This window comes from Frigoribacterium sp. RIT-PI-h (assembly GCF_001297205.1).
GTDB lineage: Bacteria > Actinomycetota > Actinomycetes > Actinomycetales > Microbacteriaceae > Frigoribacterium.
This window is the reverse complement of record NZ_LHOZ01000047.1, coordinates 1-42,010: the sequence shown is the minus strand read 5'-3', so window position 1 is coordinate 42,010 and position 42,010 is coordinate 1. Positions and strand designations below refer to the sequence as shown.

The 42,010-nt window shown below is 60.3% G+C and carries 65 protein-coding genes; 6 read left to right on the top strand and 59 right to left on the bottom strand.

Annotated features, from left to right (window positions below):
* Positions 1-458 precede the first annotated feature (458 nt).
* Entirely contained in the window at positions 459-800 is a 342-nt protein-coding gene (locus tag AEQ27_RS17075; RefSeq protein ID WP_152970159.1) for a hypothetical protein, read from the bottom strand.
* Complete coding sequence (locus AEQ27_RS04180; RefSeq protein ID WP_054145528.1) at positions 797-1,102, bottom strand: hypothetical protein; 306 nt, start codon at positions 1,100-1,102, stop codon at positions 797-799. Before AEQ27_RS04180 ends, AEQ27_RS17075 begins: the two co-directional genes overlap by 4 nt.
* Positions 1,103-1,485: 383 nt before the next feature.
* Here AEQ27_RS04180 and AEQ27_RS17070 point away from each other — a divergent pair, with 383 nt between their 5' ends.
* Both AEQ27_RS17070 and AEQ27_RS16415 read left to right on the top strand, forming a co-directional pair.
* A complete protein-coding gene (locus tag AEQ27_RS17070) occupies positions 1,486-1,761 on the top strand; it encodes a hypothetical protein (RefSeq protein WP_152970158.1) in 276 nt (91 codons plus the stop codon).
* Between the two features lie 18 nt (positions 1,762-1,779).
* Complete coding sequence (locus AEQ27_RS16415; RefSeq protein ID WP_082383234.1) at positions 1,780-2,691, top strand: SGNH/GDSL hydrolase family protein; 912 nt, start codon at positions 1,780-1,782, stop codon at positions 2,689-2,691.
* Positions 2,692-2,733: 42 nt separating this feature from the next.
* On the opposite strand, the gene AEQ27_RS04175 is transcribed toward AEQ27_RS16415, so the two are convergent.
* From AEQ27_RS04175 to AEQ27_RS04165, 3 genes are all read right to left on the bottom strand, one after another.
* On the bottom strand, positions 2,734-4,143 hold the full coding sequence (locus AEQ27_RS04175) for an SGNH/GDSL hydrolase family protein (RefSeq protein ID WP_082383233.1): 1,410 nt from the start codon (positions 4,141-4,143) through the stop codon (positions 2,734-2,736).
* Between the two features lie 108 nt (positions 4,144-4,251).
* Positions 4,252-5,436, bottom strand: coding sequence for a hypothetical protein (locus tag AEQ27_RS04170; RefSeq protein ID WP_054145526.1), 1,185 nt, complete (start codon positions 5,434-5,436; stop codon positions 4,252-4,254).
* Entirely contained in the window at positions 5,433-5,633 is a 201-nt protein-coding gene (locus tag AEQ27_RS04165) for a hypothetical protein (protein WP_054145525.1), read from the bottom strand. The genes AEQ27_RS04170 and AEQ27_RS04165 overlap by 4 nt, the downstream gene beginning before the upstream one ends.
* Positions 5,634-5,772: 139 nt before the next feature.
* Between AEQ27_RS04165 and AEQ27_RS16410 the strand changes: the two genes are divergently transcribed.
* The gene (locus AEQ27_RS16410) at positions 5,773-5,949 is read left to right on the top strand and encodes an AlpA family transcriptional regulator (RefSeq protein ID WP_082383232.1); all 177 of its coding nucleotides are present in this window, start codon (positions 5,773-5,775) and stop codon (positions 5,947-5,949) included.
* A gap of 11 nt (positions 5,950-5,960) precedes the next feature.
* Positions 5,961-6,221: a helix-turn-helix domain-containing protein gene (locus tag AEQ27_RS04160; protein ID WP_161805490.1), complete on the top strand. Its 261-nt coding sequence runs from the start codon at positions 5,961-5,963 to the stop codon at positions 6,219-6,221.
* A 68-nt stretch (positions 6,222-6,289) separates the two neighbouring features.
* Here AEQ27_RS04160 and AEQ27_RS04155 read toward each other — a convergent pair whose 3' ends face one another.
* The 9 genes from AEQ27_RS04155 to AEQ27_RS04120 form a co-directional block, all read right to left on the bottom strand.
* The gene (locus tag AEQ27_RS04155) at positions 6,290-6,484 is read right to left on the bottom strand and encodes a hypothetical protein (RefSeq protein ID WP_054145523.1); all 195 of its coding nucleotides are present in this window, start codon (positions 6,482-6,484) and stop codon (positions 6,290-6,292) included.
* A gap of 2 nt (positions 6,485-6,486) precedes the next feature.
* A complete protein-coding gene (locus tag AEQ27_RS04150) occupies positions 6,487-6,843 on the bottom strand; it encodes a hypothetical protein (RefSeq protein WP_161805487.1) in 357 nt (118 codons plus the stop codon).
* Between the two features lie 62 nt (positions 6,844-6,905).
* Complete coding sequence (locus tag AEQ27_RS04145) at positions 6,906-7,403, bottom strand: hypothetical protein (RefSeq protein WP_152970156.1); 498 nt, start codon at positions 7,401-7,403, stop codon at positions 6,906-6,908.
* 26 nt (positions 7,404-7,429) lie between these two features.
* A complete protein-coding gene (locus AEQ27_RS04140; protein WP_152970155.1) occupies positions 7,430-8,014 on the bottom strand; it encodes a hypothetical protein in 585 nt (194 codons plus the stop codon).
* Between the two features lie 178 nt (positions 8,015-8,192).
* Entirely contained in the window at positions 8,193-8,738 is a 546-nt protein-coding gene (locus AEQ27_RS17065; protein ID WP_152970154.1) for a hypothetical protein, read from the bottom strand.
* A 62-nt stretch (positions 8,739-8,800) separates the two neighbouring features.
* Positions 8,801-9,676 (bottom strand): hypothetical protein, encoded by an 876-nt coding sequence (locus tag AEQ27_RS17060; protein ID WP_152970153.1) that lies wholly within the window; start codon positions 9,674-9,676, stop codon positions 8,801-8,803.
* Positions 9,673-10,794, bottom strand: coding sequence for a hypothetical protein (locus AEQ27_RS17055; protein ID WP_152970152.1), 1,122 nt, complete (start codon positions 10,792-10,794; stop codon positions 9,673-9,675). The genes AEQ27_RS17060 and AEQ27_RS17055 overlap by 4 nt, the downstream gene beginning before the upstream one ends.
* Positions 10,791-11,780, bottom strand: a complete 990-nt coding sequence (locus AEQ27_RS04125; RefSeq protein WP_152970151.1) for a hypothetical protein — start codon at positions 11,778-11,780, stop codon at positions 10,791-10,793. The genes AEQ27_RS17055 and AEQ27_RS04125 overlap by 4 nt, the downstream gene beginning before the upstream one ends.
* On the bottom strand, positions 11,780-14,452 hold the full coding sequence (locus AEQ27_RS04120; RefSeq protein ID WP_082383231.1) for a phage tail tape measure protein: 2,673 nt from the start codon (positions 14,450-14,452) through the stop codon (positions 11,780-11,782). Before AEQ27_RS04120 ends, AEQ27_RS04125 begins: the two co-directional genes overlap by 1 nt.
* A 36-nt stretch (positions 14,453-14,488) precedes the next feature.
* Here AEQ27_RS04120 and AEQ27_RS17050 point away from each other — a divergent pair, with 36 nt between their 5' ends.
* Entirely contained in the window at positions 14,489-14,668 is a 180-nt protein-coding gene (locus tag AEQ27_RS17050) for a hypothetical protein (protein WP_152970150.1), read from the top strand.
* On the opposite strand, the gene AEQ27_RS04115 is transcribed toward AEQ27_RS17050, so the two are convergent.
* The 40 genes from AEQ27_RS04115 to AEQ27_RS03975 all read right to left on the bottom strand — a co-directional run bounded on the left by AEQ27_RS04115 (position 14,665) and on the right by AEQ27_RS03975 (position 37,520).
* The gene (locus tag AEQ27_RS04115) at positions 14,665-14,964 is read right to left on the bottom strand and encodes a hypothetical protein (protein WP_152970149.1); all 300 of its coding nucleotides are present in this window, start codon (positions 14,962-14,964) and stop codon (positions 14,665-14,667) included. The genes AEQ27_RS17050 and AEQ27_RS04115 overlap by 4 nt on opposite strands.
* A gap of 83 nt (positions 14,965-15,047) precedes the next feature.
* Entirely contained in the window at positions 15,048-15,581 is a 534-nt protein-coding gene (locus AEQ27_RS04110) for a hypothetical protein (protein ID WP_054145514.1), read from the bottom strand.
* 18 nt (positions 15,582-15,599) lie between these two features.
* Positions 15,600-16,106, bottom strand: a complete 507-nt coding sequence (locus AEQ27_RS17045) for a hypothetical protein (protein ID WP_152970148.1) — start codon at positions 16,104-16,106, stop codon at positions 15,600-15,602.
* Positions 16,107-16,230: 124 nt separating this feature from the next.
* Entirely contained in the window at positions 16,231-16,575 is a 345-nt protein-coding gene (locus tag AEQ27_RS04100; RefSeq protein ID WP_152970147.1) for a hypothetical protein, read from the bottom strand.
* A gap of 53 nt (positions 16,576-16,628) precedes the next feature.
* Complete coding sequence (locus AEQ27_RS17040; protein ID WP_152970146.1) at positions 16,629-17,039, bottom strand: hypothetical protein; 411 nt, start codon at positions 17,037-17,039, stop codon at positions 16,629-16,631.
* A gap of 8 nt (positions 17,040-17,047) precedes the next feature.
* On the bottom strand, positions 17,048-17,461 hold the full coding sequence (locus AEQ27_RS04095; RefSeq protein ID WP_054145511.1) for a DUF6093 family protein: 414 nt from the start codon (positions 17,459-17,461) through the stop codon (positions 17,048-17,050).
* Entirely contained in the window at positions 17,455-17,931 is a 477-nt protein-coding gene (locus AEQ27_RS04090) for a hypothetical protein (RefSeq protein WP_054145510.1), read from the bottom strand. The genes AEQ27_RS04095 and AEQ27_RS04090 overlap by 7 nt, the downstream gene beginning before the upstream one ends.
* 157 nt (positions 17,932-18,088) lie before the next feature.
* Positions 18,089-19,006 (bottom strand): hypothetical protein, encoded by a 918-nt coding sequence (locus AEQ27_RS04085; RefSeq protein WP_054145509.1) that lies wholly within the window; start codon positions 19,004-19,006, stop codon positions 18,089-18,091.
* Positions 19,007-19,021: 15 nt separating this feature from the next.
* Positions 19,022-19,528, bottom strand: coding sequence for a hypothetical protein (locus AEQ27_RS04080; protein ID WP_152970145.1), 507 nt, complete (start codon positions 19,526-19,528; stop codon positions 19,022-19,024).
* Positions 19,529-19,609: 81 nt separating this feature from the next.
* Positions 19,610-20,293: a hypothetical protein gene (locus AEQ27_RS04075; protein ID WP_054145507.1), complete on the bottom strand. Its 684-nt coding sequence runs from the start codon at positions 20,291-20,293 to the stop codon at positions 19,610-19,612.
* Complete coding sequence (locus tag AEQ27_RS04070; protein ID WP_054145506.1) at positions 20,277-21,701, bottom strand: phage portal protein; 1,425 nt, start codon at positions 21,699-21,701, stop codon at positions 20,277-20,279. Before AEQ27_RS04070 ends, AEQ27_RS04075 begins: the two co-directional genes overlap by 17 nt.
* Positions 21,698-23,176 carry a hypothetical protein gene (locus AEQ27_RS16405; RefSeq protein ID WP_082383230.1) on the bottom strand — a complete coding sequence of 493 codons (1,479 nt, stop codon included), beginning with the start codon at positions 23,174-23,176 and terminating at the stop codon, positions 21,698-21,700. The genes AEQ27_RS04070 and AEQ27_RS16405 overlap by 4 nt, the downstream gene beginning before the upstream one ends.
* Positions 23,127-23,441 (bottom strand): hypothetical protein, encoded by a 315-nt coding sequence (locus tag AEQ27_RS16400; protein WP_082383229.1) that lies wholly within the window; start codon positions 23,439-23,441, stop codon positions 23,127-23,129. Before AEQ27_RS16400 ends, AEQ27_RS16405 begins: the two co-directional genes overlap by 50 nt.
* 123 nt (positions 23,442-23,564) lie before the next feature.
* Positions 23,565-23,840, bottom strand: coding sequence for an HNH endonuclease signature motif containing protein (locus AEQ27_RS18690; RefSeq protein WP_152970144.1), 276 nt, complete (start codon positions 23,838-23,840; stop codon positions 23,565-23,567).
* Positions 23,803-24,234, bottom strand: a complete 432-nt coding sequence (locus AEQ27_RS18685; RefSeq protein ID WP_161805485.1) for an HNH endonuclease signature motif containing protein — start codon at positions 24,232-24,234, stop codon at positions 23,803-23,805. The genes AEQ27_RS18690 and AEQ27_RS18685 overlap by 38 nt, the downstream gene beginning before the upstream one ends.
* Positions 24,235-24,624: 390 nt before the next feature.
* Complete coding sequence (locus tag AEQ27_RS04065) at positions 24,625-25,113, bottom strand: hypothetical protein (RefSeq protein ID WP_152970143.1); 489 nt, start codon at positions 25,111-25,113, stop codon at positions 24,625-24,627.
* The gene (locus tag AEQ27_RS04060) at positions 25,110-25,421 is read right to left on the bottom strand and encodes a hypothetical protein (protein WP_054145504.1); all 312 of its coding nucleotides are present in this window, start codon (positions 25,419-25,421) and stop codon (positions 25,110-25,112) included. The genes AEQ27_RS04065 and AEQ27_RS04060 overlap by 4 nt, the downstream gene beginning before the upstream one ends.
* 149 nt (positions 25,422-25,570) lie before the next feature.
* On the bottom strand, positions 25,571-25,816 hold the full coding sequence (locus AEQ27_RS04055; RefSeq protein WP_054145503.1) for a hypothetical protein: 246 nt from the start codon (positions 25,814-25,816) through the stop codon (positions 25,571-25,573).
* Positions 25,817-25,818: 2 nt separating this feature from the next.
* The gene (locus AEQ27_RS04050; protein WP_152970142.1) at positions 25,819-26,055 is read right to left on the bottom strand and encodes a hypothetical protein; all 237 of its coding nucleotides are present in this window, start codon (positions 26,053-26,055) and stop codon (positions 25,819-25,821) included.
* 4 nt (positions 26,056-26,059) lie between these two features.
* On the bottom strand, positions 26,060-27,454 hold the full coding sequence (locus tag AEQ27_RS17035) for a hypothetical protein (RefSeq protein WP_152970141.1): 1,395 nt from the start codon (positions 27,452-27,454) through the stop codon (positions 26,060-26,062).
* A 15-nt stretch (positions 27,455-27,469) separates the two neighbouring features.
* Positions 27,470-27,808, bottom strand: a complete 339-nt coding sequence (locus AEQ27_RS17030; RefSeq protein ID WP_152970140.1) for a hypothetical protein — start codon at positions 27,806-27,808, stop codon at positions 27,470-27,472.
* A 513-nt stretch (positions 27,809-28,321) separates the two neighbouring features.
* Positions 28,322-28,987 (bottom strand): hypothetical protein, encoded by a 666-nt coding sequence (locus AEQ27_RS04040; protein WP_054145500.1) that lies wholly within the window; start codon positions 28,985-28,987, stop codon positions 28,322-28,324.
* Between the two features lie 492 nt (positions 28,988-29,479).
* Positions 29,480-29,926, bottom strand: coding sequence for a single-stranded DNA-binding protein (locus AEQ27_RS04035; protein WP_054145499.1), 447 nt, complete (start codon positions 29,924-29,926; stop codon positions 29,480-29,482).
* Positions 29,923-30,204, bottom strand: a complete 282-nt coding sequence (locus AEQ27_RS17025) for a hypothetical protein (protein ID WP_152970139.1) — start codon at positions 30,202-30,204, stop codon at positions 29,923-29,925. Before AEQ27_RS17025 ends, AEQ27_RS04035 begins: the two co-directional genes overlap by 4 nt.
* Complete coding sequence (locus AEQ27_RS04030; RefSeq protein ID WP_152970138.1) at positions 30,201-30,557, bottom strand: hypothetical protein; 357 nt, start codon at positions 30,555-30,557, stop codon at positions 30,201-30,203. Before AEQ27_RS04030 ends, AEQ27_RS17025 begins: the two co-directional genes overlap by 4 nt.
* A 23-nt stretch (positions 30,558-30,580) precedes the next feature.
* Positions 30,581-31,330 carry a hypothetical protein gene (locus AEQ27_RS17020; RefSeq protein ID WP_152970137.1) on the bottom strand — a complete coding sequence of 250 codons (750 nt, stop codon included), beginning with the start codon at positions 31,328-31,330 and terminating at the stop codon, positions 30,581-30,583.
* A 140-nt stretch (positions 31,331-31,470) separates the two neighbouring features.
* The gene (locus AEQ27_RS04020) at positions 31,471-32,166 is read right to left on the bottom strand and encodes a DNA cytosine methyltransferase (RefSeq protein WP_054145496.1); all 696 of its coding nucleotides are present in this window, start codon (positions 32,164-32,166) and stop codon (positions 31,471-31,473) included.
* Positions 32,163-32,528, bottom strand: a complete 366-nt coding sequence (locus tag AEQ27_RS04015; RefSeq protein ID WP_054145495.1) for a hypothetical protein — start codon at positions 32,526-32,528, stop codon at positions 32,163-32,165. The genes AEQ27_RS04020 and AEQ27_RS04015 overlap by 4 nt, the downstream gene beginning before the upstream one ends.
* Positions 32,525-32,698, bottom strand: coding sequence for a hypothetical protein (locus AEQ27_RS17700; protein WP_161805483.1), 174 nt, complete (start codon positions 32,696-32,698; stop codon positions 32,525-32,527). The genes AEQ27_RS04015 and AEQ27_RS17700 overlap by 4 nt, the downstream gene beginning before the upstream one ends.
* Positions 32,695-33,246, bottom strand: a complete 552-nt coding sequence (locus tag AEQ27_RS04010) for a hypothetical protein (RefSeq protein WP_152970136.1) — start codon at positions 33,244-33,246, stop codon at positions 32,695-32,697. Before AEQ27_RS04010 ends, AEQ27_RS17700 begins: the two co-directional genes overlap by 4 nt.
* 2 nt (positions 33,247-33,248) lie before the next feature.
* Positions 33,249-33,926: a lambda exonuclease family protein gene (locus AEQ27_RS04005; RefSeq protein WP_054145493.1), complete on the bottom strand. Its 678-nt coding sequence runs from the start codon at positions 33,924-33,926 to the stop codon at positions 33,249-33,251.
* Positions 33,923-34,090: a hypothetical protein gene (locus tag AEQ27_RS17695; protein WP_161805481.1), complete on the bottom strand. Its 168-nt coding sequence runs from the start codon at positions 34,088-34,090 to the stop codon at positions 33,923-33,925. The genes AEQ27_RS04005 and AEQ27_RS17695 overlap by 4 nt, the downstream gene beginning before the upstream one ends.
* Positions 34,091-34,204: 114 nt before the next feature.
* Complete coding sequence (locus AEQ27_RS18520) at positions 34,205-34,333, bottom strand: hypothetical protein (protein ID WP_255349750.1); 129 nt, start codon at positions 34,331-34,333, stop codon at positions 34,205-34,207.
* A 397-nt stretch (positions 34,334-34,730) separates the two neighbouring features.
* Complete coding sequence (locus AEQ27_RS04000; RefSeq protein WP_152970135.1) at positions 34,731-35,129, bottom strand: hypothetical protein; 399 nt, start codon at positions 35,127-35,129, stop codon at positions 34,731-34,733.
* Between the two features lie 338 nt (positions 35,130-35,467).
* On the bottom strand, positions 35,468-35,761 hold the full coding sequence (locus AEQ27_RS03995) for a hypothetical protein (protein WP_054145491.1): 294 nt from the start codon (positions 35,759-35,761) through the stop codon (positions 35,468-35,470).
* On the bottom strand, positions 35,758-35,910 hold the full coding sequence (locus AEQ27_RS17690) for a hypothetical protein (RefSeq protein WP_161805479.1): 153 nt from the start codon (positions 35,908-35,910) through the stop codon (positions 35,758-35,760). Before AEQ27_RS17690 ends, AEQ27_RS03995 begins: the two co-directional genes overlap by 4 nt.
* Before the next feature lie 148 nt (positions 35,911-36,058).
* A complete protein-coding gene (locus AEQ27_RS03990) occupies positions 36,059-36,310 on the bottom strand; it encodes a hypothetical protein (protein WP_054145490.1) in 252 nt (83 codons plus the stop codon).
* A complete protein-coding gene (locus tag AEQ27_RS03985) occupies positions 36,307-36,609 on the bottom strand; it encodes a hypothetical protein (RefSeq protein WP_152970134.1) in 303 nt (100 codons plus the stop codon). The genes AEQ27_RS03990 and AEQ27_RS03985 overlap by 4 nt, the downstream gene beginning before the upstream one ends.
* A 495-nt stretch (positions 36,610-37,104) precedes the next feature.
* A complete protein-coding gene (locus AEQ27_RS03980) occupies positions 37,105-37,302 on the bottom strand; it encodes a hypothetical protein (RefSeq protein WP_054145488.1) in 198 nt (65 codons plus the stop codon).
* Positions 37,299-37,520, bottom strand: coding sequence for a hypothetical protein (locus AEQ27_RS03975; protein ID WP_054145487.1), 222 nt, complete (start codon positions 37,518-37,520; stop codon positions 37,299-37,301). Before AEQ27_RS03975 ends, AEQ27_RS03980 begins: the two co-directional genes overlap by 4 nt.
* Before the next feature lie 92 nt (positions 37,521-37,612).
* Here AEQ27_RS03975 and AEQ27_RS16385 point away from each other — a divergent pair, with 92 nt between their 5' ends.
* A complete protein-coding gene (locus AEQ27_RS16385) occupies positions 37,613-37,858 on the top strand; it encodes a helix-turn-helix domain-containing protein (protein ID WP_152970133.1) in 246 nt (81 codons plus the stop codon).
* A gap of 207 nt (positions 37,859-38,065) precedes the next feature.
* Here AEQ27_RS16385 and AEQ27_RS18515 read toward each other — a convergent pair whose 3' ends face one another.
* The 5 genes from AEQ27_RS18515 to AEQ27_RS03965 form a co-directional block, all read right to left on the bottom strand.
* Positions 38,066-38,200 (bottom strand): hypothetical protein, encoded by a 135-nt coding sequence (locus tag AEQ27_RS18515; RefSeq protein WP_255349749.1) that lies wholly within the window; start codon positions 38,198-38,200, stop codon positions 38,066-38,068.
* A gap of 169 nt (positions 38,201-38,369) precedes the next feature.
* Positions 38,370-38,921 carry a hypothetical protein gene (locus tag AEQ27_RS17015; RefSeq protein ID WP_152970132.1) on the bottom strand — a complete coding sequence of 184 codons (552 nt, stop codon included), beginning with the start codon at positions 38,919-38,921 and terminating at the stop codon, positions 38,370-38,372.
* A 235-nt stretch (positions 38,922-39,156) separates the two neighbouring features.
* On the bottom strand, positions 39,157-39,480 hold the full coding sequence (locus AEQ27_RS17010) for a hypothetical protein (RefSeq protein ID WP_152970131.1): 324 nt from the start codon (positions 39,478-39,480) through the stop codon (positions 39,157-39,159).
* Positions 39,481-39,556: 76 nt separating this feature from the next.
* Positions 39,557-40,849, bottom strand: coding sequence for a tyrosine-type recombinase/integrase (locus AEQ27_RS03970; RefSeq protein ID WP_161805477.1), 1,293 nt, complete (start codon positions 40,847-40,849; stop codon positions 39,557-39,559).
* Between the two features lie 121 nt (positions 40,850-40,970).
* Positions 40,971-41,237: a hypothetical protein gene (locus AEQ27_RS03965; protein ID WP_161805475.1), complete on the bottom strand. Its 267-nt coding sequence runs from the start codon at positions 41,235-41,237 to the stop codon at positions 40,971-40,973.
* Between the last annotated feature and the right edge of the window lie 773 nt (positions 41,238-42,010).

Here is a 42,010-nt window from a genome sequence, read left to right as displayed (position 1 = left end):
TGACTCTTAATCAGTGGGTTCTCGGTTCGAATCCGAGGGGGTGCACGGAAGTAAGGGTATAGGTGAAGCCGCAAGTGAAGCCGAAGCCCACAAAAGTGAAGCCCGCCCCCAGTTCCGGGGGCGGGCTTACTGCTTTTTAGCTTTGAGGTGGGACTGCGGTGACCTTGTGCTGATTGGCAAAGTGACGCCGAATTTCGGCTGTGTCCCAAATGCTGTCAATCTCAATGACGGCACCGCATAGGTCGCAGGTCGCACCAATTGTTGCTCGAGCGGTCATGTGGTCTGCCTTTTCCTCGCTCACAGTCTGGACTCTCGTTTGGTGAATGTGACTCGCTTGCCACATAGGTAGAAGAAGCGAACAGGTATTCCGCGCTGCCCCTGGTAGCGCTCAGAAAAGCACCGCCACTCTGGGTTACCGATTCGGATCAGCCAGCCGGCGGGGAGTTGATGCCAGTCGCTCACAGCCCCGCCTTCCAACAGGTGCATACAGCAGACTGCGGCCCCCACCAGGTCGCGCAAGCATTGGCGTCGTGTGGTGCGTCCGCGAGCATCTGGCGGGCCTGGTCAAGCTGCTCGACTAGTGCGGCCGTGTTCTGCGCCTTGATCCACTTCTGGTGCTCGACCTCGCGTCGCGCGTCGTCACGTTCAGCGGTCACAGCGGCGAGGGAAGCTATCAGAGCAGGAACATCATCTGCTGCCAATTGAACGATCTCTTGCAAGGGCACAATTCCCCAATCGGCACTCGTGACCCGTGCGGCTCGGGACGATATTTCCCTGATGTCAGGCGTGGGGGCGGTCATGCGGTGGCCTCAAGGTGGTCACGCATCATTTGCTCCACCGTCTCGTCGGGGTCGTCCAAGTATTTGTAGACATACTCGGTGACTTCCCGCAGCTTGGCTTCTGCCCGGTCGGCCCGGTCGCTCTCAGCAGCTAGGGCAACTTCGAGACCGTCGATTGAGTCGGAGCCACGCAGCCACAACTGGTAGTAGTGCTTGCCCAAACCATTGAAGGGGGCGCTGTCAATTGCGAGGGCCTCTTTCGGCCCGATAACCCTGCCCTTGTCTGTGACTCGCGCGGCGTCTTTGTCCTCGGTAGACTGCACAGCAGCCCCTCTCTGTTGCATCAGGTGATGGGGTAAGCCGGGTGCAGATGTTGGTCTGCCCCGGCTTTTCTGTTTCCACCATACCTCCACATGTGGTGTGCGGCTAGTCATATCTGGGTGGTGCTGCTAACCGAGTACAGCCTCGATTCTGACGCCGACACGGTGGCACTCAACTATGAGTTGCCCCATGTCTGGGTCGGTGTAGTCGCTGAGCATGATCCCCAAACGCATTGCTCTCATGCCGGTTTCGGATGCCGCTTGGTAGGCGGTTGCGGTGTGCATTCTGATCCTTCCACTGTCGGGTGTGGAGAGTGAGTATGACTCAGACGGCTGACATTCGGAGGAATGTTCGATGATCGTGGTTGCTCGTCTAGGTTGGCGGGATGGCTGTGCAACCTGACAAGCGTCCGAAGCAGGCACAGGATGAGGCGGCCGGCACGAACGTCACCGAACGATTTCGTCACGGCAACTACTGGCTTGGTGCACTAGCCATGCTCCCCAACCCGGTCAGCTACACGATCCGCCGCGACGGGTCAGCCCTCTACCAGGGTGACGTCTGGTACGACCACACCCGCCGATGGACCACCACACGCGGCGGGGTCGACCACTGGGATGTGGGACCGCTCGAATGCCTCACTTGGTGGGCAAACGCCAGATAGCCACCTAGGATCGCGGACATGAGCAGGAATCACACGACAAGCAGCACACGCACGATCCAGTACGCATGCCTTGCGTTGTTCGCCGTGGCCGTTCTGCTGCTCGTCTACCTGGCCGCAAACAAGGTCGCCGCGTCCGGCCCTGCCGCCAATGCCCAGCCTGGCCCAATACCAACCTTCGGCTCAACCGACCTGCCCGCACCTGACAACCTTGACAAGCTCAAGTCGACTATTGCGGCAGGCGGAACGGTAACTGTCTACGCACTCGGCTCGTCTGTGGGGGTTGGCGCTACTCTCCCCGATCCCGGTACACAATCTCCATCTGCCTATTTGGCGAGCAAGCTTGGCGCGCTGACCCCTGGCGGCGCGGAAGTGCACAACCTGTCCGTGAATGGAAGCGTCGCTGTGGAGGGTGAGCAGATCTACCGAGATCAAATCAAGCCGAACAACCCCACGGTTCTTCTCCTGACCTACGGGATGAACGATGGCATGGCGGCCAACTTCAACAGCGGAGAAACCCTGCCTGGGGGCATCGCTGCAATCAAGTCGATCTCCGAAGCTGCCCGTGCGGCGGGGACGACGGTTCTCTTGGCGACGACTCCAAGCCCTAATGTGGAACGAACCGACTTTGGTCTGCCCTCGGGGTTCGATGTGGCTTATCCAAGCAGTGGCGAACTGACCCCGGTGAATCCCACGGTGGATGTGAATGGCGTGCCCTTTAGTGCCCGCCATGCAGAGTGGAATGACGCTTTGGCGAAGACCGCAGATGAGTCCGGTGTTCAACTGTTAGACGTGGTGCCGTCCTGGTCTCTAGCTGTGCAGGCGGCCGGCGAAAGCAATCTATTCAACCCAGCAGAAACCGTGCACCCCAACCTGCGAGGTCATCAAAGCTCCTACTGGGCAGCCATCGACCAGTTCGTAGAGTCCTTCTAAACGCCGAACAAGCCGCCACCCCGGTTGGGGTGGCGGCTTGTTTCATGCGATGCGGGTGGCCTTGAAGTAGCTATCCCGGTAGATGGTCGTGGCACTCGAACTAGAAGTGTCCTGAGACCACTGTGGCTTGATCGATCCGCTTGTCGAACCAACTCGGACAATGCCTCGAGCAAGGGCGAAGGCGTCAGCGTCATTTCCGCCAACGGGCAGCCCGTAGGTGTCGGGAAGGGCAACGGATCGGTGGGTAGACGGGCCGCTCTCGACCCCGGTGGCGTTGGTAGCGAAACCTGTAACCCCAAGTCTTCCCGATGCCCCAGAGGGGAGTGCCAGGCCGATGCGAAGGTCGCCGGTCGTGCCCGTGTAGTAAGCCCCGATCTCAACTTCCCAAACCTGATTTGCCCCGACGTCGACGCCGAGCTGACTGTCAGCGGCAAGCGTGGTGCTTGACGTTCGAGTGGTCGCGTCAACCCGGTACGTGACAAGCGGGGAGTAGGGCACAGGCTTCGGAGCAGCAGCGAGTGAAGCGGTGTTCAGGGAGTTTACGAACTCGTCGATGGCCAGCCAATAGGACTGCTGATGTCCGAGCAGGTTCGGGTGTGCGTACTCGTTGGTGTCAAAGAGGGCACCCAGGCCGTACTTTGCGACCGCTTTGAACCAATACTTTTCGGCGTCGAGAAGGATCGCGCCCGTGTCTGCTGCGAGCCGGCGCAGCGACTCATTCACCCTGACGTGCCGATACGAAGCAGGAACGCTGGTGCCGTCCGCGTTCACGTACTGGACAGTGCTGCCTGCCTTGTTGTCAGCAGGGATCGGAGGGTTCGACGGGTAGCTACTCGTTCCGGGGGTGACCCACATGGAGTCGGTCATGAAGTTCGTGTTGGGGTGCGGGGTCGTGAAGATGACGACGTCGGCACCGTCGCTCTGTGCCTGCTCGACCAGTTTGCGACCAAACGTGTAGACGCTGGGGTATGTCTGGCCGGTGTGATAGGCACCGGGCATGCCGTCGTTCATTCCGTAGGCGATGACGACCAGGTTGGGGTTTCCGCCCGCAGCCGTTTTGCCTGCAGGGTAGTGGGTTTCGTAGCCCGTGAGGATGGCTGTGCCGTTGACGGACTGATTGGTGACAGCGACCGGCTTGTTGCTCAGAGGGATGAGGACTGGTTTGAGTCTTGCGGCAAGACGGTTCACGGGGGCTTGAGTGGACGGATCGGGCAGGGTTGCACCGACACCAACCGACGACCCCAGGCCAATGATGCGGAACGTACCCGGGGCGGAGTCGTCATTGGTGGCGGTAGATGCAAGTGCCCGAGTGAGGGCCGCGGTCATTGGTTGCGCGGTCGCTGATCCGTTGTCTCCGCCTGCGATGTCAAGGTTGTTGCTGAGGTAGTCGAGTACGACGTCGGGAAGCTTGCCGCTGTCGACGTCGGCGGATACGAGGCGGGGGACACCCATGGGGACGACCTTTCGGTTAAACAGAAAAGCCGCCCCGATGTGGGACGGCAGAACAGACGGATCTAGTGGAGTTGATACGGCTCTATTGCGTTGAGTGAATAGAGCGGGTTAGGGGGCGACGTATCCGGTTCCGACTGACACGGCGAACTCGGTCAGCGGGTCGATGAGCCGGCGGGCAGGTGACTGACCCGCGACAACGACAGCCCGCTTAAGCGACCCGTCAGCGTTCCGGACAATAGGCAGGGTCGATTGGTTGCCCCACAGTTTCACCGTGAACGCACCGTTAGCCCATGTGGGGGATGCGAACCAGGTCGGGTTGTCGATGAACATGGGGACAGGGTTGTCGGGCAGTTGGTCACAGCCGTGACTGATGTGGTTGGAGTCCCACAGGCTTGCTTGGTCGAGTTGGATGCTGGGGCGAATGTGTGTGATTTGTCCGCGCACCCACTCATGGTTGATGCCCGAGAACCTGCCACCCGACCCGACGCCGGGGTGGTTGGCGTTCATCTCGATCCGCACGTCCTCAGTCGTGGGGTCGATGGTGGGTGTGGCGACCGACCCTGCGATGGAGAACGTCAGACCCGAGTACAGCGAGTGGTGGATGTACGACCGTTTGATTGTCGGACGCACAGACCCGTTGAACCCGATGGGGGATGCGCTGATCATCGAGCCTGCCTCGTCGCGACCGTCGAAGTCGCAGTCAAGATAGGTCGAGTCGATGGTCCGGTAGTCGTTGACCATGAACGTCTCGCCCGTGTTCGGCGAGTTGCCGCCGCCGTACGCAATTCCCCGGACTCGTATCCGCTGCCAGACTTCACCACGGCCCATGTAGTTGACCAGGCCGCTCGAGAACATGGGCAGACCATCAGGGCCAGCTTGAGGCGCACCAACGAAGGCCAGATCGGACAGGGTGCGCACCTTGCCGCCGCTGCCACCATTCGGGCCGTAACGCAGCAAACCAGCGCCCGCGTCTTTGGGTCGCGACACCTTGTAGGTGAAGCTGTTCGGCTTTGTGCGGATGACCGTCTTGTCGATCCCAGCCCCCCGCAATCCAAGAGACTTGGGTGCGTACACCGAGTAGTTATTCACGTCCGCGTTGTCGACGATGGGGTACTCGCCGGCGGGGAGAACGACGCGCGCTTCCGATGCCAGCTTCTTCAGCGCAACACCAATGTGCTGCCCACTGACCGGGTTCAGCGTCAACCAGGCCACCTCAGGCAGCACGGGTAGCGCATCCACCGTGTAGTCGACGGTGGCAGTCTCACCTGCCACCGCCACCGTCACACGGCTCATGCGGTATACACCGCCGTCTTGCCGTCATCCGTCTTCAGCGTCCACGTGCGGTCGGGGTCGGTCAGCTTCACACCGAACCGGCCCGTAGCAGTCGCCGTCTCGCCAACCGCAGTCACCTGCACAGACACGGCACGCTTATCCGACACAACGGTCAGCTCGATGGGCGTCTTCGTCAGGTCGATGGTTGCAGTCAGCATAAGGGGCCTCTTTCGATTTGGACGAGCAAATTTGGATACGAATTCATCAGATCTGGTTGCTGTGCCGCCAGGTGTGGGTTATGCTCGTTTTCGACACCAATAGACGCAGACTCAGCGCTCTTGACTCGGAAGGCACAAAATGACCAAGCTCCTTACCCTCGAAGAAGTGGCCGAGATGCTGCGCAGAACGCCGGCACAGGTCCGCTACATGCGCAGCGTCAATACCGGGCCGCGGTCGGCCAAAATGGGAGGCCGAATCATGTTCCGTGAGCAGGACGTAATCGACTACATCAACGCCGCATTCGAGGGGCAGTGATGAGTCTCGACTTGAGCAAGGCGACCATCGACCCGCTCTGCACTCTCCGGAAGGCTGGCCCCAATGATCGGGTAGCCACAGCATTACGTGGCTTTAAGGCCGAGGCTAAGCTGCCCGTTCGTGTGCTGCATGAACGGACGAACATCTCCACGGCCACGATCAACCGCATTCTCAACGGCGAGCTGGACATCCGCGTGGTGCACATGGCCGCACTCGCTGAGGCATTAGGCGTAACGCCCATGCAAGTGATGCAGCGTTCGGAGTGCTTGTAAACGCGCGACTTCTAAGCCCGTGGCAGGCCACCGCCTGGTTCCGGAATGCGGAACCAGGCGGCACTTTATTACTCAGCCAGGTGTTCGCGCGTTGGCTCGACATGCGTGTTCGGCACCACGTAGGTAGCTACAGCCGTGAGGATCGCAGCAGCGAACCCAAGCCACGGGCCGTACTCCTCAGGGATGAACGTCGTACCCGCAGTGATCAGCGTGCCGATCAGGGCAACAAGGAACTTGGCGACGGACTGGATCTTGGCGAACATAGTTACTCCTTAGTGGTTTCGTCTTGCCGCAACTTGCTCACGGCCTCAGTGGCAACAGCACGCTCAACCGTCGACTCGAACATTTGCGGGTCGATGCCAAGCGCCTCGAAGTCTTTGTCTTCGGGAAGGGGGAGCGCACCGTGACGGCCACGCTCGTCCCACCACGACAGGCGCTGGAAGTGCGCGTAAAGGATGGTCCGGGAAGTGAGAACACCGGTCTCAAGCTTCTGGATGCGCTCCATAAGTGGCTGGGTGGCTTTCTGGACTTCCGAGCGGACCAACTCGGCAATGTCCAGCGACGTCTGGAAGCGATCCTTGTTGTCGGTGGCGACGTCCTTTTTGCGGGTGGCGACGAACACCAGAACACCCAGGGCCAGAGCGCCTAGACCACCACTACCTAGGAGCTGCAACCATTCCGGGATCACTTGGTACCTTTCGTTCCCCGCCGTCGCGGTTTGTTGTGCCTACCCGCGTACTCGACGCCCAAATACCAGAGCCGAAGAACCGGCAGAACCAGGCCCCACACGACAGCAGCACTCACGAACAGGCGCGTCGACGTACCGCCGCCCACCGTCCGCAACGCCACGAAGTACATGCCGAGGATGGAGACGAGCATGATCTTCCCGCCCATCTCCACAGGCCACAGGCGGGGGAACGCAGCCCCGAACAGGCACACCACGGCGCACACTACGAAGATGATTCCTAGGGCGTTAGACGCCGCATCCGGGAGCAACGTGTCCAGCGCAGGGATACCCGACTGGACTGCGTAGATGCCACCCACGATCAGCAGCAGGTCGAAAACAGGAAGGGCCACCCGTTTGAGTGGCCCCGCATACTTGATCTCATCAGGAGGGATCGCCCCCGGTGCCCAAATAGAGGCACGCCCAACCCGGGCAAGCGCCCGTTTCAGCTTGTTCATGAACCCTCCCCAGGGTTGGTAGAGAGTTACGGCTTAGAACACATCGCCTTGATCAGGTCATACAGGCGGTCATTCGCCGTGGCGTCAATCACGCCCGACGCCAACAGGGTGATCTGCTTGGACTCTTCAGGGGTCAACGAGTGATAGTGCCCCGGGCCGACAAGTGCTTCGCCGCGTTTGCTGCTGCCTTTAAGGTGGAACATGGGTTCGTCCTTTCGTTGGGCAGTGACCGCCCGGAACTCGACCGCAGTAGTAGCGGCGGGGGTGATGGTGGTTGCTGCTGTGACGGGGTGGCCCACGAAGTCGCCGCACCATCCGAGGTAAGGCCGCTGCGTCTGCACAGCTCGAGCCGCGAGCGTCATGACGCCAACCCGTGCGCCAGAGGAATCAGTGAAGATCCCCAAGCCGCCACCGATCGACATGCCCACATCGCCGGCACGCTTGTTCGCGTCCGTCCGGTTCGGGCTGACACCGAAATAGACGGGCACACCTGCAGGCGGGTACAGGTCGCCGTGCCGTTTGTCTGCGGCGTAATTCCATGCGTCAAGTGCGGTCGCGAAACGGCCAGCACCAGGACCAGTAGATGCGGGCGAACCGAACCACTGGTACACGTTCGCCAGGCACCGGCCCTGAGGCCGAACCGTGAACCCCACAACGGAGCGGGCACGGGCAAGAGCGGCAGCAGAATCGAGACTCACAGTGGGCCTCCATCCGTTTGCGGCTGACCGTCAAGATCCGGGGGTGGGCCAACCTGGTCGGCAGTGATGAACTCAGGCTCGGTAGCCACAGTCACCACCCCCACGTCTGAACGCTGACCTTCACGGATGCGTTCGCACCGCCGTTGACGAAGATGGACACACCCGACGCGGACAACTGCCCGCCGTTGACGACGGGGTTGTTCTGTGCGCCACCAATGGTCTGCATGAAGATCCCGCCGCAACGGTTCGGGAACGGGGTCGCGAAGTTGAACGAACCCACACCCGACGCATTCAGGCCAAGCTCCGTGTAGAACTCATACCTCTGAATGACCGCATTGGAGGGGACAGCGACACCACCAGCAGCGGCATAACTGGAACCGTTCAGGTAAGTCGTCGGCAAAGTCCACGACCCACCGATACGGCTGTACACCTTGTTCGTGGTCGTGTCGTGCCACTCGAGGCCTTCCCACACGTCCTTACCGGTCGCTGCGTTACGTTCCGCTGTGGTCCCTACACGCCGGTTGCCGACCTTGGCGGCATAGTCCGAGACGAGGTTGCTGTCGGTGGCGAGGTCAGGTGCCCCACCGTCCAAAAATTGGGGTTGGTTCTTGCTGCCACTGGTGCCGTCTGCCGCCATGATGTGTCCTTCCGGGCGCACGAAAAAACCGGCACATAGGCCGGTCGAGAAAAAGTAGGTGGCTAGTTACGCCAGGTAATGTCGAGAGCGCCCGTCAGACCATCCTGACCACGGCTCGCGTACACGTTGTAGCCGCCGTGATTCAGGCCGATCCCGCCACCGTTCGCCTTCAGATAGTCGATGAACGAAAGAGGCAACGGCTGCCAACCAGTACGGCCAGGCGGCTGATACGTCGCACCCACGAACGCCACCGAACCTGACGGCTTCGTGGGCGACGTGTGCAACTGCAAGTTCGGTGACGCCCCACCCGTACGAGTCGCAGGCAAATAGATCGCCGCAGCAACAATCGCAGCCGTGTCAGGAATCGAATCCGCAACCCCGGTGCCGTAGAACCATGCCCCGACCAGCGAATCGGACGCCCACACATCAGCTTTAGTCCACCGACCCGACTGGAACGACCCCGTATCAACCGCAGTGAACGGCGGCGGATGGAACTCCTGAGCCGGACCGCCCGTGTTCTGATCCGGCGGCGTCACATTAGTTGGGGCCGAAATGGAACCCGTTACAAGCCCGCCATCCAAATCCCACGTGATCGACACCTGGTCATTCAGCGACGGCGTGTACGAACCAGCAACCGGCAGCGTGTACGTCACATCCCACGCCAACACGCTCACTCGAGGCGAACCCAAAGCCGTGATTACCCCACGGCCAGGCAACGAACGCGCCGGCCCCGTCACCGTCACCCGACCATCCAACGTCTGAACAACCACAGGATGACCAGCAGGCGGCAACTGCTGAGCAGACACCGGAAGCAAAGCCGTCGTCTCACCCAGATTCACCAAAACCTGCGAACCCGACCGGGCAACCAACGTCCCCATCTTCATCCCCACAACAGGAACATTCGCCAACTGCTCAGTGATCCGGGCCGCGAGAGTCATACCAGCTCCCTCACCACATCAAGCTCCAAATTCATCAAGTTCGACGAACCCAACGAATGCGACACCACACGACCCACCAACGGATCACCAATACGGCGCTCCACCGAAACCATGTCGCCATCCTCAATCAGAGGATTCACAATGCACTGCACAGGCACCCGGTACGACTGCCCCTTCTGCGCCTGCGACAGGACCGCCTTCACCGCAGAATCAGCCGCCGCTTTCGTCTTCACGAAGTCCGACGCGTAGTAGCGGGTGTACTCCCCGTAAGGCGACGACACAGCAAACGGGCCAGTAGTCACCTGCGCAACCGCATAGATCGGGTTGCGGTCTGCGTCCTCGAAGTTGCCGACGACGACGTTGTAGATGCCCTCGGACTCCATCGTGTCCGTCAGATCCAGAATGGTGCCCTCATCACCCAACACCAGCTCAGCAACAACCGAGCCTCGAGCATCAGGCAGCACCGACAGCGCACCATCCGGCGTGATGTACGGCACCCCACCCAAAGCGTCCGCGATCTCCTCGCACGCCTTCAGCACACCGCCCTGCTGAGCCTGATACACCGTCCCCGAAGGAACCGGCTTATCCGCCACGCTCCGAACAACCTGCAACCCCGAAAGGCGCTGCAACTCACCCCAACACGTCGCCCCGGCAGGCGGGTTCTGCTCCGAACGGAAACCCTTCCGTTCCACACCAATCAGCCTGTCCTCAAGCGTCAACGACACCCGCGACGACACCACAACCGGTGCACCCCGCAGATCCACAACAGTCTCAGACGACGACGGAACAGCAGTCACCCGGTAATGCCCCAACTGGATGCGCTCCGAAAAACCACCATCCGTGAACACCTCAAGAGCAACGTTCACCTCTTGCCCTGCCACAGCAAGCTTGTCAGTGAACGACCGCGGGACCAACGTCGAACCATCATCCGACGCATCCACGATCGTGACCGTGCCACCCGACTTGATCTTTGCCTCAGAATCCCACTTCAGATCCCAACCATCAGCACCCAAACCGGCAGCCGTACGGGTCGCCCCATAGAACGAATCCACCACCAGCCGGGTACCAAAACCGCCACCCTTGAGGACGCCCTTCAGGGCATCAGAACCAGCCCTCACAGCGCACCCCCCATCGCGTACAAACCAGAACCAGCAGGAGACTCAGTGAACCCAGTAGTCAGGAACATGCCATCCTCCGGTGCCTGCTGAGCTGAACCCAACGTGTACAACCCCGAACCAGCTGGCGACTCAACCGTCCCCAACGCAGGAGACGAACCATCCGCAATCCCGTAATTCCGGGCCACATCCAGCCGCGTCAAGTTGTACGCATCCACGTCCGCACGAGACGCATAGAACGCGTTCACGTCCGCACGAGTCAGCAACGAAATGAACAGACCAGGTGCCGGGGGAGCAACCTCATCACCTTCCATCTCCGTGACAATCTGCGAACCACCCAACACGTACGTCAGATCCTGCTCACGCGCATCCAGCACCGCAGCGAACAGTGGGCGGGGGAGACGCACCCGATCCTCAGCACCAATCCGGAAGCAGAGGACAGGGACCGTGTCCGAGTTGTAGTCCCCGAGCATCGCCTGCAACCGGTCCGCAGACTCAATGTCATCCACGATCACATCGAGTTTCACACCCGACAACCCACGACGCTGCCCCGAAACGACAACCCCCACACGGCGGCCCTGCGGGTAGAACACATCACCCTCAGTCGGCCTCGACAGGTCACGCGCCGCAGACTCACGAAACATCACCTGCACAGCGCCAGCCGGGTCCAACGGGTTATGCACCCACGTCCCCAACTCAGCCACCGTGATCGAAGCCGAATCCGTAAACCCCAGGCTCACACCCGAAGCATTGAACGCCTCAGCCCGATACGTAGCAGTCGCACCAAACGGCACCTCACCATCACGACGCGTGAACTGCCCAGCCGTCGAAGCCCGAACACCACCACGAACCGTGAACTGCCGCCCACCCGCCGACCGGAACAACGTCAACGACGCCGTACCAGCCGGCAGCGAACCGAAAAACACCTCAACACTCGGGCCAGAACCAGCAGCAGCCGGATACGCAGTCAACTCAGGTGCATAAGCCATCAGCGGACCTGCCTTCCCATACGGTTCGACAACTGGCCCTGCTGATCCGCACGCGCAATCGACACATCGATGTACTTCGTCAGGTCAATACCGCCCTTCGACTGGAGCGTCACCGAGAACGACGGGTTGAGATCGCCGAACGACATAGCCTGCGGCGCAATCGAGGGCGCGTACTGGACGGCTCCACCATTCGCGAAGGCCTGCACACCCTGCCCCTTGAGACGGTTCCTGAGGGCGTAGACCCCAGGCTGGCCACCAAGACGAGCGACATCTTCGACAGTAAGAACGTGCTCGCCAGGAGCCAGAACTGCAGGCACCGAGTCGACGCCGATAGGCCCCGACCCAAACACCGCACCACCGTCAGCGAACGGAACACCGCCGACAGTCGAGGTAGCGCCACCAGCGCGGTTGGCTGCACTGATTTGCTCGTTGACGCGAATATTCAGAGAGACGGCACGGTCGCGGGCCAACTGATTCAGTTGCGCTTCAGCAGCGGCAACACCAGTCAGTTGAGCAGCCGTTTGGATATTGCCGGGGATAAGACCCAGCTTGTCCGCGTACGCCTGAGCGGCTTGCCCTGTGACGCCGAGCTGACCCTGCGCCTCAATCAGCTTCTGACGACCGACCTCGATTACCGCACTTGCCGCCTCTTGCGAGCCAGTCTGCGTGTATGTGGCGCTAGCCAAGGCCAGCGTTGAGGTAGCAATCTGGTCAAGCGCGGCCTGGTTAGCGCGCCCCTTCTCGGTGCCCACATCAAGGGTTGCCCCATTTTCGGTGACAGCAGCCGACAGGTCATCCACTGCGGCTTCAAATGAGCGAGTAGCAGAGTTCACATCAAGCTGCGCCGAGCCAAAGCCTTCAATCGCGGCCTTGAGTGCATCGACCTCGTCGGCGCTGGCAGAAGCTTGGCCGGCAAGGTTCGACATGCCCTCGGCCACATTCTCGGTGCCCTCAGCCGCAGAATCGCTAGCAGCTTTGGTGTCGTCAAACGCGGCTTTGCTGTCGTCGAGAGCAGTTCGAAGATCAGTAATGGAATCTTTCGCATTGCCCGCCGCGATTCCCTGGCCCGTGAAGAACGAGCCAAGCGTGTTGGTGTCGTCGAGCTTTGCCTTGACGTCATCAAGTGCGTCGCCGCCCTCAATGACAGCCTTGGTCAATTCCTTCTGCGAAACACCCGCCTCTTTCGCCGCAGCGAAAGCGCCCGTGTCTGCAAGCTTTTTGATGATCGCAGCTTTGGTGTAGTCCGTGAACGCACCTGTTGCATCGTCCAAAGTGTCCGCAAGCTCGGTAGTAGTGGCGGCAATATCTGCTTGCTTTGCCACAAAGAAGCTGATCGCCAGGGTTGCCCCAGCAACAGCACCGCCTACAAGACCGATACCCAGGGCCGCTCCCTTGCCGCTAACGCCGAGCAGGACCAGGGCGTCCTTGAAAGCGACGATCTTGGGGATGCCCAGTAGTGCGGCTCCGCCAGCCAGAGCAACAGCCGTACCGACCACGCCGACTGCAAGGCCGACGTTGAGCAGCGACTGCGGCGCGTTACCCACGGATTCCACGAGGAAAGTGGCGGACTGCGTCAGAGTGCGGAGCGCGTCGTTGGCACCAGATCCGGAACGAATGAGGGCGGTGTCGAATGCGCCACCGAGCTTCTCAACGTCGCCCCGGAGGTTGTCGAGCTTGTCTCGGGCGACCTGAGCGGCATAACCATTGTCCGTGACTGCGGCAGTCATCTCCGCAACGCCGCCAGCACCTTTTTCGTAGAGCACTCGAGCAGCGGTGATCTGCTCATTGCCGAACAGGATGCCGAGCGACGCATCCCGAGCTTGATCGTTCAGCCCCGAGTAAGCGCCAGACAACTGGCCAGCAGCGTTCTGAAGACCAAGGAATTTGCCGTCAGTGTCATAGAGGGTGATGCCGAGCTTTTCGATTTCCTTCTGAGCAGCCTTGGAAGGCGATGTCAGAGAGGAAAGCATCCCTCGCAGAGCAGTGCCACCCTCGCTGCCGACGATGCCCGCCTTGGCGAACAGGGCCAGAACGCCAGTGGTTTCCTCAAGAGACACACCCATTGACGACGCAACTGGGCCGACAAACTTGAGACCTTCAGCGAGGTCATCAACCGAACCAAGCGCCTTGCCAGCACCAGCCGCGAGCGTGTCAGCGACCCGCCCAGCCTGGTTGCCGGCCAGGCCGAACTGCTGCAGAGTCGTAGCCGCGATTTCGGCAGACCGTGCGATGCCCAGCCCTCCAGCGGAAGCCAGGTTAAGCGACCCCTCGAGAGCGCCACCCAGAATGTCCGACGTCGAAATGCCAGCCTTGCCCAGTTCCTCAATCGCGTTGGCAGCCTCAGTCGCCGTAAAGACCGACGAGGCCCCAAACTCGAGAGCAGCATCCCGCAGAAGCGCCATGTTGCCGGCAGACTCCTGCGTCGAAGCCTTCACATTCGAGATTGCCTCGTCGAACTCGCTGAACTTAGCCACCGCAAGGCCCACGGCTGCGACACCGACAGCGCCAAGGGCAAGCAGGCCGCCGCCAAGAAGGTTGATCGCATCCCGCTTTTGGGCAAGCTTCTCGGACTCAGAACCAAGCTCACGAGTCTTCTTCGCCGCAGCCTCCATGCCGGAGATGTAGCCCGACACCTCCGCAACCAAAGAAACTTTCGTATTTCTGGTCGCCATCTGGCACCACCTCTGTAGTTATGCGAGAATCGCCAAATGGCTGAGTACAAATACGTCTCACTCCCCAGCGACGGGAAGCAGATCCGTAGTGGTGACGTAGACGCCTATGCCAGTGCAGAGCTGAACTCGACCTACGTCAGCCAGGGCTGGGTGCCCGTGACCGTGAGCCGACCAGCAGCCATTGGCCCCATCGGTTTCCTGCTCGTCAAGAACTAGGCATCAACGCGGCGCGCATACCAACCGTGACCGCCCCGCGGCTCGTCGGGGTAAGCCTTGTAGTAGGCATCTTGAGCGTGGGCGATGGCCTGAGCCGCGTAGTCAAACCGAGGCGACTTGTTCGCCTCGTAACGCCACCCGCCGCGAATCGCCGGATCGGCACGCGGGTCCGTGGTTTCGGAGAGCGGCAGGCCATGAGGCCCACGGTCCGAAAGGACTTCCTCATGGGCCAGAAGCAACGCCAACTGGTTTGCATCAAACTCAGGCTCAGCAGTCGTAGCGGTGCTGACCAGCATTCCAGCCTCGTCGTACTCGTACTCGGTGAATGTGCGCGGCTCCCAGCCCTGCAACCTCCGAGGCGCTACGCCCATCTTGATTGCTAGGCCGACTTCTTTCTCGAGCCGGTCTGGGCTTTTTTTAGGGCCGCCAGCGTCCGAGCAAGAGCCGCCTGCGACTCGTACTCGTTCAGAGCGTAAATAGCATCGCCGATCTTCGACTCTGCCCGGCCACTGATCGTCTCGAACAGTTCAGCCCACTCATTCACAAGCTCAGCGTCCGGCTCATCGGGGTTAGGGGCATCCACCCGAAGTGGCACCTCTTTGCCATCGATCAGAAGTACGCCCGTCTTCGGTGCGACAAGACGCGTCACGTTCCGCAGGTTGTAGCCGTAGAGGCTGTCATATGGGTAGTTCTCGATTGGCTGGCGTGCAGGGGAGCGGTCAACCGCCTCGACCCAGACCAGCGAATCTGCTTTGCGGAACCGAAGCACATACTCGGTCTTATGTACAGGCACGATCACGTCAACGTGAGGCACCGCAGCCGTCTTGGCTGCTTTCAAGTCATCTGAGAAACCCATCACATCCACCGTTCCATCCACCGTGAAGATGAGACCTGCCGGGGTGACGGTGGGCACCCCGGCAGGGGTTTAGGACTAAGCGACCAGGACGGCCTGACGCTCAGTGGGCTTCGTGAGGAACAGCGTGTAGGTCGCGGTGTCCACGCCGTTCTCAGCCGGCGCATCCGGGCGACGGACGCCCACAACAGCCGTGATGATGTCGGCGATCTGACCGGTGGCGTGAACTGCGGAGTTGCTGACGCCACGACGAACAACAAACTGCGACTCAGCCTGCGAAACCGAAAGCGCCAGGAGAACCTGATCAGCAGAGTCAGTCGTGACCGAAGCCACAGCCTTCAACTCAGCAGTCTCAGAAACCTTGCCAGGTCGAGACAGATCCTGAACCAGGGTCAGACGCTTGTCTTCAACCGTCGCCTGAGTAACCGTCGAGCTGAAACCATCAGCAGTCAGGCCGTAGGTAATCGGCTTAGCAGTAGCGCCGTTCAGGATGGCAATCGACTTGGCGTTAGACCCAGCCGGAACGTTAGTGATTCGCCAGTTTCCATCAGACTGAGTGGATGCCGGGGTTGGCTCGATGGCCATAGGGATTCTCCTATCGATGAACCCCGCAACGGCGGGGCGACTACTGCCAGAAGCGGGCGCAGCGGCAGGGTTTTGGGCACAGAAAAAGGGGCACCCGCTTGGGTGCCCCTTTCGTGTGAAGTAGTTAGCCGACCAGCTCCATCGTCAAGCTGTAGCTCGACGTGATGTAGAACAGTGGCGGGTTCGGATCGGAGTCGATCTCGATGGCCTGAGACCCCGCATGCTGCATTCGGCGGCAGTTCATGCCGTCGATAGTGGGTGTCCAATCAATCAGCTTCGCCTGAGCGCGTTCCTCGACGAGTTGCGCCTGCTCAGCAGTCGTGCCCACCGAATGAGTCACCATTGAATAGTCGATCAATGACGATGCCCCCGTCAGGCGCGCCTGATCGCGCCGGCCACCGGACAAGAAGAACGACAAATACCGGTTCGGACGATTCGCCACGATGCCCTGATAGGTCGACCCGTTCAAGATTGCGTCCTCTTGGAGGCGCGCAGAGATCGTAGCGGCAGTCTTACGGAGACTCATAGACCAGCCTTCCGCTCTGCATCCGCAATTGCTTTTTCAAGGCCCCGCTGGAAGTCCTCAGACGTGTCCTCAAGTGCTTTTAAGCCATAGCCTCGAGGCGACAAGGTTGGCGACCCGTACTCAACAATGCCGACCAGCGACCCCTGGCCACCAAGGTCAGCACCAATCTCAGCCTCAATCTGTGAGCCGCGAATAGCGCGACCGCCCTTGAGGTCATAACTAATCGCACGGTTGGCCTGACCCAAGCTACGAGCGCCAACAAGCTTGGATTTCCATTGGTCTTTCACTTTTCGGGCAGACACTTCAGTGGCCTTGCGAACGTTCTCGCCCGCATCCTTTGGCACCTTGCCCAAGTCGGCAGCAAGCTTGTCGAGAGCCGAGAAGTCCACACTAAATCCATCAGGCATGACGCCTCCTAGGTGGTCACTTCGACACTGAACCGGCGTGCAGTCATGTAACTACCGACGGACGGCCCTTTGATGCGGGCCTTGATGCCAGCCAAAGCAGGGTCGGTGAGCGAGGCGGTCATGCGGACCACCATGTCTTTACGCACCTGAGTCGACGTCGCAATCGGCAAGCTAAGCGTCTCGTCCTGCTCGGTCAGCAACTGACCAGCAGCATCAATCTCGCCAGCAGCAGTAGCCCCAGTACGCCAACGACACGGCCCCGAATAGACGACCTCAAACGCTGACTCATACTCGCCCGTTTCCTCGTTCAGAATGTCACCAGGGCGCTCCCAACCGATGTCACACCGGTCAGTCATGCGCCCCTCAGCCTGCCCCCGAAGGAACGGCAACTGCGCCTGAACATCCGCATCAAGGCTCACCATTCCTGGCCACCCTCAAAGATCGGACGGCCAGCAATGTCCACCCCGCACGAGCAATACAGCGCACCGAACATCGACGAACACCAAGGCAAGTGCAGGTTCGCGAATCCGACCATGTCGAGCGCGAAAGCGCCACCCGGATCAGTCAGACCCAGCAGCGTCCACCACTCATCAAGGATCGTCACACGCCCCTTACCGGAGCGGTACGACCTCGAGGTAGACGCATCATCCACCGAAACTGTCACCTGAGTGGCATCATCCGGCTTCTTCACATGAGCCACAACAGCCTCACGCACCACATAATCAAGCTTCGCCTGATCAATCTCAATCGCCGGATCAAGCCCATACCGACGAGTATCAATCAGCATGTACGCGTCATCAATCCACAAAGACCACTGCTGATCCTGGATCGAATCAGGTTCGGGGGCGGCCTGCCCAAGAGCAACCGCAATCATGTTGGGAGTCACAGACATGACCGCCCCCTCCCTAACTAGTCGTCAGACTTCTTCGGACGCCCCGGAGCGCGCTTAGCAGGACCGTCAGCCGGCTCCCACCCACTCACGAACCGGTCATCCTTGCTGTCATCGACGGACACAACAACATCCGTCTCAAGGTTGCGGAATCGGCTCATCAGACGTTCGCCACCTTGTCCTCGATGGTCGCGAAACCGTCGAGGTCCATGACGCCCCAGCCGTAGACGACCTCGAGTCGCAGCGCGATCTGGTTCTGACGCTTCAGGTCGCCCTGGCCGTCAGGGTCACCGTGTTCGATGACCTCGACCGGAATGCTGCGCTGGACACCCCAGCGGAGGAGATCCCACTGCCCGACGATGGCCTTGATGCCGCTGTCAGCGGTGGCCTCGGGGAGACCCGAAACCGTGCTCGAGCTGAACGCCTGCAGGCCCTCGAACGAGCTGATATTGGAACCGAAGCCCAGCTCGGGGTACTTCTTGCGGCCATCGACGTACCGGGCGGTTGCAACGTTCCACGCGTAGCGCGGGTCGAAAGCGATGCCGTTGGGCAGGTAGCCGTCAGCGATGACCAGGCCAGCAGCCTGCTCGATCACCAGGTCAGGCGTGTTCAGTGTGGCCGTGGTCAGCTCCACCTTGTTCGTGGTGGTGCCAATGCGGTCGCCTGCCACAATGGACGCAGCAGCCGTACCGGTCAGCGGGTTGATGCCGTGGAAGACACCAAGGTCCAGTGCGCGAGCAAGAGCAAGCGAACCCTCCTCAGAGAGCGTCTGCAGGATGCCGAGCTGGTAGTCCTCGTCAGCCCACTTCACTTCCTGGTTGAAGCGCTGCGTGACCTGGAACTTGTGAGGAGTCACAACCTTCGTGCCGAACGTGGTGTTCGTGGAACCCTTCTGGGCACCCTCACCAACGAGTTCAGCGCGGGGGCGACCCGTGAGGGTCATGTGGGTAACTTCACCGAACTGCTGCGGCTCAGAACCCGACAGAGCGGCAACAGCCGAACCGGTCGTGGCCTTTGCGAACATGCCCGCCGCAATGGTCTTCGGGAGCGTGATGTTGCTAGTGGCAAGGATTGCCATGAGAGAACCTTTCGTCTAGTCGGTGCCGCCGAAAAGCTCACGCGCAAAACTGCGGTGTTCGCCCTCGTCAGTACCTTCGCTTTTGGTCGAACCCTCTTTGGGCGCGACATTGCCTTGCTTCTTCCGGTCTGCATCCCGCCCCGCAAGCCGTTGAGCCTGCGCAGTGAGAGAGTCGGCGTCGGAACCGGTGAGAAACAGGTCAGCGTCAGATGGTTCACCCTTAGGGCCAGGCTCCGTGCTGATCCCGAACTTCGCCGCGATGCTCGTCTTCAGCGCCTGCGTCTTAGTCGTCGTCAGCTCGGTTTCCATGGCCGCAAGACGCTCCTCGAGCGTCTTCGAACCCTCAGCCTTAGCTTTCAGCTCGTCGTAGTCCGAGTACTTAGCACGTTCACGCGCCACACGTTCCTTGACAATCCGGTCAACATCAGCTTGAGAAACTGTCTGCGTCTCTGTCTGCTTCGTGTCGCCCTCAGCCGCTGCATTTCCAGCAGGTGCGGCATCAGTCGTCGTTGCATCACTCATCGGTTACCCCGTTTCCGTGCCGTCGCACATCAGACCGGCCTTAGACGTGGCCGTAACGTTCACCCCATCGGGGTAGCTTGATTAGTCCGGAAAGAACTCGGACAGGTATTCGCGCAACTCTTTTCGTTGCTGCGGAGAGCGAGAACGGCGGCTAGCGACGTACTGCAAGACATCCGCCTCTTCCCCCACGTCGCCGCCACGAAAGACCGGCTGGGCGGTGCAATGGCAGTTAGGGTGCGCCGCAAAACGGGTCGTTGCTTCCTTGTAGACGACCCCGCGCGCAGCGAGCATGCGGCACAGCCGACAGCCGCCATTAGTCACGCGCTGCCAACCGATCGCCTCTGGGTCCTGGCGACGATTCCCCAGAATCGTTGACCTGTATGGGCGCGCAACCTCGGGCTGCACAATTTCTGACAACCGAGACAAGGCCAGAACAGACGCCGCAGCCACATCAGTCTCAGAGAACAGAGGGTCAGCAGCCCACGCGATTCCACGCCGCTGCTTCACCACCCGGTCATCCACAATCGGCTCGACCGCGTACAACTTCGTGACGCCCGCCTGGTCTCGTTCCTCCTCGTACAGATCAGCAGCCAAAGCAGCCGACCCATCCGAGTAGTAATCGATCAGGCCAGGAACCGTCTCAAGCAACACCAGCCGGCGCTGCTCAGGAGAGCCATTCAGCCTCGAGAACAGATCCTCAGTCGCGCCCAGAGCATCAGACGTCAGAAGCTGCAGCGCCGCCCGTGACTCACGCGCTGACGGCATCAGCCGCAACCACAGGAGTCGTCACGGGGGCAGGGGCCGGGTTCAGGGCAGCGATGACCGCACGGCCAGACGCGCGACGCTTATCCGCCATCGCACGCTTGATCTGCTGCTCATCCAGCCCCAACAGCTCAAGACCAACCTCAGTCTCAGCAAGCCACGGCACCGAAGCGATCTGCTTAGCGCCCGCATCAGCAGCAGCAGCACGCGAAAGGAACTTCGGGTCACGCCACTTCGCATCAATCGACACCCACGAATCAGGAATTGACGACAGCCCATTCTGGATAGCCAGCGCACGAGTCACCGTCCGGCGAACCGGAATCGACCAATCGTCCGTCGCACCCTCAGCCTCAGCCAGCAAAGACTTCTCAGCCTCCGAATACGCATCAGCAGCAGTCGGGTTAGCCATATCCGTCAGAGCGAAATCAGCATCCGACAAATCAGTCTCACGAGCCATCAGCTTCGCAAGCGCGTTCAACTGGGCCAGGTGCGGCTCAGGAGACTCGGCAGCGAACTGCTTCACGTCGGCCCGCGGGTTTGTCGCATCCTCGTCGTCCGGGATACCGAACGCACGCCCAAGAGCAATTTGCCAAGACGCCTTCTGAGACCCATCCGGATTCTTGAAGATCGACTCATCAGCACCCAAAAGCATCATCTTCGGGATCGCGTAGATGTCCATGTGCGCCTCAAGACGCACCAGCGTCCTCAGAGCCGCATCCTGCGTCGACATGACCGCACGCGTAATCCTCGAGCGCCCCATGCGCCGCGACGACCGGGGGCGGTACACCAGCGGGTCGACAGGGACGCCGAAGTCATGATCCGACTTGTCGACAACCCAACGGTTGCCGTCTTTCTCCGCACTGATCGTCAGGCCATCCAGATACAGGACAAAGCCGGTGACGTTCGAATCCTTGCGCGACGTGACCGACAGAAGGTTGTCCAGCCGACGCGTACGCACATTCCAGTCCCCCGTGGCGTTCAGTGCATCACGAGCGTGCACCAGAGCAGCCGGCTCACCAAGCGACTCATTGCCACGAGTCGTAATCAGGTACGAGACGCCGTGCAGCAGAGAGTCGGTACGACCCTGCGAAATCTCCGACTTCAGGTAGTTGCTGTCCTCGAGCCTGTCCATGCCAAGGGCGGCAAGATCGCCACCCGGCCAAACCATCTTCTCGAGATTGCAACGACGAGCCAGGCCATCCACACCCTTAGCCGACCAACCCAGCGCAAGGCCAAGCTTCCCGTACTGAGGAGGAATGACCGACCCAACCTGCTTCAGCGCACGACGGCCCTCGTAATAGCTCGAACGGATCAGATTCCGCTCACGCTTCTCATCCAACTGCTCAAGCAAATGATTCAGCGTCCGCGACTCATCATCAGACAACTGCGGCACGTTCAGCTTCTCGCTCACAGAACCACCGCCGTCCTAGATCCAGAGCGCCGCGTAGGACGCTGCACGTTGTCGTTCTGAGCGCCCCAGAGAGCAAGAGTTTCAGCCACTACCGGCGTGATGTCCGAAGCTGTGTCCTTACGGTTCCACGCCCATGCGCCAGCAAGTGGACGCTTCCTCGCAACAGACAAAGCAGCGTTGACTTGCGGCTGATTCGGGTGGAAAACGCTCTTGTCCGCCACCGCATCGAAGAACTTTGCGCACGCAATAGCCATGTCTCGACCTTCCGCCGCAGCAAGAGTGACCAGCACATCCGTGCCGATCAGGTAATTCCGGTCCCGGCGCTTCTCTACAAGCCCAGACATCTCATCGACCACAACAGCGTGCAGCCTGTTCTTTGCTGCACGCTCTTGAATCCAGGGAATGATCCAATCGGTTCCCTTGCGCTGTTCATCCAGCTCCACGTGCCAACGCCCATCAGCCCGTTGCCCCGCGAGAGCTACCGAAGAAATTGACCGATCCGGAGGAACATCGACCGCAAGCGTAATGCGCTCAATTGCCATCGAAGCTGCATCCGCTCGAGCATCCCAAACTTCTTCCGAGATGACCCGGTGGTTTGAGTCGGCATCCCAGATGCCCATACCTTCGCGAAGGAACGAGTCCTCAGAAAGCTGCTTTCGCATCCGCTGGATGGACTCAATTTGCGTGCGATGCGGATAAGAAGGGTTTGCCTTCTGCTGCTGCTCGTGGTCATCAGGTGATGCGTCCCGGTCGGCGCTGAACTCGATGTACAGACCATCGCCCTTGCCAGAACCTGCCGCGAGAGCTTCTTGCCGCATGCGGCTGAAGACTTCCCCCGGGTCAATGGGACGCGGAGGGGTGCCCGTAAAGATCGCAAGTGCATTCGGGGAAGCGTTCATGGCCGGAAGCATGTCGTCGAGCGCGCGCTCCGTGAGGATCTGCGCCTCGTCGAACACCTCGACGTCGACCTTGGCAAACCCTCGGCCGAAGCCTGTCTCGCGGGCACCAAACATGATCCGGGAACCGTTGCGGAACCGGATCTCCTCCGCGCCAGCGGCTGTGAAAACTTGATCAACGTGGGGTGAAATCTTGCGGCGATTAGCCATGCCCTGCATTGACTTGAACGTCTCTTTGGCCGTCTTCAACCGATGAGCAGTCCAGAGAATGGTCGTATTCGGAAACAGAAGAGACAGGGCGAAAACAATCGCACCAAGCGTGTACGTTTTGCCCGTCTGTCGGGCAATTGACATGGCCACGCCGCCAACTGTGGCGGCGTACTTGCCGTCAGCACGCTTGCTCAGAATTGCGCGGCCAACACCGTCCTGCCATCTGTCGAAAGCAAGACCCATGTCAGCGCATTTGTCCCGAACAGCAGGCCAGCCCGTCGAGGCGACGCCTGCCGGCAGAATCACGTGACGCGCTACCTCAGATAGCTTCGGCGTCCCATTCTTCGTCTGGGGTGCTGTTGCTGCCATCTTCCGCAGCCTCCTGCTTCGCCTTCAACTGAAGTGAGGCGATCTCTTTGCCCAACTCTTGGAGCCTCCTAGAGAGAGCGGCCAAATCCCTAGCAGGGCAATTCGGATCTTGAACAGTTTCGGCAACCCGACGACGAAGCGAAATAAGCAGCTCCAGGTGGTCACCAGACTCAGCGGCTTCGCTGACTGTCTTTGGCGGGGCGGCTGGAACTGGAATATCCGCGTCAGTGACCGCCCTAATATTCCCATTTCGCTTGGTGGCCATGGAACCTCCAAGTGGAAAAAATGGGCAAAATGTACGTTCTCTAACCCCGGAGGGTGTTTAGGCAGGGGGTGGGGGAGGGGGATGGCCACCCAAGACGCGTCGCTAATTCGCGCATCTTGTATGTCACTTGAGCGAACCGCTTCTCTTGATGATCGGTGCCACTAGTCTTGCTCGCTTCTTGCTGTTGCATGCTCTGTGAGCTGCAGCCTTGTTGGCCATCGTGTCTGGCCCTTGTTTGGCCAACGGGATCACGTGGTCTACAACGAATGATCGAGGGTCGAGCCAGCCAGCTTCGTAGTCGATGGCTTCCCCGCATATGTGGCAGGCAGCGCGTATGGCCTTGATGCGCGCTCTGTCCTTCTTATCCTGCGCACTCCCTCGCCCTGTCTTCGTGGCCATGTCCATCCTCCATCGGGTACGGCTTGGCACCCTTGGCGATGTTGCATGCCCAGCAAGCAAGGACGCAGTTGTCGAAGGTGTGGCTGCCGCCTCGTGCGATGGCCTGCTTGTGCTCGAGGGTGGCCATGTTCCGAGGGCGGGTGCCTTGGCCAGACCGCCCGAAGTGCATGCCCACGTTGCAGTAGTGGCAGTGGTCGCCGTCACGTTTGCGCAAGGCTGGCACGGTGACGCCCCGCTCGAACCCTTGGTTTCGTATGCGTGCTCGTCGTACGTGAGACTGAGCAATAGCGATTGCCAGGCGCTTGTCTTTATCGCGTTCGTACCGGTCTGCTTCCCTTTGTCGAATCAACTCAGGGTTTGATTCGCGGTACTTTGCGACACGAGCTTTGACCATCTCGGTGTCTTCGTAATACCGAGCAGTCTCTACCTGAACTCGGCACGTCTTACAGCGGGTGCGGCGACCGAGGGGTGATTGTTTGTCGACGTGGTACTCCGAAAGGGAAAGCCTAAGGTGGCAGGCTTGGCACTCTCGCGTTCCGTCCGCATAGTCCTTGACGGGAACAACAGGCATTCGCTTAGGCGGAACTGGCACGTTGGCTTGTACGTCGCCATAACGCCAGAGTCGTTTGTAGTGTGGGTCACACAGGGCGCGTGCCTTGTTCTTGATGGGGCGTTCGCAGTTGTCGACACTGCAGGTAGACTGGGGCATAGCCACTCCGTTGCTTACTCAATGGATGGGTCAGGCCTCGCAAGTGTTGACGCACTTGTTGAGGCCGCTTCTAGTTTAGCTCTTGCGGTATGCGACCGCAGACAATGTTGCTTGGCCAGCCGCGATCAGCGCAGTTGTAGTCACGGTCACCACGCACCCGGTGGTGGTCTTGGTCTTGAGGGTGGCACCTGTCTTGCCGACCAGTCCAGCGACGGCAGTGCTGACTTGTGGCGTGACGATGTAGCTGGTGTCAGTAAATGCATTGGGCCAGGTGATCGTGACGTCCACGGTGGCGCTGATCCCGAGCAATGAGGCGACAGCAGGCACGGCCACCCCGTCGCGGTATTCGATCTGCACGGTGCTCGAGACTGGCTTGGGCAGGTCGTCGATGCGCTTGTTGATGGCTGCGTGCTGCCTGTCGCCGTCAGCTACTGCGCTGTCGAGTGACGTGAGTCGTGGGTCGCGGTTGAGTACCATCTGCCGCGCGTTGTCTGCTGTGGCTTGGGCGATACTCACTGCCGCTTTTAACGGCCCGTCGACGATGCCGAATAGTCCGCGGTTCATACGCGGGCCACGCTCACGGTTGCGTCTGCTGCACTGATGAGAGAGACGACGGATGATCCACTGTCGCCGTACCCTGTCTGCATTTCGAGCCAGGTGCCGGGTGCGATGACTTGGGCGTTGGGGTCTTTGATGCTGACCTGGTTGCCGAGCCTGGCGTAGATGGGCATGGATGCGTCGTGGACGCTGATCTGCACCCGGTTGGACACGAAGCTGTACCGGTTGGCAATGGTGATCTTGGTGACGTTGCCGGCGGTGAGTGGGATTTCGTAGGCACCGATTTGTTCGATGCCGATGGTTTGATCGGCCATGCTGTGTTTCCCCCGGTTGGTTAGTCCGTGATGTGTAGTGCGTCTTTCTCGTGGCGTGTGAGACAGTCGGCTACGAGTGATCCGACGACGTATCGCGTGGAGCAGACTTCGCAGCGCCAGTCAATCCCAGTCATTCGGCCCTTGCCACATCAGTCGTCCCATTCCCCGAAGCTAAGCCGGTTGACGTTTTCGTTGACGTAAGCAAGTAGCCCTTGTGCAACGATCATCGACATGTCTTCAAGGCCGGTGTAGATAGTGGCCCATTTGCCGTCTTCGTTCATGCCTTGCCCGCAGGCTTGGAGGATGTACCCGGTGAGCATGACTGGGCCGTCAGCTTCGTCAGCCATATGTGCGGCTAGGGCTGACTCAAGTGCGTCCTTGGTGGCGTCACTCATGCTCAGCTCCTCGTGATGATTCCGCAGTCAAGGATGGGTACTTCGGGGTTGTCGGTGACGCGCGCCCATATCTGCAGGTCGCCGGGTTCGCCGGGTTCGAGCAACCATCCGGTCTTACCGTCGATGACAACGGCGGGCGTCCAGGTGCTGGGTCGCGGCTTGGCTGTGGTCCGCGGCACGACACTGAATGCCACCCCGTCAGTCACGGCCTGACCATCAACGGCGACGACCACGTGCACGAACTCAGTTGTTTCGCGTGGGTACGTTGGCATGTGCGTCCCATCGTCGTGGCTGTGGTGTGGCTGCGTACCTGCGTGCGGTTGCTGTGGCTGCCCATGCGCGTGGCTGGATGGTGGCGGTGACTGTGATGTCCCGCTGCTTGCCCAGCTCGGTGAACGTGAACAACCCGGTGCCTGCAAGTTCGAGCAGGTCGTAATGGTCCGTGCCGCCAACAGTCAGCTCGAGCGTGCCTTCGCTGGTGAGGTTGAGCGATCCGGTGTAGGCGACGTTGCTGCTTACTTCGAGGTTGCCCACCGTCGCGAGGTCTAGCCGCGCAGTCTGTGCGCCACCAGCCGATGTCGCAGCGAACGTTCCGCTACCTGCCAGAGCAACAGCCGCAGTCCTTGCCGCACTGGTTGCCATGTCGAGGCTGCCGGTTGCAGTGAGGTTGAGGCTGGCCGTTTGGTTTGTGGTGGCTGTGATGCCGAGTGTGCCGGTGCCACTTGTCGGCGCACTGCTCGAGCCTGCAACAGTGGCGGTCTCGGCAAGTGCGCCAGATCCTGCGAGCGGGAGGGCGTTGCTGCCTTCGGTCGTGGCTGCCTGTGTAAGAGCGCCAGATCCGGTGAGTGCAGCAGCGCTTGTCCCGGCTACTGTTGCGGCCTGCGTGACCGTTCCAGCGCCAGTGAGCGGCAACGTGGCAGCCCCGGCAGCAGTGCCGGTCTGACCGAGCGTCCCTGTGCCTGTAAGCGCGAGTGTGCCCTGGTAGTTCGTGCCCGCGCTGGGTGCCCGCAGTTCGTTTGCGTTGCCGTCGTCGAGTTGCAGGTAGTCGAGTGCGACGATGGTGCCGGCGGTGGAGTTGGTGTTGATGATTCCGACGTCGACGGCTGCGAGCGTGTTGGCGGTGAGGTTGTAGGCGCTTGAGGTGGCGCGCCCGATCTCGATGCCTGCGTTGTTGTAGAGGACGGCGGTGATGGTGCCGGTCGTGGTGGTTGCGGACTTGGCTCGGATGCTCAGCTCGTAGTTCGCGCCGGGGGTTAGTCCGGTTGCGATGGTGAGCGTGTTTCCGAGGCCGCTGTCGACGATGCTCAGGCTGTTGTCGGGGTTCCAGTTGATGCGCCCTGCGACACCTGATCCGTGTCGGAGCGACAGGATGCCGGTGAGCAGCGAGGGTGTCTGCTTGTGTTGGAAGACGACGCCGACCGAGAGGGTGTTGTTTGCGGCTGTGGCGTTGAATCGTCCAATGGCGAGTGCGTTGGTGCCGGATGTGAACCTTGCACCGAGCTGGCCGACGCGAACAGTGTCTTTGGCGAAACTGGCTGAGCCACCGGATGCGGCGTTGATCTGTGACGCACCACTGTTGCTGGTGCTGAGCGCGGTACCTTCTGGCCCGGTTTCGAAGTCGAGGGTTTTGAGCGTCATGCTCGCCCCTTACGACTAGGAGATGGTGAGGCTAAGCGCAAGGGTGAGCGTGTCGCCGGTGAGCATGGTCCGCTGCGTGATGGCCCCGCCGGACTTGTACGTGCCCCCCGTGAGAGCGGAGTGCAGCCCGGCACCAGCGACGGTGGTGTTGTTCGGGAAGCCCGAGAACGTGACTGAAGCAGTCGCGACACCATCGGTCACGGACGACCAGGTGATCGGCTGCCGTGCTACACCCGAGATCGCGGTGCCTGCAGCGCCACCAGTGGGGGCGGTGGAGTACACGGCGGCGTGGGTGGCTGCGGTGATGACGCCGGTTGCTGCGTCGGATCGTGCGCCAGTTGCGTCAAGGGCCATGATCTGTCTCCTTCTGTGAGAGTGTTCCCGCTCGACGCCCCGTTGTGGATTGTCGCCGCTCTCCCGGATTCGCTGTTGCGGTTATCCAGGGCGGCAGTTCGTAAGTGCGTGTGACGCGGCGGGAAGTATTTATGCACTAGAAGCGGACGAATGTCCCGGCTGGTCACGGGCATCACGGCGGACGTTAGCGGTCTACTGCATCCGTCCGCTTCTAGGCTGGGCGGCAGCTTTGCTTGGGTTCACCTGGCGGGCCACTGCATGAAACCGCTCAGCCGGTCTAATGCGACACGATGGCTGGTCCGGCAAAGACCATCGCGAAGAGGTTGTGGTCGCCCCAGTGCCGGCGCTAGCTTTCGCGGCATTCCGGATGGGGCGACCAACAAAAATCCCCGCCAGTGACGGATCACGACGGGGAACAATCTCGCTGTCTTGCACTGGGCAGACTTGTAGCGAGCACCTAACTATAACCGCGCGAACAGTGTCTGCGCAACATTGTTCGCACGGCGTGTTGCGTTAGGTGGCGAGGGCGGCTTGCATTGCCCCCTCTACGTCGATGCCAATCTCGCCAGCGAAGGTGACCAAAGTGCGTCTGGGCCATTCGGCAGTGCAGTGCTGGCAATAGACGTCGATGGTTTCGTTGGTTGCCCTGTCGCGGCGCATGACGAGTGCCCAGGTGTGGATGGTTTCGCCGTCTATGATGCGGGCGACCTTTTCGACGCCGCAGTTGGGGCACGGGGCGAGAAGTTGGGCGACCTTGGGCGGGTCGAAGAACGCTTCCACCTGCGACACCCAGCGTTCGGCGTGACGGTACGCTGTTGTCTCAATTCGCTGGCGGAACACTTGTCGGTCGGTGGTGAGTGCCGGCGCGTGCACTCTGACCACGTCGTCTTCGCGGGCAAGTTTGGCCCACTGTTCGATGTACTCCCACGGCTTGCCGTACGGCGTCGGTCTGCCGTCGACTGTGGCGAGTGCTTCTGCGGCTTGGTGCCCGATCAGCTCGAGCAGGTCAACTGCGGCGGTGTCGATGGGCGGCTTCGACCCGAAAGCGCTACTGCCACCGGTGGATTCCATGCCACCAAAAACGGCCTCCTGCAGTTGAGGCAGAAGGCCGTTCTCGGCGGACGTGAGCCGGGTGATGAGATCCCAGAACGTCGGCGGGGGAGTGTCTTCCTCAGTCATTAGTCGTCCTCTCGGGTGGGCGGCAAGATCATGGCTCGCCGGATTAGCGCCTCTGCCCATTCGCTAATGTTGTTCGAATGCTCCTGGTTAGGGCTGTCGGCCCATGCGCCGATTCCTTCATCCCAGAAGCCAATGCGGGCAGCTTCGGTCCGCGGGTCAGTCATGGTTCACCTTCATCTCGGTCCGCCGTTCAAGGTTCCCCTCGTGGCGGAGTAAGTCATCGCATACGTGATCGGATAGACGACGCCAACACGGGCACGTTGGGTCGGTGCAAACGGTGGGCTTAGTCACCGAACTCAGCCCTTAGCTCGGCGTCGCATGCGTTGCAGAGTTCGCCGTAGTGGTACTGGGCACATGACTCGGCGTGCGTGAAGTGTTTCCCAGATGGCGTTGTGTCTGCACAGATCCAGAAACGTGTTCCGCTCCCGTCATCGCCGCATTTGGGACATAGGTCTTGGCCGAGGTATTCAGCGGGCGCGAGTGTCCTCATGGCTAAAAAGGCAGCTCAGCGTTGTGGTCAGCGGCCCATGCGTCGGGTGCTGCCGTCTGTACGGGGAAAGCCTGCGCCCATCCCTGCTGCCCCTGTGGCGCGTTCTGCTGGGCGTTCGAGGCGGCTCTGGGAATGATGCCCAGCGTGCCGAACTTGATGCGGACAGAAACGCCAGGGGTGCCGTCCTGCTTCTGGTAGAGATTCAGTTCCGGCTGCCCAGTGACCGTGACCAGCGTCCCCTTACGAACCGAGTCCATGATCGGCTGGGCTTCACGGTCCCAGAACGACGCCTGGAACCAGATCGTCTCACCAGCATCGACCCACTCGTTGCCTTCCTTCTTGCGCGGGGTATGTGCCAAGTCGACGCTCACCACGTTCTTCCCGGCTGCCTGACGCATCTCCGGATCTTTCGTGACAAGGCCCTCGACGGTGATGGTTGCTTTGCTCATGCTGCTGCCTTTCGTTTCGCGTATGCCGCGATCTGTTCTTCCCGGTCTCGGATGAGTCGGGCTTCGAGTGCTTCCAGTGGTGCAAGTAGGCCGGTGATGTGCCCGGACAGGGAGGCGTAAAAGACGGTCACGACCTGTTGGTGTCGTGACCGCATCCGGTTGTCTTCCGCACCACCTGGGCGCTCCAGTTCAGGGTTAGTGGGTGGGCGCATCCGTTCCTGCTCGAGGGCTTGGGGGTTGAGGCTGGCTACGAAGGTGTCCCAGGCGTCGTCGGTCACGGCATGACCCCCTGGTAGCCCTCAGCACGAAGCTGAGCGCGGTACACGTCCAGCTCTCGTGACCATGCAGCCTCGTTGTTCCAAGCCCTGCACATCGCCGCCCAGTTCGCCGGCTTCGAGGCAGGGTGAGCAACGTGAGATGCTGCGATGCCCTGCCCTTGCGACCGGTCTTCCCGAATACGTTTGACGTTCCGGATGATGTGCACCGGCTGCAAATAGCCATCCGACTCACGCCGGAACATGGTCACCGCCTCGATGGCGTCCTGGTAGGGGAGGTCACCGATGCTGTTCTCCCATTCCTGGATGACCAGCTTGTCCACCGCCCGGTTGTCTCCGAGCTTGATCTTCGCCACGACTGCGGCGACTTCCTGCACATTCACTGGCCTACCGCCTTCTGCTGGTCACCCATCAGCTCCTGACCCATCTCGAGGATCGACAGGGTCTCTTGGGTGCGGGTGGGTCTTCCTCTGTTGGGTTTCATCTCGTCCTGCTGTTTCCGCATCCAGTTCCGCCAGGTGGCATCCCAGTCGGTCTTGACGCCTTTCTGCCCTGGTTGTGCAATCCAGTAGTCAACGAACCGTGCCGTCTGGTCCTTGAGGTCGACGTCAGGGGCGATTGGCCTGACCTGTGACACCAGTTCGGAGCTTGGGAGCCATGCCTCTGTAAGACGTGATCCACGCTTGCGTGGTCTATCTACTTCGTTAGAAGTAGATGTCTCTGTCTCTGTCTCTGTTGTTAGCTTGGAAGGTGCTTGAGCATGTGCCGTAGCACCTGCTGAAGCATGTGCTTGAGCACGTGCTTTACCACCTGCTCGGCCCGCTTCCCGCTTCTTCTCAATATCTGCGCGGGTTTGCTGGTGTTCACCGAAGTCGTGAATGAGAAAACCGCCGCTGGTTTCGATCAGCGACGGTTTCACGGGGTCGTTAGACAAAAGTTCGGCTAACGCTCGTGTTTTCCATTTCTTCTTCGCAATCCGCTCATCAACGAACCCATCCGAGAGCATCCGGCGGGAGTGCAAAGTCATCTCTACAAGGGTTCTGAACGCCAGATCGGACAAAGGCGCGATCTTCGGGCTGTCAGCGAAGTCCAGGGTGAATCTTCCGTAGAGCCGTTCGTCCTTCGCCATGTGGTTCCTCCTCTCTTGTCATGCATTTGCTCGACCACTGCTGTAGAGCCTGGGTTCGTAATCGAGCCGATGGTCTAGGCCGTGATCGCAGTCGCATTTCACCCAGCCGGGAATGGTCGGGTCGTAGGCGGCACGAACTGTCATGAGTTGACTTTCTGTTTGATGTGAGCGATCAGCTCGCGTCCGACGTACTCGCTGTACGCCGGCGGGATGGCCTCTCGTAGCCCGTCACGGTTTGCCCACGGCATGCCCATGACTTCGCGGCCTCGTTCAACGCCGGAGAAGTTGCCAACGACGTGCATGAACTCGCCGTCGCGCGGGATACGGCCCATCTTGGTCGTGGGCACGGTGTGGGCTGCGTGCTCAGGTGCTGTGAGGTCGATGTTTGATTCGAATAGGCGATGCCTGTACGTCTCAAGCCCAAACATTGGTCCGCACAGCATGATCGGGTCGCGCAGTGGAGCGCCAGGTACGTTCTCAATTACCCAAGGAATGCCGGTCTCTTCGAACAGTTCCCGGGTTGGCGCAACAAGATCTGGGTGCGTGTTTCCCTGGATCTTCTGCGCGTTTGTGAAGGCCTGGCATGGGGGTGAGCCATGTCGGGCTGCTACTTCCTCTTGGTAGACCGTGACTTCACGGCCCTGACCGCGGAAGGTGAGGCCGATGCCCATGTTCAAGTTCTTGAGTGCTTTGATGGCGTCCATTTGGAGGAACGGGAACGGGTAGCGGGGCTGGGGGTCCATGTCGATGCCCAGCACGTCAAAGCCCGCCTCGTAGTATCCGCGGCTAGCTCCTCCTTGGCAGCAGAAAAAGTCGATCATGATTGGCTTGATCATCTAATCTCCTCAATGGCGAGCTGCATGTATGGCTTCTTCCCCGGCCCCATGTAGACGACTTCGGGCATGTGTTTGACCATCTCGGCGGGCGTATCGTCGGGCACGATTCCGGCGTCTACGAGGCCGTCACACATGGCCTTTAGTGTCGGCACGACGTTGTCGGCATCACGTCGATGCTTGGTGCTGACGAACCAGATCAGGCTGACTTCGCATCGCGCCATGGCTGGGATGCCGGCGGACTTAGCGAGCAAATTGGAAGCGGCCCTTACCTGTTTGGTGAGGGCCGCTTTTTTGCGCCAGTGGTGGCGTTGGTTAGCTGTGATCGGGGGTGACGGGTAGTCGAAGGTGAGCGCCCAGGTCATGAAGCCTCCTCGGCCTTTTTCGCGTCTACCTTGCGCGCCCACATGAACGCCCGCCCGACAGCATGCGCTTTGGTGAAACCAAGGAACGTTTTGACTACCTCGCTACCCATGAGTGCATGAGCAGCCGGGAACGGGATAGGCCCGTTAAATGGTTCAATGCGGTGCTTCACTGACCCTCCTTGGCCTTGTTCCACGCATCCCGAATTGCGCTGATGGTTGCTGCGTCCGCCCCTGCGTCGGATGCTGCTTTGCCGAGTGCGCCGATCGCGTCGGGGTTGTCGGCTGCGAGGGCGAGTTCTGCGAGCCAGTCGCGTCGGGCGATGGTGGGCAGTGGTTCGACGTGCCATGACCGCTTGCGTCCGGTGGCTCCTGCGCCTCTGATCTGGATGTCACGGGCGGCGGGGATGTCTGAGAGGTGACTAATGCGCACGCCCCCGACCTTGTCTTTTCCGAACATCACATCGGGATCGTTGTAGAGGGTGACGCGCTTTCCGGGCCACTGGTCACCCTTGGTGCCCCAGCAGGCGGCGAGGACGTCGAGCATGCCTTTGCTAGGTCGCCAAACCCGGTCGACTTCAACGAGTCGGATCTCGGCCACTGTTTTGTTGTCTCGCTTGCCGATGCGTGATCCGGTGTCGATGGTGAATGTTCGTGGTTCGACGAGTTCGATGGCGTCGATCTGGTCACTGTTTGGGGCCAGGGCTTGAGTGATGTCCATGGTTAGAATTCGATTCCTGCGATGTCGGGGACGCGCTCTGTCTTGGGCGCATTCTTGGTGCGGTCATGGAAGGTGTCGATCATCTGCGCCGCCGTCTCCTCGAATTGGGTGAGGGCGTCGATGATGACGACTTGCCAGCGCGGGTCGGGGAATACGCGCTTCCTGTAGAGCGGCATACCCGCACAGAAAGACACGTAGTCGAGCCATGCACGCCCACTGACCATGAGTCCTGCCTGCACTTGGGCTATGTTCTCGGCGGGCACTTCGTCGGCGAGGATGGTGGCGAGTTGCTTCTTCTGTCGGCGACTCTTGATCTCAATGAGCCCGTCCGAGCCGACTAGCCCGTCCGGTGAGTACCCGAGCGTGTGTCCCTCGAAGGTGTTGGTCATGAATCCAACCTCGACGGCTTTGGCGTAGTGCTCGGAGTAGAGGTCGCGGGCGATGGGTTCGTCCCAGTTGCCGCGTTCCATGTCGGGGCTGACGAAGGTGGGTTCGACGTAGCCAGTGATTCTCTCTGCGACGAGGTGCATGGTGAGTGCGCGTGCCGTGTCATTGTTGGCGGGCTTGAACGTCTTGGCGGTGATTAGCTGGCCGACAGTGCTGGCGGTGACAAGTCCGCATCTGGCAGCCAGCCACTCGTCCGAACCCTGCTCGAGCGTCTCGTAGATGGTGAGTGTCATGTGCCAACCTCTTGCTTCTTGGCTTTGAGGCCGAGCGTTCTGAGCGCGTCCACCATTTCGCTGGCTCGTTTGCGTTGGATGTCGCAGAGCGGGTAGTAGCTGATGACCGGGAACCATTCGCCGGTTTCGACGGCCTGGGTAAGTACGTTGATGTGGCTGCTCATTTACTTCTCCTCCCAAGTTCGATGCGTGCGCGTGACAAAGCCGCCTCGTAGTCGCAGCCCCAAACGTCCTGGATCTCTTGTGCCCGTTCGAAGATGAGTTCTCCGTAGGCCGGGTCAGTCATGATTCGCTGCCAGGAGCCGTCGGACGGCGATCATGGCGTCCCAGAGGCGCGTGTCGGGAATTCCGGCTTTGACGAGTTCTTCGAGGATCTTGTCATTCGTGATCTTGGAGGAATTGGTCATGTTCATTCCGTTCCGTAGTTGCTTACGGGCAGCAGCACAATGTCGTACTGCCCACTAACGAGGACCGCCCCGGTCAGGATGACTAGGGCGGCGAGGTAGGTGCGGGTCGAGGTCATGCGTTGTCCTGCTCGATTGGGCGGGGTCTGCATGGGGATGTTTCTGCCCATTGCCCGTGTCTTGTGCAGTGCCCGCCCCATGCGCGTCCGGTGTAGTCACCGGTGTAGAGGTTGAGCCAGGTGCGGTCGGATTTGAGGCCGCATTTGGGGCAGTGGTCGTAGGGCGGGTTACCCATGCGCGTACTCGACAACGTGTCCGATGCGGGTGTCTTCGTGTCTGTCTGCGGCTTGGACACTGGTGGTGGTGTAGTCGCAGTGGGTGCAGGTCAGAGCGGTGATGCTCATGCGCGGGTGCCGTTTACGAGGGTGGCAATTGCCTTGATCCCGTCCTCGATCATGTGGTCGTTGGTCGCGTCTTGGTACGCACACGCAATTTCGAACAAAGTCACGGGCGGTCGTTCCGGGACCAGGCGGGTGAAGGGGGCGTATTTGCGCGCGTGGCTGTCGAGCCACGAACCGCGCGTGTTGTGCCAGCCGCCAGAATCTAGCCACCAAAGATGCCCCGACGCCGAGCGGTACTCGCCCTGTTCCTCCGGCAGTACGGGCCGCGGATTCGTGAGCGCGTCGGGCAGGAAGCTTTTCAGCTCCACTATCGCAGCAGCAATACCCGGGTTGTGCTCGAAAGTGGTTGACCAAAGGGTTTGCCATGCCTCGATCTGCTCTGCCGTCGGTTCATTCATCGCAGTTCTTCTCTCGTCTCAGTGGTGCATACGGGGCAGGTCCATGCCCAGAGGTTGATTTCGGGGTCGATGTGTACGTCGTCGCGGGCGAAGTGGTCGCAGGCTTGGCAGTGGACGTATTCGGTCCGGGTGTGGGCGAGTTGGCCGGAGCTAGCCATTCGCGGCCCGTGTTAGCCATGCCCAGGCCGGGGCAATGACAACGACGCCGATGACTGCTCCGAGGAACATCCACGCGGCGGGGTTGTGTGTGTGCAGTTCGGTGATGAGTGCCCAGCCGGCGATGAGCAAAGCCCCCATGAGGAGTGTCATGAGGGCCGTGCGGATGCTTCTGTGTGGGGTCATCTGTTTTCCCCTGTGCGGTAGTTGCGTTCGCAGATCCGGCAGCGTTTGGTGCCGTCGATGCTGGTGCGAATGTTGTCGGGTGTGAGTGGGTGGCGTCCGTTGCGGCACAGGGGCGTGTCGTCTGGGATGGGTGCGGGTTCGATGTCGAGGAGGCCGAACATGGCGCAGATCTCGGCGAGGTCTTCGTTGGGTACCCGACCGACTGCGTGCATCGCTGCGTACAGTTTCTGCTCCTCGGTCGTTTCGTACGTTTCGAGGGGCGTGTAGTCGAGGCGGAGCAGAACAGTCATGCGTAGTCCTTCACTGTCTGGATGACGAAGTACCTGCCCGTTGTCCTGAACAGTCGGTCGCAGGTGTCGTGGGCAAGCTCGAGGGTGGGTGCTGAGGAGTAGTAGGAGCCGGTTTTGCATTCCCGGATCTCGTACGGCATGACGGTCATCGACGCTGCCTCGCAACCCGCGGACTTGAGACATCCCGGACGAGCAGCGTGTACCCGTAGTCGAAGCAGACACGGCGTGCAGCGTCCTCGGTGGTCCAGGTGATGTGCGATTCCGGGGTGCGGCGGAAACCGTACTCAGGGTGCGGGGTCACCAAGTCACCCGAGCTTCCTTGGCGTACTCATGCGCCTGAACGAACAGTTCTTCTGCGGTGGACCCACTGCGCCAGTTCTCGTAACCATCTGAAGCCCACTGCTCGGCTGCGTCAATGTCGTCGATGAAGTAGTCGACGGTCGTGCCTGGCAAATAGTCCAGCAAGGTGCCGTAATATACGGCGCTCTTGACGAACGCTTCTTCCTGAATTCCTTGCAGGACGAGGTAGGTGTCGTAGCTATCTCTCACAGGACGGCGCTCCATTCGCGGGTGCGACGCAGAGACTCGGTCAGGCCGTACAGGCCAGACCAACCAATGAACCCGGCGTCGACGAGTTCACTGCGCCGGCTACGAACCGACTGCGGGGTGGGCAACACCTGCCCGGTGCGGATCGACCGTTGGATGTAGTGGCGGTAGATCTGATCGTCGGCGATGGGGCCGTGCTGGCGGACAATGTCGAGGACGGTCGCCTCAACCTCGGTCGGGCACCACACCGTCTCGGCAGCTTCGTGCGACGTGTCCGGGTTGGTTCTGCGGGATCTAGGCACGGTGGCCTACCTTCAGACGTGCGAGTTCGTCTCCGCTGATGGGGCTGTCGACGGCATACCATTTGAAGTGGTACTGCAGGTACATGACGAGGTGTCGGTAGGCGTTTCGCGTTTGGTAATCCATGTCCTTCTCCTCTGTGTGCTTGCGGTTACGTGAAAGCTGCGTGGGGTTCGGGTCGACACGCAGCTAGTGCCCGGCGCGGAATCGAACCGCGCTACGACCATCCGGGCTGCCCTTCGACGTCAACCGGCGTACCGGACCTACGGATTACGACGCCCCATAAGGCGAAACTTTGCTGCCGGGACATACCGGCCAGACTTTCCGCCGACCGCACCCCGCCCCTGCACCTGGCAGGCGGGTTCTCGGTCGTCTTATGTGTGCCAGCGGGTCGGAGCCGATCAGTGCATGACGGGCGTATCCGTTGGGTATGTGTTTGTGGCGCGCCAATTAGCGCCTTCCGTAGGCGCTGCATGACGGACGAAGTAGCTGTTTGGCTACGGTCTTTCGACGGGGAGTGCTGCTAGCCAGCGCTTGGCCTCGTCGGTGGGGATGATCGGCTTCTTCTTCGCCGGGTAGCTAGGAATGAGGTCGCCCTTGTTGATCGCTTCACGTACGGTCGTCTCGGAGAGGTCGACTGCTTTGGCGAAGTTGGGGATCGAGTAGGCGAGCTTGTCGAGCTGGGTGTCGCTCATGCTGCCTCCGTGAATAGTTGTGCGGGGGTGAAAGCAAAGAAGCCGCCGACTGTCACCAGTTCGGCGACGTTGAACTCGTGCGTGCCTTGGAGGCGTGCGTTCAGGTCGGCGATGGTGATGTCGGCGGCTTGCGCTACCTTGTGTCCATCGGTACCGGTCGCAGTCATGCGGGACTTGATGTCCTGGATGACTGTGGCGGTGTGGGTTCTTCTGCTCATATCTTGATCCTAATCCTCAAGATCTTGATAGTGCAAGCCCGTACGGCATCTTTTTTCAACAAATGTGGTGGACAACCCGGTACAGTTGATTAGTGCCAGCTACCAAAGAACAGATCAACCGCGCCCTAGGCCGCGAAATCAAAGCCGCCTACGTACGAGAGGGCATGACCGCAGAACAGGTTGCAACAGCAGCCAACTTCTCCACCGGAACCATGACCCGCATCCTCGCCGGCTCGGACATCCCCGTCTCTCGCCTCTACCTGATTGCGGACGCCATTGGTGTCAGCCCGGTCTCGTTGGTGGAGGCGGCTGTGAAACGAGCTGAGCAAGATGGGTAGACACACGAAAGCGCCCCACCTCGGATGAGGTGGGGCGCTTTTAATTGACCAGGTTGAAGGGCCAGGTGGTCAGCCTGCCTAGACAGTTGCTACGTTCACCCGACTGGATACAGGATCGCGCATTCGCCCCTCGTACTGCCCCGGGAGTCGAACCCAGGCTGAGACCGTCACAGCTTGTTGCTAGATCTAGGCGGCGATTAGTAATTCTCAATTGGTCGACACTCGCAGACGATCATTGCGGTTCTCCTCAATCAGGTCTGCCGCGTACAGCACAGTGTGAATCTGCCCGTTTGTGGGCAAGGTGGAAGCGATCTCCCGCAACTCGGTCACCAGGTCACTCATTGAGTTGCCTCTTTCTTCTCACGACCGTCCAGTGAGTGGTGAACGATTAGCCAGCCGTAGCTGCCGTCGTCTCGCGGGACAGCTTCGGTGGTCGGGCCGCATGGGCAGTCGCCACCATCGGTGTCGTGTTCTATGAGATCGTCGGATGGGTATGTGTGCAAGATGTCGTTCACAGCCCCGCCTTCCAGCATGAGCATGGGTAGAACTCGTCGACGTTGGCCATCGTTCCTGACGCGCAGCCGACGCCGTGTGGTGCGTCCCCGATCTGCTGGTCTTTTTGACGCGCGTAGGCTAGCGCTTCCTCACGTTTGACAACTGCTTCCTCGTACTCAACTATCGGAACCGTGTCACGATCCCGCAAATCATCGTCCGTGAGAGCCTTGCGGGCTTTCTGTAGTTCGGTAATAAGACTGAGAACGTATTCGCGAACCAGCCCATGACTGTGGGTGTCTTCCTCGCCCTGCTTGTCCGCGTTGTACCAATCGATCCATGCTTGATACGCGGCCACAAGATCCACTCCGCCGGGTGCGGCAAACTGGTTCCAATCAAAAGCAAGTTGTTGTTGCGCTTGGTCTCGTTCAGTGGTCACATCGGCGAGTCGAGTGAGTGCGAGCTTGACCTCGTACGCAGAAAACTGCCACGACTCCGGGTTGTCCTGGCCTAGCCGTTCAGCGTTTTCGACGAGTAGGTCCCACTCAGTGTCAGGCGTGGTGTCGGTCATGCGATGCTCAGCTTTCCGTCTGTTGCGACATTTAGAGTTCCGTCAAGTGAGAACACGGATTTAGCGTCTGCGAGGGTGTCTACGCTTTCCCAGCAGAAGCAGTACTGCGAAACGGACCAACGGTTCACCCCTCCGCAAACGAAACAATCGGTGTCCGGGCATGAGGTGCAGTTCGTTGGTTGCGGCGACCCGGCAGGGAACTCAGTGCCACAACCAAGACACAACACGAGGGCGGTCATGCGGTGGCCTCGGAGCGGTATGGGTTCGCGCTGACGTCAGGAGAGATTTCCCCCGTGGCGTGACGAACTCCTTCGCGCCAAGCTTGGGCCACTCGCGCTTCTGCCCGGTCGGCCCTGTCACGCTCGGCAGCGAGGGCGTCCTCGAGTTCGCGCCATTCCCTGAGCAGGTAGTCGCCGTAGCAACCGCTACCACCCCAGCCGGGCGTGCTCGGACTGTGCCGGATTTCGCCACCACGACCATTTGGTGTGCGTTCGAGATCGCGTTCAATTCCGTGGATGGTCATCGAGAACGGTTTGGGCGTCTTTTCGGTAGACTGCATGACAGCCCCTCTCTGGTAGGTCAGTTGATGGGGTGAGGCCAGATCAGTGCTACCTGATCTGGCCTTTCTTGTTTGGCTAGTCTATCCCCAAATGTGGTGAATCGGCGGTCGGATTTGAGGTTAGGAACTGCTGTGACATCTTGACCATCGCAGCCCGCAACTGGTCCTTGTTTCCCCGCGATCGGTACTTGCGACTCATGGCAACTGTCGAGTGGCCAACAATCTCCATGATCAGTTCTTCACGGACTTCGGCTTCGTAGAGGAGGTCGACGGTTGCGTGACGTGCGTCGTGGAGGCGCGCATCGGGAACACCGGCACGTTTCAGTGCGGCGTGCCAGGCTTTATTGTCCCGTGATGGGTCGAGTGGCCCGCCGTCGAGTTCGAGCTGACCTGTTTTGCGATTCAGTTGCGGGTCGGCAGTCCAGACGAGACCGTGCGGGTTCGGCTCGGAAAGGGACGCTTCGATACGACGCTCGAGGATGGACTTGAGCGGGTCGACAAGGGGCACGATGCGCCAGCCGGCAGAGGACTTGGGCCGGGACAGCCACAGCCCGCCCTCAAGATGCCGGTATTCACGGTCGATGGGTGCTTCGAGGTGACGTTGGGGGCAACGTGCACCTTGGCTGTACTCGCAGGCGGGCTTGCCGCTCTCGAGCTTCTCGCAACCGTGGGACCAACTGAACCGCTGCAACTGCCAGGACAGGTCGAGGACGTCGGACACGCGGTCGATTTCGAGGCCGATGAGTTCACCCTGACGCGCACCAGTCAGGAGAGCGGCGGCAATGCGCGACCCGAGGCGGTCCTGTGAGACGGTCTGCATGATCTGGATGCCGTGGTCAGCGTTTAGGGTGACCAGTTCGGTGCGTGCACGTTTGGGGGCATCGACCATCGTGGCGATGTTCCGGGTTGCGTGGCCTTCACGTACGGCGTCACGGAGCGCAATGGACAGGACACGGTGCGCTTGGCTTGCGGTCGTGGGGGATAGTCCTTGGTCGGTGACGTAGCGGTGCATCTGACGCACATGTTCAGCCGACAGTTTGTCGAGACGGTACTTTCCAATACTGGGGATGATGTACTGCTCAAGCATTGTCCGGTACACGGCAATAGTCTTCGGTGCGATGCGGGGTGCCTGGATGTCCCTGAACCAGTGCCGCAACCACACCTCGAGCCGCATCGACGAGGTGGGCATGTCACCGTTCTCAGACAGGTCCTTCTGCATCTTGACGAGTTTGTCGCGGGCAACCTTCTTGTCTTTCGACCTGATTACCTTTCGCCGGCGCTTTCCATTCTTCGGGGGCAGCTCGACGGTCGCGGTCCAGAAACCGCGGGCATCCTTGAAGAGCGCCCCTTCACCCTGACCTCGGCCCATCTTGGTTCTCCTTCTTGTACTGCTTACTGTCTGCGTTGCCGTTGGCCCAGTCCCCATTGACTGGTGCGGATCTTCTGTTCGTGCCGTGCATGGTGGTGCTTCTTGACTTTCGGTGCCTTGCCTAGGCGTGGTGAAGGTTCTTGCCGTGAAGGGTGCCGATGCGCACGACCCTGTAGGGGTACGGTGCGTTAGGGTCGGCGGCGTTGAGCTTTGCGGCGCACTCCTGGGCGTCGCTCTCCATTTTGAAAGCGCCTCGGGTGTAGTGGTCCGTGTCGCCGTTGATCGGCTCCTCCACGGCGTACTCGAGGAGGGAACAGGCGTACTGGTGAGTGGTGTTGGTTTCGCTCATTTTCTTCTCCGGTTCATCGGTTTTCGTCGTGGGGGGCATTGTCAGTTTTTGGGTGCCGGCGCATGTATTCGCGTTGAACACGGTCCGCTAGGCGAAGCATGTTGCTCGGTGCGATCACATAAGCGTGTCCCTGGTTCGGGAGGCCGCGTCCCCGTGCCCGCATCCCGGCAATGACGCCATGCCTGTAGGACCAGGACACTTGCTCGGCATCGAACGTTTTCGGCACACTAATAGACCCACTTTTTGTTGCCTGGGCGCTCATTTTCTTCTCCGGTTCATCGGTGTTCCTCGTGGGGGTGGTTAGGGGCAGGCTGGGTCACTTTCAGCATCTGGTGATCGGTGTTCCCAACATGGGAAAGGGCTCGCGTATCTGTCGTGCAAGTCACGCCGCAGTCTTTACAGATGTAGCGAAACTCGGTCATCTTCTTCTCCAAAACACTTGTGCTTGCTCCTGCGGGGGATTAGTGGCTCTGAGCGAGTTGCCATGCTGCGGTTGGGTCGTAACCGTCGATGCGGAACGGCCCGTCCTGCATGCACGCTCCGCAGCAGGGCCGGAACATAGCCATTGAGCAAGCTGCGTCACACACGCCGCATGCACAGCCAGGAGCCAATTCTTCGGTCACTTGCTTCTCCAAAACATTCGTGCAATCTCCTGCGGGGGTTAATTTGGCGTGTAGCCGCTTGGTGTAGCCAGCGACTAAATTCCGGGCGGTCTCGCACCGGCACATTTGCAACCATATCACCCAGATCCGACTATTTGTCAACCATATCTGCGGAATCCGTATGACTCTTAATCAGTGGGTTCTCGGTTC

Coding starts and splice junctions, on each gene's coding strand:
- AEQ27_RS04095 (WP_054145511.1), bottom strand. CDS start 17,461: ATGGTGAGCCTTGATGCGGATGTTCAGGCGCAGTTGCCGTTCCTTCGG.
- AEQ27_RS17040 (WP_152970146.1), bottom strand. CDS start 17,039: ATGCCTGATGGATTTAGTGTGGACTTCTCGGCTCTCGACAAGCTTGCT.
- AEQ27_RS04060 (WP_054145504.1), bottom strand. CDS start 25,421: ATGGCCGATCAAACCATCGGCATCGAACAAATCGGTGCCTACGAAATC.
- AEQ27_RS03975 (WP_054145487.1), bottom strand. CDS start 37,520: ATGAGCAGAAGAACCCACACCGCCACAGTCATCCAGGACATCAAGTCC.
- AEQ27_RS03980 (WP_054145488.1), bottom strand. CDS start 37,302: ATGAGCGACACCCAGCTCGACAAGCTCGCCTACTCGATCCCCAACTTC.
- AEQ27_RS04125 (WP_152970151.1), bottom strand. CDS start 11,780: ATGGCTTATGCACCTGAGTTGACTGCGTATCCGGCTGCTGCTGGTTCT.
- AEQ27_RS17010 (WP_152970131.1), bottom strand. CDS start 39,480: ATGCAGTCTACCGAAAAGACGCCCAAACCGTTCTCGATGACCATCCAC.
- AEQ27_RS16400 (WP_082383229.1), bottom strand. CDS start 23,441: ATGGCCACCAAGCGAAATGGGAATATTAGGGCGGTCACTGACGCGGAT.
- AEQ27_RS17695 (WP_161805481.1), bottom strand. CDS start 34,090: ATGAGCAGCCACATCAACGTACTTACCCAGGCCGTCGAAACCGGCGAA.
- AEQ27_RS04035 (WP_054145499.1), bottom strand. CDS start 29,926: ATGAGCAAAGCAACCATCACCGTCGAGGGCCTTGTCACGAAAGATCCG.
- AEQ27_RS04085 (WP_054145509.1), bottom strand. CDS start 19,006: ATGGCAATCCTTGCCACTAGCAACATCACGCTCCCGAAGACCATTGCG.
- AEQ27_RS04065 (WP_152970143.1), bottom strand. CDS start 25,113: ATGAACCGCGGACTATTCGGCATCGTCGACGGGCCGTTAAAAGCGGCA.
- AEQ27_RS16410 (WP_082383232.1), top strand. CDS start 5,773: ATGACCAAGCTCCTTACCCTCGAAGAAGTGGCCGAGATGCTGCGCAGA.
- AEQ27_RS18520 (WP_255349750.1), bottom strand. CDS start 34,333: ATGACCAATTCCTCCAAGATCACGAATGACAAGATCCTCGAAGAACTC.
- AEQ27_RS04005 (WP_054145493.1), bottom strand. CDS start 33,926: ATGACACTCACCATCTACGAGACGCTCGAGCAGGGTTCGGACGAGTGG.
- AEQ27_RS04115 (WP_152970149.1), bottom strand. CDS start 14,964: ATGCTGGTCAGCACCGCTACGACTGCTGAGCCTGAGTTTGATGCAAAC.
- AEQ27_RS17030 (WP_152970140.1), bottom strand. CDS start 27,808: ATGGCCCTTGACGCAACTGGCGCACGATCCGACGCAGCAACCGGCGTC.
- AEQ27_RS03995 (WP_054145491.1), bottom strand. CDS start 35,761: ATGACTGTTCTGCTCCGCCTCGACTACACGCCCCTCGAAACGTACGAA.
- AEQ27_RS04055 (WP_054145503.1), bottom strand. CDS start 25,816: ATGAGTGACGCCACCAAGGACGCACTTGAGTCAGCCCTAGCCGCACAT.
- AEQ27_RS03970 (WP_161805477.1), bottom strand. CDS start 40,849: ATGGGCCGAGGTCAGGGTGAAGGGGCGCTCTTCAAGGATGCCCGCGGT.
- AEQ27_RS04040 (WP_054145500.1), bottom strand. CDS start 28,987: ATGACTGAGGAAGACACTCCCCCGCCGACGTTCTGGGATCTCATCACC.
- AEQ27_RS17060 (WP_152970153.1), bottom strand. CDS start 9,676: ATGACTCTCGCGGCCCGGATCACTGAGCAGTTGGCGAATGTTCCTGTT.
- AEQ27_RS17035 (WP_152970141.1), bottom strand. CDS start 27,454: ATGACGCTCAAAACCCTCGACTTCGAAACCGGGCCAGAAGGTACCGCG.
- AEQ27_RS04145 (WP_152970156.1), bottom strand. CDS start 7,403: ATGAACAAGCTGAAACGGGCGCTTGCCCGGGTTGGGCGTGCCTCTATT.
- AEQ27_RS04175 (WP_082383233.1), bottom strand. CDS start 4,143: ATGGGTGTCCCCCGCCTCGTATCCGCCGACGTCGACAGCGGCAAGCTT.
- AEQ27_RS17050 (WP_152970150.1), top strand. CDS start 14,489: ATGGCTGAGTACAAATACGTCTCACTCCCCAGCGACGGGAAGCAGATC.
- AEQ27_RS04120 (WP_082383231.1), bottom strand. CDS start 14,452: ATGGCGACCAGAAATACGAAAGTTTCTTTGGTTGCGGAGGTGTCGGGC.
- AEQ27_RS17075 (WP_152970159.1), bottom strand. CDS start 800: ATGACCGCCCCCACGCCTGACATCAGGGAAATATCGTCCCGAGCCGCA.
- AEQ27_RS04000 (WP_152970135.1), bottom strand. CDS start 35,129: ATGAATGAACCGACGGCAGAGCAGATCGAGGCATGGCAAACCCTTTGG.
- AEQ27_RS17070 (WP_152970158.1), top strand. CDS start 1,486: ATGGCTGTGCAACCTGACAAGCGTCCGAAGCAGGCACAGGATGAGGCG.
- AEQ27_RS03965 (WP_161805475.1), bottom strand. CDS start 41,237: ATGCCCCCCACGACGAAAACCGATGAACCGGAGAAGAAAATGAGCGAA.
- AEQ27_RS17045 (WP_152970148.1), bottom strand. CDS start 16,106: ATGGCCATCGAGCCAACCCCGGCATCCACTCAGTCTGATGGAAACTGG.
- AEQ27_RS17015 (WP_152970132.1), bottom strand. CDS start 38,921: ATGACCGACACCACGCCTGACACTGAGTGGGACCTACTCGTCGAAAAC.
- AEQ27_RS04165 (WP_054145525.1), bottom strand. CDS start 5,633: ATGCTGACTGCAACCATCGACCTGACGAAGACGCCCATCGAGCTGACC.
- AEQ27_RS17065 (WP_152970154.1), bottom strand. CDS start 8,738: ATGGCGGCAGACGGCACCAGTGGCAGCAAGAACCAACCCCAATTTTTG.
- AEQ27_RS04080 (WP_152970145.1), bottom strand. CDS start 19,528: ATGAGTGATGCAACGACGACTGATGCCGCACCTGCTGGAAATGCAGCG.
- AEQ27_RS04010 (WP_152970136.1), bottom strand. CDS start 33,246: ATGGACATCACTCAAGCCCTGGCCCCAAACAGTGACCAGATCGACGCC.
- AEQ27_RS18685 (WP_161805485.1), bottom strand. CDS start 24,234: ATGGTCAAAGCTCGTGTCGCAAAGTACCGCGAATCAAACCCTGAGTTG.
- AEQ27_RS04015 (WP_054145495.1), bottom strand. CDS start 32,528: ATGACCTGGGCGCTCACCTTCGACTACCCGTCACCCCCGATCACAGCT.
- AEQ27_RS17690 (WP_161805479.1), bottom strand. CDS start 35,910: ATGACCGTCATGCCGTACGAGATCCGGGAATGCAAAACCGGCTCCTAC.
- AEQ27_RS04090 (WP_054145510.1), bottom strand. CDS start 17,931: ATGTCTGTGACTCCCAACATGATTGCGGTTGCTCTTGGGCAGGCCGCC.
- AEQ27_RS16405 (WP_082383230.1), bottom strand. CDS start 23,176: ATGGCAGCAACAGCACCCCAGACGAAGAATGGGACGCCGAAGCTATCT.
- AEQ27_RS18515 (WP_255349749.1), bottom strand. CDS start 38,200: ATGAGTGACCTGGTGACCGAGTTGCGGGAGATCGCTTCCACCTTGCCC.
- AEQ27_RS04155 (WP_054145523.1), bottom strand. CDS start 6,484: ATGTTCGCCAAGATCCAGTCCGTCGCCAAGTTCCTTGTTGCCCTGATC.
- AEQ27_RS17020 (WP_152970137.1), bottom strand. CDS start 31,330: ATGGCGAAGGACGAACGGCTCTACGGAAGATTCACCCTGGACTTCGCT.
- AEQ27_RS04075 (WP_054145507.1), bottom strand. CDS start 20,293: ATGCCGTCAGCGCGTGAGTCACGGGCGGCGCTGCAGCTTCTGACGTCT.
- AEQ27_RS04170 (WP_054145526.1), bottom strand. CDS start 5,436: ATGAGCCGTGTGACGGTGGCGGTGGCAGGTGAGACTGCCACCGTCGAC.
- AEQ27_RS04020 (WP_054145496.1), bottom strand. CDS start 32,166: ATGATCAAGCCAATCATGATCGACTTTTTCTGCTGCCAAGGAGGAGCT.
- AEQ27_RS16415 (WP_082383234.1), top strand. CDS start 1,780: ATGAGCAGGAATCACACGACAAGCAGCACACGCACGATCCAGTACGCA.
- AEQ27_RS18690 (WP_152970144.1), bottom strand. CDS start 23,840: ATGGCCACGAAGACAGGGCGAGGGAGTGCGCAGGATAAGAAGGACAGA.